Raw genomic sequence first — 44,078 nt, forward strand, 5'->3', positions numbered from 1 at the left:
CTGAAGTCCGCGCTCCTCATGCGCTGCGGCCTGCCGCACTCAACGATGTTGTCACAAGACTTATGAGTAAAGCTCAGGCGCTTGCCACCGCACTCCGGGACGCTTCGCGACTTTCGCAAATCACCCGTGGGCCACCATGGAGCTCACGCGGCGGTTGCCGGTGGTGATCTTCTCGTTCTTGGAGGAGGACTTCTTGGTGGACTTGCCTTTGGCTACGGGGGCTTCTTTCTTGTCGGCCTTGGCGTGCACAGCGTTGGCTGGACCGATGGGGATGGCGTCGGTAGGGATGCCTGAGGCAGCAGGGGCAGCAGTGCCGGCTTTCTTGGGATCCACAGGCTGGGCGTCTTCGCTCATCCCGGCCACCACGACTTCGGCTTTCGGCAGAGGAGCTTCCGGGATCTTCTCACCGGCTGGCAGCGGATTGCGGGTGACGACCACCTTGGCGCCGATGCCGACGTTGTTGAAGAGGTCCACCACGTCCTTCATGCCCATGCGGATGCAGCCGTAGCTGGCAGGCTTGCCGAGGCGGTTCTCTTCCGTGGTGCCGTGGATGTAGATGAAGCGGTTCATGGCGTTCCGGTTCGTGCTTTCCATGCCGCGCAGCCAGAGGATGCGGGAGACGATGGGGTCACGGCCGGGGGCATTAGGCTTCAGCACCTCGCCATTCCAGTGGCGGCTCTTCAGCACGGCGCCGGTGGGCAGGCCATGGCCGATCTTGGCGATGACCTCATGCTTGCCGAGCGGTGTGCGGTAGCTGTTGGGCTGGTCGCCGATGCCAAATTTGGAGGTGGAGATGGTGAACTGCTTCTTGAGTTCACCCTGGCTGTAGAGGCCGAGCTTCTGGTCTTTGACGCTGACCACAATCTCAGATTTTGGAGTATTCGATGTACAGGCCCCCAGGGTGGCGGCCAACACGACCAGCCCCAACCAGCGAATCGCGGTCGGAACCTGAGCCGGGAGAGAGGTTGTTAAAGAATCCATATCGGTTAAAAATTTAATATAAGTTAAGTAAATCTGCAAACTCAAATCAGGTTTCTTTAACCTGTGGGTTGGGTGGAAGGTGTGTAGAGCGTCCTATTTCTGGAAAACTCCACCCATGCCTCAGCATCTTTCATTCCTTCCTTGTTTTCTACTGCTCTTTTCCGCGTGCAGCCACCGGACTTCTCCTGGGACAGCCCAGGGGGATCGGGAATCGGTGGGCTGGGTGCAAAATGAGCCGCAGGTGGCTCCATGGCCGCTGGAGCCTGCGTCTCAAACCTTGCCCGGGAGTGCAACGGGGCCGCTTCTGAGGGCTGAGGGGACGGATCTGTTCAATCATGTCTCTTTTTTTGAAAAAAGCGTCCCGGCGGAGGGTGGAATGGCGGACGTGTCTGTGGTCTCTTTTGACAGCCGCCACTGCACGCTGCGGGTGATCGACCAGCCGGAGTCCTGGTCTTTGGGCGATACCCTGGGCAACTCGATGCGCTCGGTGGGGGCCATCGCCGGAGTGAACGGCGGCTACTTCCATCCTGATTTCACGCCACTGGGCCTCATGATCGCGAATGGTCAACCACAGGGGCAGCTCACGCGCTCCTCCCTGGTGTCTGGCATGCTGCGTGTCCGCCAGGGCGAGCCCGCGCTGGTTTGGAACAGTGAATCGTCCTCCACGTCGGGTGCCAGCGACCTCCTGCAAGCCGGGCCGCGTCTGGTGGATCGCGGGCAGCCGGTGGCAGGCCTGAATGCCACCAAGACAGCGGCGCGGACCTTCCTGGCCACCGATGGAAAGCATCGTTGGTTAGTCGGCGTGGTGCGGAACACGACCTTGGGAGGTCTTGCCAAGATGCTCGCCACGCCAGATCTCATTGCGGGCATGCGTGTGGAGCGTGCCCTGAACCTGGATGGCGGCAGATCGACTGCCTTTTATGCGCGAACGAGCGATGGTCGTGAGATCAGCCAGCCCGGCTGGAGCACGGTGAGGAACTATGTGGCGGTGGTGCCGCGCTGAACGAAAAAGAAAGCGCCGCCCATGGCTTTGAGTTGCCTTTTTGGTTAGGCTTGAGGGGTGTGCCTCTTCCGTGCCCATGCCTCCGGCATGCAGTCTCTCTCATCTCGGGATTGATCCGGGGCTTCCCCCGGTTAACGGAAGGTCATGCTCCTCACTCTTCCACGCTGGTTTGATCTCCACACGCACTTCCGCCAGGGCCCGGCCATGCCTGCCTATGTGAAGGCGCACCGGGACATGGGCTGCGCGGGGGCGCTGGCCATGCCGAACACGCAGCCGCCGGTCTCGTATGTCTCAGGGGCGGCGCAGGCGGATGGCTGGTCCATCGAGAGCTACTCGGCAGAGCTGCGTGCGGCGGGAGCGGAGGCTTTTGAGCAGCTCATCGTGCCGCTCTATCTGACGAAGCATACGACGGCGGCGATGATCCGCGAAGGCGCGGCCTCGGGCCTGCTGCGGGCCTGCAAATACTACCCGCCGCATGGCACCACGAACTCGGAGCACGGTGTGCCGATGGATGGCCTGATCGGTGGCGAGGTGCTGAAGGCGATGGAGGAGTGCGGGGTGGTGCTCTGCATCCACGGCGAGCAGCATGCGCTGAGCGGGCCGGACTACATCGATGCGCAGCAGAATGCGGAGACACGTTTCTACACGGACCGCATGCCGCGCCTGATCGCGGCACATCCGAAGCTGCGCATTGTGTGCGAGCACATCACCACGCGCACGGCGGCGGAGTTTGTGGCGGCAGCGCCGGATCATGTGGGCGCCACCATCACTCCGCAGCATCTGCTCTACACGCTGGGGCATCTGATCCAGGGCCTGAAGTATCATCTCTACTGCCTGCCGATCGTGAAGTTTCAGGATGACCGCGCCGCGCTGCGAAAGGTGGTGACGGCTGCTGGCCAGACGAAGTTTTTTGCGGGCACGGACAGCGCTCCACACACGACCAAGGCCACGGCTTGCGGCTGTGCCGCCGGTTGCTTCACGGGTGGCTGCGCGCCGCAGCTCTATGCCATGGCCTTTGAAGAGGCGGGTATCGATCTGGGTTCCAAGGACGGACTGGCGCTCTTCGAGCGCTTCCTGAGCCTGAACGGTCCTGCCTTCTATGGATTCCCGGCTTCGAAGGAGACTTTCCAGATGGAGAAGGCTCCTTCCCAGACTCCGCTGCTTGAGACTCCGGCGGGTCCGGTGACACCGCTGCCTGCGGGCATGGGCCTGGAGCTGACGTGGCGGCTGGTGGGCTGATATCCGACTTTGGTCCTATGTGACCTGAGGGCCGCCACTGAGTCCTTGCCTAGGTTGAACGGGATGGCTAGGCTTCCGCCACTTTGATTTCCGGCCTCCCCCGTCCCCTCACCCGATCCTGTCTTTTCGCGAGATGGTCCGCCTGCATGCTGCTGGTGGTTTTCGCGGTCACGGAGGCGCCTTCCCTGCATGCGCAGACGGCGGAGCCTGTGCTGACGAAGGTGACGGATGTGCTGGCCCTGTCTTCAGAAGTGGTGGAGAAGGGGACGAGGACCGTGCGGCTGCGCGGTGTCGTGAACTATGTCACGGCCAATGGCGATGATTTCACGCTGCATGATGGAGTGGCCTGCGTTTCCGTCGTCACGGGAGACGAAGCCGCGCCGGCGTTTGCGTCCGAAGTCGAGATCGAGGGCACGGTGATTTCAGAGCCTTTCTTTGAGCGCCAGCAAACCCGCGTGAAGCTGGTCAAGCTGACGGTGATTGGCCCTGGGAAACTCCCGGCGGCGATTCCTGCCACGCTGACGGATGTGTCGGAGTTCAAGCATCTGGACCAGTGGGTGAGCGTGGAGGGCACGGTGCTGCAGGTGCGTGCCTCGATGTCCCTCTTCACCATCCAGATGGTGGCGGATACGGGCTCCTGCAATGTGCTGGTGCGTGACTGGCCGCGCACCTCCTTCCCGCGTGACTGGGTCGGCGGGAGAGTGCGCGTGGTGGGCCTGAACCGCGCTTACATGCCGGGCAGCCGCTTCCTCTCCCTGGTGGCGCCTTCGCCTGATCAGGTCACGGTGCTGAAGACAGGGGTGGTGGATCCGCTGGATGCGCCGGCGACCACCGTGGCGGCCCTGCTGAAAAGCGGACCGAGCCGGGACCGCGTGAAACTGACCGGCACGCTGCTGGGGGCCACCTCCGGCAATGTTTATTATGCGCGCAGTGCCGAAGGAGGCGCCTTCTCCTTTTACATGCTGCATCCGATCGATGAGGACAAAAGCGGCCGCTTCTCCACGCCGATCATCATGCCCAAGGTGGAGACGGGTGATGAGCTGGAGGTGGTGGGCATCCCTGGCCGCGTGGATCCAGGAGTGCACCTGGACTATGGCGTGGTGCGTGTGGTGAAGCAGGGGCCGAAGCCCGCGCCCATGTCCTCAGACATCGCCGCCGTGGTGGCCGGAAATCATGTGCATGACTGGGTGGAGGTGCAGGGGCGTCTGCTTTCCGTGGATGATGTGCTGGTGGCTCCGGGAAGGTTTCGCACGACGATGAAGCTGGAGGATGGGGAGCACAAGATCGTGGCCTTCCTGGATGCGCCGCTGCGCGGTGCGCTGGCCAGTCTGGAGCCGGACACTCTTCTGAAGGTGCGCGGCATCGTGACGGGAGCTCCGCATTTTCCGCAGATCCGCCTGTGGGTGGTGTCTCAAGATGATCTGCAGTCCCTGGGAACGGCCAAGGAAGTGGTCACGCGCCGGTTGTGGACCGGTCTCGGATTTGCTGTGATGACCGTGGTCATGATGGCAGGCTGGGTCTTCCTGCTGCGGCGCTCGCGGGAGGCGGTGCGCGGTGCGAATGCCAGCCTGGAGGCGCGTGTGGTTGAGCGCACATCGGAGCTGGCCATGGCGAAGGAGGAACTCGACCGAGCTCTCTCCCAGGAGCGTGAACTGAATGAACTGAAGACACGTTTTGTGTCCCTGGTCTCGCATGAGTTCCGCACGCCGCTGGGTGTGACGATGAGTGCCGTGGAAGTGCTGCGGCACTACCGTGACCGGATCTCTGGCGAGAAGCATGAGGAGCTGCTGGAAGACATCTACTCTGCCACGCTGCAGATGTCCGGGCTCATGGAGCAGGTGCTGCTTCTGGGGCGTGCGGAAGCAGGCAAGCTGGTCTGGCGGCCCACGCTGCTGGATCTGCCGGATCTCTGTGAGAAGCTGGTGGATGAAGGCCTCTCCGCCATGCACCGCCGCTGCCCGGTGAACTTCACCCCCGAGGGTGACTTTAGCGAGGCCTGCATGGACGAGTCCCTGCTGCGTCACATCATCAGCAACCTGCTTTCCAATGCGGTGAAGTATTCTCCTGAAGGCTCACCGGTGGAGTTCCAGCTGCGTCGTGAAGACGAGGAGGTGGTGCTGAGCGTGAGGGATCATGGCATCGGCATCCCTGCGGAAGATCAGGCGCGGCTTTATGAGGCTTTTTATCGTGCTTCAAACGTGGGGGAAACTCCCGGCACGGGATTGGGACTGCTGCTGGTGAAGCACTGCGTGGAGCTGCATCATGGCCGCGTGAGCCTGGAGTCCACGGTGGGGGATGGCACCACCTTCACGGTGCGGCTGCCGCTGCGCAAATGCGCATGTCCGTGATGCATCGAGCAGACGGTGCGCGTGTGCTTTTGCGCGACGTCATCATTCATGATGATGACGAAGTTGTGACCTGGAGGCTTTGGAGTTGACATGTGAAACCAACTTCGGGAGACATGGCGCATGAGCACGACCCCCGACGATGTGAAGCAGATCCAGGAAGCGCTGACAGGACTGGGCGGTGCCATCGGCATTCCCGAACTAGCCTGGGATGAGCAGGGCTGCTGCGCGCTGCAGTTTGACGGCCTGACGGTGAACCTGGAGCATGCGGGTGATGAGGCGCAGATCTACGCCATGTGCCGTGTGGGGCAGGCTCCTGGACATGAAGGCGACCGTCTGGCGGCCTATCAGAAGCTGCTGGAGCATAACTGCTTTTTCCGCGGAACCGGCGGCGGCGTGCTGGGGGTGGACGGGCCTGAAGGCGGCATCATTTTCAGCCACAAGATCCCCGCAGGCGGCCTGGATGGAGAACGGCTCACGGCCTTCATCGAAGGCTACCTGAACATCGCTGAAAAGATCCACGCGGAGCTGGCACCCGGGGGCGCGGATGCAGAGGGCGCGGCGAGGCATGAGGGCCATGATCCGGCGCTGATGGCACTTCGTGTGTAATGTTTCCGCTTCGTCCGGGTTAGTAGGCAGAGAACTCCCATCACTGATTATGTCCGGAATCGCCCAGCTCAGAAACGTCGCCCAGAACTTCAACGTCATCGGTGACGAGCACGCCAAGGTCACCACACAGTCGGAGGTGCGCGCAGACTCCTCGAACTGGGCAGGACGTGCGGTGAACTGGATCAAGTCGAAGCTGAACATCGGCACCGCGGTGCAGGCGAACAAGAACATGATGACCGGTGTGCTCCGGCAGATCCGGGACGCGGAAGGCCTGGGAGACCGCTATGTCGACATCGCCCGCACGAGCTTCGGTTCGCATCTCCGGGAGGGCAAGCCGATCACGGGCCGCCAGGTGGCCAAGGTGATCAGTGATGTGATCCGCCTGAAGGAAAAGGAGACCAGCGAGGCGCAGGCCAAGACGGCGAACATCCGGCTGAACGTGAACAGCATGTGCGCACCCATGTGCTCCATGGAGCCTGGTGCTGAAATGCGCACGAAGCTGACGGAGCACATGACCGCGTTTGGCATGGAAGACCAGATCGCCACGCTGGGTGAGGGCGAGCTCCAGCAGATCAAGGACACGATCAAAAGCAGCGTCCAGCAGAAGGCGGACCGAGATGGGGCCACGCCTACCCAGGACTATGCGAAGTCACAGGTGGACGAGGCCTGCCGCCAGTTTGCCCTGGCCCGCGTGAAGACGGGGATCGACACCATGGTGGCGACCGTGGGTGGTCATGCGGACACGGAGGGTGCTCTTTACAGGGCCGTGATGTCACAGGCCGAGGAGCGCGGCATCGAGCTGGAGATGACTCCGGAACAGATGGGCAAGCTGGCGAACAAACTTTCAGACAAGCTGACCACGGGCTGCCTGTTCAATGCGGACAACCTGCACCCGCCGACTCTTGAAGAGGCTGTGACCAAGCGCAACGAGGTGGTGAAGAGCTTCCTGGACGGCCTGCAGCATCTGGAGGAGCAGGAGATGGAGCCCAAGCACAAGGCCGCGCTCAAGGAATCGATCATTGATTCTAACAAGATGTTCACCAAGGGCATGATCGATGCCGCGGTGGAGATGATCCCGCATGGTGAGACGATGGTGACCGCCATCACCACCGGCGGCCTGAACAAAACCCAGGTCGGCGAGGCTCTGGGGCGCTATGTGGAGCAGATGGGACGGTCCATCAACTCAGAGGTCGGGCTGCGTGAAGGCATCGCCGGCATTGATGAAGCGGACACGGTGCGTGACCTGGTCATGAAGACCAGCCTGTCCCTCGTTGAAGTCGAGTCCGGGGATGGAACGGAAAAACTGAACGCGCAGACTGCGCCGAAGATCCTGGACGAGCTGACCATGCCTGACAGTGGATTCATGGGAGCCCGCTATGATCTGGACCGGTCCGAGGTGCCAAGTCATGAGCTGATGATGCGCAAGGTCGCCTGCATGGACGTGCTGGCCGGACTGGGTGAGATCGCCGGCATGAGCAAGGAGCAGATCAATGGCATGCTGGATGTGGGAGTGGGGAATTTCTCCCTGGGCTTCGTCCGCGCCAAGGCGGGTGAAGGTGTGCATGGCATTGACGGCATGGTGGTCCACGGTGGCTTTAACAAGGAGCAGGCCCTGACGGGACTCGGAGTCAGCATCCAGGATGACATGGTGAAGACGCCCTCCGCGGCGGCTGCCTACTCAAACGCTCCCATGAGCCTTCAGGGCAAGGCGGCGCATTTCTCCGAGGGCTTCCTGAAGGACTTCTTCCGCAACGGCATCACCATCGATGGCGAGCACATCCCGGGCTGCGGCACTCAGGATCACGCTCTGATGGAAAGGACGCTCGACCGTCTGGTGGCCAAGTTCCCGTCCATTGAAGAGGCTGGCCGCGTGACGCGTCCGCTGTTCCAGGCCGTGGCCGCTTCCATCACCATGTCTCTGCTGGGAGATCCTACCACCCAGGAATCCATGATGAGGGTCAGTACGTCCCAGGGCTCCAGGGTTTCAGACCGGCTGAACTTCTCCATCACTTCCCTGGGCGGCGGCTCCTACAATGTGAAGGCGGAGATGGGCATCCAGAAAGGTTCCCGCACGATGCAGGGAGACCGGGCTGATGGTTGTGGCGTGGTGACGCAGATCGACATCTCCATCACCGGCGGCAACCAGAGCGTGGTGCCTCCGACTGTGGATGTGCGGGACATGGACTTCGTCTTTGGCATGATGCACGGGTGAGTCTGAGGCGGGGCTTCAGGCGTGCTGAAGATCGACCAGCCATGTCTCGGGCCTGGACTGGCTGAGGATGATGTCCGCAGCCAGATTGAACCAGCGCTCCGACCGGTCGATCACTGCGGCATCGGAGCTGATGACGACCACGTCCCTGGCTTCCTTGAGCACGGTGTCAGGATTGAACACAGCCTCCACGGTCCAGGGCCAGTGATGCTCCTCGGCGAGCTCCCGCAGGCGCTGCGCCAGCCGGCCGCTGTTTGACACGGGACTGTCCAGCAGCCAGTGCGCGGAACGAATGCCGAGGGCCTGTAAACGCTCCGCCGCAGTGAGGATGGCTGCATCGGTCTCGGCCACCGCATGGTAGGAGCCATGCACGCTGGACATGTCACGCACACAGCCGTCCCGGCAGAGCAGCAGCACGCCACCGCTGAGAAAGGCCTCAAGACTTACGAGCAGATTGAAGCCGTCCACCATGACCTCATGATCACGCATTGTGTTAGGCTTGAGCTGGTGGCGTGAGCGTTGAGCGAGGTTTTCATCCGCACAAGCCGCCCGCCCGACGGCCGTGCGCTGCCGTTCGGTGAGCGCATGTCTGTCTCCCACAAGCTTCAGCGCGGAGGTGCGCGCATAACCACGGCTGAACAGCCAGGACAGATCCGCTACGGCCTGACGCAGGGCCGGTGCCGCCTGCGCGCCAAACATCTCCCGGTCCGCCGGATGCATGCCTCGGTGTCTTGTTTCGCTGCTCATGGTGGATCAATGGTCATGCGACAATTCATCCAGCAGTCTAGCAGCAATTCGTAGTGACCGGAAAAACCCAGGCTTGTGTGCACTGACCGACCTGGCTTAGCTGGAGATGTGCTCGTCATGATCTGTGATGCCCTGCTCCCTTTCTCTGGCCTCGCTTCCGTCCCAGTGGCGGAACCCCAAGGACCATCTCCGTTGGGGACGGTGTTGTTTTATCTGGGCATTCTCTGCGGGATAGGACTGGTCTGCGTGCATGTGCCGCTGGTCCAGCGCGACCGGGATGCACCTGGAGGCCGTCACACACTGAGAAGGGCATCGTTTGCACGGTGGTTCTTCGGTACATTACTTCTGTCGATTGCGCTCGCTGTGCTGAGCACTCCGTTTTTGCACGGTGGCCTGGCGGGCACCCTCTTTATCTGGGGGACCCTGCTCGCCTATGTAGCTCCGCGGCGGCTACAGTATCTGGGCTTTCGGCGAAGGTTTGCCGCGCTGGGACTTCTGTGGCCGCTGTATGTGCTGCTGGTCTCCCGAACTGCTCAAGAGCCGTGGGTCACCGTGCAGTTTTACGTTCTGCAATGGCGGGTGTGGTTTGACATCCGCCTCCTGGCTAATCTCGTGTTTTTGGTGCCTTATGTCTGGTTGATGTTGAGGCCAGACCGGCATGAGCATGACGCGAGCACCAGTTCGACGCCACCCTAAACTGGTCATGACTGGAAGGACGGGCAGCTAGATATGGTTCGATAGAGAACGTGCTTTCTGCTGGCCCGCTCACGGTGCTTTCAGCCACACGCTTCCTGAAAGACGTGATGTGGTCGCTGTCGAAGTCCCGGTCGCGGGGAGCTGTGGCAGCACAAAGAAGCCTTTGCCGCGACTGTTCGCGGGGGTGACGGCATCCGGCAGCAGCACGCCTTTGAACTTGATGCCGGTGCGCTTCACGGCGCCATCGGTGAGGCTGAAGGTGCCGTTGAAGGAGCCTGTGGCGGGATTCAGCGTGAGCGTCACATTGGTGGGATTATTGGCAGCGGTGAAGGTGGCCTTGTTGGCGGCGCTGATGGTGAAGGTCTGGTTGATGCTGGCTGCCTGAGCGGCGGATGCGATGCCGCCATTGGCGAACTCCAGCCGTGCATTCGAAGTGCCTCCCACCAGTCCGAGGACGATGCCCGTCGGTGCTGTGTAGCGGGCACCCGTCATGACTGGATTGAAATCAAACGAGGACAAGTAGGTGTAGGTGGGTGCCACGCCGGGGGCGGTCTGGCTGAACTTGCGCCAGCGCAGTGTCTGGTCGACTAGATTGTTAGGCCGCGTGATCCTCGGAAGGCCGCGGATGAAGCCGAGATAATTCGTCAGGGTCTTTTTATACAGCGCGCTGAAGATGATGAACTGCAGTGTGGGAGATGCCGGGCCGCTGCCTGTCACGGTGACGTCATCCGGCAGCACCAGTGTCCAGTTTACGGCGCCTGCGGGCTGCATTGTGGCGGTGATGTATCCGCTGCCCAGGGGGCGCGCGGTGTTGCTGTCCGGTGGTGCAACCTCGATGGTGTAGTACTCGGGCGCGTCCTTGCCCTTAGTGTCCTTCAGCGTGGTGGCAGGTGTGGCGCTGCTCCAGGAGCCGCGCCAGCCGCCCAGGAAATTTGCTTCCGTGCTTTGCTGGTAGCCTTGCATATACAAGAGGCCAGTGAGCCGGTCGGCACCTCCAGATTCTGTCGTGGCAAGGACCAGTTCCAGCACTAGTGGAATGTCCGGACTCTTGCGCGGAATGATGATCTGAGCGGTCGCGGGTGCCACTGGATCTTGAGCCGCTGCCGGTGTCACATTCAAGACGCCGCTGATCGGGAAACTTTCGGTCGGCGAGAAAGTGAGCTTTCCCGAAAACGAACCCGTCGGCTGTGTTTTGAAGCTGAGATGAGCGCCGTTGCCGGTGTTCACATAGTCATTGCCGCGGATCAGCGCCACGTAGTCTCCCACAAAGCTGCCTGGCAGATCACGCACGACGATGGTGAAGGTCACGCTGCTCGGACCCGCTGCATTCGTGGCCTTCACGGTCACGCTGGTGCTGCCGCCTTTCGTTGGCACGCCGGTGATGCGGGCCACGCCGGTGAGAGGATCCACCACCAGCTTCAGCCCGGCAGGCAGAGGTGCGGCGGTGTAGGCCGGGGCAGGGAGGGCTGGTGTGCTCGTGGGCACTGTCATGTTAAAATTACCGCCCACGATGGCCAGGGGCACTGTGGGTGATGAGACGAACACTGGCGCGACAACGCCTGGCTGGGTGATAGTGTGTGTCACGCCGCCAATGGTGAGGGTGGCCGTGCGTGCTGTTTTGCCCGTGTTCGGCGCGATGGTGACATCGATCGAGCCATCTGCGATGCTTTGAAGTGTGGACAGGCTGACAAAGGGTGAGCTCTCCACAGCGGACCAGGGCGTGCTGGCGCCGCCGGTGTCTACCGTCACCGGATAGGTGAGGCCGGCCGCGAGAAGGCCCGCAGGGCTGCTGGTGGGGGCGACGCCGATCGTGTCTTTGTCCACCGTCACGCTGACTGGATCTGACACACCGCCGAAGGCATCCTGGGCGATGTAGGCGAAGGTGGCGCCGCCGGTGAAGGTGGCCGCAGGTGTGAAAATGATGGCGGTGCCGGAGGGTGACTTTGCCACTTTGCCCTGGGACGCCAAAGGCGAGGTGAAGGACTTAATCGTCAGAGCATCTCCATCCGCATCGGTATCATTGGTTAGGACGTGGATCGGCGCCGGGCTGCCGAGCACGGCCAGCGCGGTGTCTGGAGTTGCCACGGGCTTGCGGTCCAGGGTGGTGAAGTTCATCACGCTGCCTGTGCCGAGTCCCGTGGCACTGGCGGCGGCAGAACGGTAATAGTACTTCGTGTGCGGCAGCAGACCGCTCAAGCTGGCGGAGATCGTGGTGGCGCTGGATCCAGTCACGGTGGCCGGATCCGCCGTGATCACGTGATTCAGTGCTGTGGCGGAGAGGCCATACTCAAAGCGCACATCCGCCGTGGCTGCGCTGCCGGGCTTGGCGGTGCCCTTTAGCACGGCCTGGGCAGGGGTGATGCTGGCAGGCATGACCGCCAGTGTGGTGGTTGTGGGGGCGGTGCCTGCGCCTGCAGAGGTCCTGGCCTTGACCGTGTTTCCGACCGTGGTGCCGCCGATGTGCGTGACGATCACGCGGTAGAAGCAATCTTTGTTCGGCGGCAGGAAGGGGAGGACGGCTGAGACGGCCTGGTCTGTCTCGCCCGAGAGCGTGCCCGGAGAGGCTGGAACTGTCTTGTCCAGCAGTGCAGCGGTGGCGCCATACTGGACAGAGACGGTCACCTCTGTGTCCGCCGGATTCACCGTGCCCGCCACCGTCAGCGAGGTGGCTGTTTGCACGGTGGGTGTCAGTGTGGTGACGGAGGGAATCGGAGCCGGTCCCATGAGGTAGAGAGCGCTCGCATAACCACCGCCAGGCGTGGTGAAGTCCAGATGCCGCGCCATGGTGCCGTCCGCCGTCATGGTCCGGCGGCGTCCGCAGTCAGGACCCGCCTGCGGGAAGCTGTAAGGCTGCTCCGGCGGGGCATAGATGGTCGTCAGCGTGGCGGTGACATCACCGGGAAAGGCCACGGTTTCACCGCGTCGTAAGATGAGGTCAAAGGTGGCACCCTCCAACGTCTTCTGCCCGATCCAGAAGCCAGCATTGTTCGCCGTGCTCGTTCCGGGTCCTTCGATGCCCGACTCCAGCGTCATGTAGCCATCATTCTCCAGATTAAAAAAGTAATAGTTCCCCAGGCTCTCACCTTCCGCCATGCCCGGCAGCACATCCCCATGTTTGGCCAGCAGCTGCCAGCTGCCGTTTTCAAACCAGGCCAGGGCATTGCGGGCAGGGGTGTTGTTAGGCGGTGGCAGGGTGATGGCTCCCGTCGTCAAAAGCTGTCCATTGGCACCCATCTGCGGGACATACAGGTAAAGATCATTCGCCCAGTCAAAGGCGCTGCTGCCTGAGAATGTGGCGGGATCTCTGAGCACCGTCGGCGGGCCGCCCATGAGGCGTGTGGCCAGAATCTTCGCCGGAACCTCCGCCCGCGTGCTGGGGTTCACGCTGACGGCGCGCCCTCCATACAGACCTGCGGCATTGGTGGTGTAGGCCGTGACGGACAATTGGTTCGCGGGACGGCCCGGGTCAGGCGGGTGGAAGTATTGGTAGTTGCTTGCTTGCAAGGAGTAGACCCGCCCGCCGACTCTTGTGTAGTCGCCATTCACGTCCACAACCCAGTTCACGCTGCCCGCCTCAAAGCCACCCCGGTAGTAAACCACGTAGACGAGCATGCGCCCGTCCGCTGCCATAAAGGTCAGCCCCCAATAGCTCGGCGTATAACCCGCCGGCGCGCCCGGCACTGAGCTGCTGGGGCTGTGCGCCAACTGCGCTTCCCCGCTGCCCATCCACCGATACACGAAGTTGCCGATCGTGAAGGCCAGCTTGCTGCCGTCGTAGAAGTTACGCAGTTCTGGGATATCCGTCGGGGAGTTGTAATTCGCCACTCCTCCCTGGATGGCCGGCCCAAAATTGTCCACCGTGCCTACATGGACATAGGCCGGGCCCGGGCCGCCATTCGGGCCGCGGACCCATCTCACAACCGCGATTTTGTTGTCGGAGCCGATCAGCACATCATCCACATCACTGTACATGGCCAGGCCGCCCAGAGGCCGTGGCAGCTCGCCCCGGCGGATGTAATACCAGCCGATGTCGACACTTGTGTCCTGGGGATTCAACCGGCTGTAGCCCTCAAAGATGACAGTGCCATCCGGCATGATGCCTCTTACCTCGCTGACCGAGAGATAACGATTGCCGATCTCCGCCAGCGGCTGCCTGTCCACCCAAAGGCGCTCCTTCCAGCCTGCCTGGGCTCGCCCGGCCATCAGCACCATGACCAGGGTCAGCAGGAAGTGACAGACACCACGTCCGCCCCAGGCGTGACGTGAACCGAGATATCTTGAGTAAAGAGTCATCACAGGAGCCCGGGGGGCACTGAGAATACGCCACCCACCGCCGCATTCAACGTGAAGGTGGTGACAGTTTCCGGCCTGCCACCCGCTTCCATTTAGATGCCGGATTTTTGATAAATGCCGCGATCTTCAGGTCGTTTATTCTTCCTCCCGAACTTGCTCCTCTTTCTAACCAAACCTTTCGCACGATGCTCCGGACCGCTTTCACCCTTGGCCTGATCCTGTTTTCCCTAGCCACCGGCCTCCAAGCCCAGGACAAGGCCGCCACGCTGCCCGAAGGCTTCAAGGCCATCTTCAATGGCAAGGACCTCAGCGGCTGGAGCGGCGGCAGCACTTGGTGGTCGGTGGAGGATGGCTGCCTCACGGGGGTGACGGATGGCAAGCTGGACTACAACCGCTTCATCACCTGGAAGGAAGGCACAGTGAAAAACTTTGAGCTGCGTGTGAAGGTGAAGGTCACGAAGGGTGGGAACAGCGGGCTTCAGTATCGCGGCAAGGAGCGGCCTGATCTTGGCGAATGGGTGGTCACGGGTTATCAATGTGATGTGGTGCCGGACAAGGATGACTACAACGGCATGCTCTATGAGGAGCGCGGGCGGCGCATCCTCGCGCACACGGGTGAGAAGGTGGTCATCGATCCACAAGGCCAGCCGTGGGTGGTCGGCAAGCTGCCCATCAAGTCCTTCCCCTCCGGTGAATGGCATGACTATCGCGTGCTCGTTGAGGGGAATCATCACCAGCACTGGATCGATGGTGTGCCGACGGTGGACGTGATCGATCTCGATGAAGCAGGCCGCGCCCTGGAAGGTGTCATTGCCGTGCAGGTGCATCGCGGGCCGGTGATGAAGATCCAGTACAGGGATTTCTGGGTGAAGAAGCTGCCGGATGATCTGCCGCTGCTGACCTCAGCACAGGCACCTGTTTCTGCGGATGCGGTGAAGGTGGTGCCGCAGGGTGGGCCGGCGAAGAAGGCCGCGAAGTAGTGGCGTTCCTGAAGCAGGTTGTTTATGATCTAGCGTGGGATTGGGAGTTCATTGAACACGCTGAAGCGTGAACAACGTACTCCCAAAAAAAGGCTGGAGACCCATCGAGGATCTCCAGCCTAACAAAAAGCCTTGTTTGCTGAGCTTACGGTTTCTTGATCGAGGCCAGGATGGTGGCGATGTCCTCGCCGTATTCCTTGGAGCCTTCCGGGGTGGAGGCGATGAAGACCATGTAGAGGTCGTCGTTGTCGCCATTGGTCACCATGATGGCATTGAGCACGGCCTTGCCGTCCTCGTCCTCGCCGGTGCCATTGAGAATGTAGAGGCCCACGTTGTTGCTGCCGCCTTCCTGCATGGGCTTATACTCCACGTTCTTGAAGGTCTCTTCCACGGAGGCCTTCATCTCTGCGAGTGCCTCGGCACCCTTGGCTTTCGGGGTCTTGAGCGCCGAGACCTCGATGATGACGCTCTCATCGTCCTCCGTGGTGATGTAGAGCCTGCCTTCCTCGAACTTGGACTTCCAGCCCTCGGGCTTCGCCAGCGAGACTGCCGGCTCCTCCTTGGGGAATCCGACGTCCTTGGCCGTGGCGGTGAGAGTCAGGGTGAGGGAAAGAAGGAGGGTGCAGACGATGCGGCGCTTCATGGAGTCGATTTGATGGGTGATTTCCTGGCAGGAACACTCATTTGGGTAGGCCAGCCTCCCAAGTCAATCCTTTCGTGAGGGTGATCTCAGCAAATGATTTCCGTTTGACCGGCACATTCTACCTAACCATGCAAAAAGCAGCATCGTCAGCACGCTGATGGAGCTCACGATCAATGCTGTCCGCAGGTAGCCGGCGCTGGTGGTGGACAGGCTGACTCCCGTGAAGAGCATGACGTAGGCGGCGACGCAGACGGGACACTTGGGCATGAGGATGAGGGCGAGGCTGGAGAGCAGGAGGCTCGTCCCTTGAATGAGGCCTCGCTTGTGTGGTGGAGTGGCCTCGGGCCGGCTCGATTTGAGCCGGCCCTGGCAGCATGGTGACGTACTCATGAGCTGGCCTTGGTGGAGTGCTGGCAACAGGTGGAGGCGGTGGGGGATGCTGAATCGTAGCGATCATGATGACGCCACCAGATGCCTTCGCTTTCATTGCGGCCGAGTGGTGCGCGGTCCAGCCAGGGATACATGCTCCAGAGGCCGTCCACGCCGCGTGAATAGGTGGAGTAGGTGTGATACACCACGCCGTCTTTTTGAATGAAGGCGCTCATGCCGGGACGCTGGCGCATGTAGGTGGGTGTGTTCACACCGCAGGCGGTGGCGAACTGAAACTCCGCGCTGGCGCCTCCGCCGGGTTCGCCATCGCGCCAGGGCTGCTGGGGCTCGCGGGTGTAGTTGTATTCGATGCCCTCATGCTGCTGATCCTGCGTGTAGGAGGCGCAGAAGTCGAAGTTGAACTCGCCGCCGATGGAGGAAGCCCATGGGAAGCTCCAGTCCATGCGCTGACGGAAGGCGAGAAGTTTTTCCAAAGGTGCGAGCGAGACGGCGGTGAGCAGCACGTCGTGGTTCGCGAGATGGGTGACGATGCCATTGAACCCGTCCGCGATGGCGGAGCAGGACGGACAGCCGGCGGTGTAGTCCGGGCCGAACATGAAGTGATACACGAGAAGCTGCGAGCGACCCTGGAAAAGGTCGGCCAGCTTCGCCGCGCCCGACTCGGTGGTGAAGCGGTAGTCTTTGGACACGGGCACCCAGGGGAGTTGCTGGCGTTTTTTGGCGAGTTCATCGCTCTGACGTGTGTGTTCCTTCTCGGCTTTCAGCAGTTCCAGGCGTGCCTTCAGCCATTCTTCTTGGGTTCCGATTTTGGGTGTGCTCATAGAGGTGTGATGAGTTGTTGGTGGATGTGCGTTGACGAACCTTGGTGGTGTCGCTGGAAACAAGTTATCGCTTGGCAGTTCAGGCTGTGAGTGACAACGGTGGCGCGATTTTCACTCTGCATGGACTCACTCATTTCCGCGGCTGCCTCCGCCCTCGCTGCGGGAGATCCGCTGCGCGCGCTGAACTGCGTGGCGCTGCGTGAGGAGGCACCTGCGCTGGCGCTGCGCGGTATTGCGCTGGCGCAGCTCGGGGATCTGGCGCAGGCGCAAGGGCTGCTCAAACGAGCGGCGCGTGCCTTTGGTGTGAAGCAGCCGGTGGCACATGCGCGCTGTGTGCTGGCGCAGGCGGAGATTGCCTTTGTGTCACGGGAGCTGGGCTGGCCGGTGAAGGAGCTCGAGGCAGCCCGGGTGACCCTGGAGAAGCATGGAGATGCCTTGAATGCGATTCACGCGGTGCATCTTCAGACGAGACGATGTCTTTTGTTAGGCGAGATGGGCGCGGCGGAGAAGATGCTGGGTGCCATCGATGCCTCGCCACTGCCGCCGGCGCGGAGGGCGGCGCATGAGCTGATTGTGGCGGGCATCTTTATGCAGCGGCTGCGCACGGAGAGTGCCCGCACTGCTTTTGCGCGGGCCCGGGAGGCTGCGCAGCGTTCACGCATTCCCGCTTTGAGAGCAGAGGTGGAGGCTGCGGCGTTGCGCCTGGACACACCCGCCGCGCGTCACATCACCCGGGGCAGGGAAAGGCTGGTCCAGATTGATGAGGTGGAAAGTTTGTTAGGCTCCGGAGCCTTGGTGGTGGATGCGTGCCGGCGTGTGGTGAGGCGCGGGAAGATGGTGGTGCCGCTGACGACGCGGCCTGTGCTGTTTGCTCTTGTGCGTGCTCTGGCGGAGGCTTGGCCGGGGGATGTGTCCCGCACCGCGCTTCTGCGTGCTGCTTTTGAAGCAAAGAAGGTGGATGAGTCTCATCGCGCGCGGTTGCGGGTGGAGATCGGCAGGCTGCGGCAGTTGCTGAAGCCGATGGCGGATGTGCAGGCGACCATGCTGGGGTTTGTGTTGCAGCCCCGTGACAAGGCCGAGGTCAGCGTGCTGTCCTGGCCGGTGGAGGAGGAGCACGGCGCGGTGCTGGCCTTTCTGGCGGATGGCGAGGCCTGGTCCAGCTCCGCGCTGGCGTTGGCCCTTGGGATCAGTCAGCGCACGGTGCAGCGGTCGCTGGATGCGCTGGCTGAGGATGGCAAGGTGCAGTGGTTTGGCCGTGCTCGTGCGCGGCGCTGGACGTCATCCGCGGTTCCTGGATTCACGACAATCATGTTACTCCCCACGGTGCTGCCGAGCCGTTAGTATGGTCTCACCTATGAAAACCCCAACATCCCCTGCTGATATTGTTCGCGAGTTCGGTCCCTTTCCCGGCAACCCCCGAGTCCACGGTGTGACTTATGATGGCGAGGTCGTGTGGTGGGCGTCTGACAACCGGCTGAATGCCTTTGATCCGGACAGCGGCGAGATCGTGCGCTTTCTGGAGGTGCCTGCTCATTCCGGCACGGCGTATGACGGCCGTCATCTCTACCAGCTCTCCGAGGGGCGCATTCAAAAGATCAATCCTGGAACCGGTGAGATTCTCTCCACGATCCCTGCGCCGAGTGAGGACGACAACTCGGGAATGGCATGGGCGGAGGGCAGTCTTTGGGTGGGGCAGGCGGATGGGAAGAAGATCCATCAGCTGGATCCTAAAGACGGCGCCATTTTGCGCACGATCCAGTCCAATCGTGTCGTCACTGGTGTGACCTGGGTGGACGGCGAGCTGTGGCACGGCACGTGGGAAGATGAGAGTGAGATCCGCCACATTGACCCGCAGAGCGGTGAGGTGCTGGAGAGTCTAACGATGCCTGAAGGCGTGGGGGTGTCGGGTCTTGAGTCGGATGGCAAAGATCGTTTCTTCTGCGGTGGTGGCAGCAGTGGGAAGCTGCGGGTGGTGAAGAGGCCGAAGCGGGGCTGAGGTAATGCAGCCGAGGAGTCGAGTGCCGGCCTTTCAGGCCTTTGGGGCGTGAAATTCTCAAGAGTTCCATTTTCCCAGGGCGTTGCCCTGGGCTGAGGAGTTTCGCCTCTTCGAGGCTCCAAGCACGTTGTTAGATGCTCTACGTCACTTTGGCCCGCTCCAATGGGCGGTGCCGATGGCGTAGTACATGTGGGCCCAGCTGGGGTTCTTGGGGTTGGAGCCGGGGATGGGGCCCTGGCGGGCGCCATACCAGAGACGATAGCTGCCGTCCGGGAGCTTCATGATGGTCTGGCTGGTGGTGAAGTTGGATTCCCAGTCATTCTTCTGGTTAGGTGTGAAGACGGGGTTGCCCTCGAACTTTTTCCAGCTGAGTCCGTCAGTGCTCACGGCGAGGCCAATGGCGGTGCGATGCTGGGTTTCCCAGAAGGTGCCGTAGAGGGCGATGTAGATGCCATCCTGCTTGAAGACCGAGGGGTAGACGATGGAGGGGAGGATGACGAGATCTCCACCTGCACCTTCCCATTTTTGCTCCTTGGGCTGGATCGCAGGCTTTGCATTCACGGTCCACTTGAGGCCGTCCGGGCTTTCGGCGTAGCGCATGACCCATGGGCGCCTGCCCACATCGGTGAACCACATTTTATAGGTCTCGCCTTCCTTCATGAGGTAAGGGGCATAGGCGTTCTCAAGCAAGGGCTCGGACGGAGATGACCAATGGATGCCGTCTTCGCTGATGGCGCGATGGACGATATGCTTGTAGTTCCCGGGCATGTCTGCGGCGGTGAAGTACATGACGAGTTTACCGTTCTCGCGCAGAACCGATCCATCCGGATGGCGGAGGAAATTCGGAGTCAGGAGGCCGCGACGGTCATCGCCGAAAGTGAGGACGGGATTCTTCTCGTATTTGGTGAAGTGGATGCCGTCCTTGCTGCGAGCGAGGCCGATCTTGTAGATGCGGTCCTTGTGCTCGTTGGCGCGGATTTTCTTCTTCTGTTCGTCGCTGAGATCGGTCGCGGGCTTGTAGAGGCCTTTAGCGATGACGTCATTCGTGGAGCCCATGTAATACAGCGAGTATTCGCCGTTTTCATAGATGACGCTGGGTGAGAGGATGTGTGTGTCATCGAACTCACCTTTCTCGCCGATGATGAAGACAGGCTGGTCACTGTCGCGCTGCCAGTCCATGGGCTGGAGCCATTTGGCGAAGCCGGGAGGTGTTGGGTCCTGAGCGTATGACAACGGCGGCAGAGCCAGCGTGAAGGCGGTCAAAAGCCTAACAGCAATTGTCGTGGCATACGGCAAGAAGATCCGGGCAGACAGCGGGTGCATGCCGCGAGGCTATCACGACGAGCGTTGGACTCAATACCTAACCGAGGGGCTTTAGAGAGGCTCGTGCAACAGGGTGACATCAGGCCGCTTCTCCTGAAGGCGCTGGATCGGGGGAGAAGCGGGGACCCATTGAAAGATGCGGAACCCGTTCCGGGTTCGCGCTTTGAGATGAGGACGGCTGGCTCATCACCAGGGTAGGCTCGCTAAGGCTCGCCAATCCTTCGCTATGATGCGGAAGGCCTTTGGCCTTCCAACCCACGTTTGAATGGCAATACAACATGCGACTCGTTCCTTAAGTCACTCCGTTGTGCGAGCCTCCATGAAGAGGGCCTCCCGTTACTGGACGTTCGCCGACACGGGCACTGAGAATGCGGTGTTGCCGTTGGTGGTTTCGATCACGAAGGACTGGAGGGTGACGGGGCCCTGCGTCTCCGGAGTCCAGCTACCTGCAAAAGTGGCAAGGCTCTGCCAGTACAGCGGCACGGTGGCCACCACGGTGCCGCTGGCATTGGTGACCACGGCCTGGACGTTGAAATTGCCGCCGGGCCAGTAGTCGTTGTCGATTTTGCAGCCGCACATCATGTAGACGTTGGCCTGGATGGTGGTGGGCTGGCCGGTGGTCAGGGCAGCAGGCGTGATCATGTTTGTCAGCAGTCCGGGAACGACGACCACCACGGCCGCTGTGCCGCTGAGCGTGAGCCCCGGCCATACGACCTGCTGGTTGCTCGCGGTGGCCATGAGCGTACCATTGTGGAAGACGTTGACGGTGAAGGTCAGCTGGACCGGTGCCGGTGGCTCGAATGAGAAGGTGTAGGAATAGGCATCGGTCGGATTCACCGGTGTGCCCCAGGGCACGCTCTGCATGATGTCCTGCGTGACGCCGGAGCCATCGCCGCCGTCGACATTTCCCTGGGTGATGGGGGCATCCTGCACGCCTGCGATGATGTTCCCGTAGTCATCCGTGACGGTGAGCCGGGCCACGCCGTCCTGGCCCTGGCCGATGAATTTGCCGCCCCAGGCGATGGCGCGGACGGTGATGGAAGTGAGCATATTTAGTTAGGTGTGTGAAAGGCAAAGTCCTGTGCGGAGAGCTGGCACACACTTAAATACCCTGCCGAAGGCCGACCGTTATGCTCTATTTTATGAAGAGATTGAAAGGGTTCACTTCTTCGTGGTGCTCGCGTGAAGATGACGCGCATGGTTGCGGATGTGCTTCATGAGGGCGGCCATGGCCTGGCTTTGATAGCGGGAGGCGTTCCACATCATGGCGACGGTGCGGACGGGCTTTTCACCTTTGAAGGAACGGTAGACACGCTGGTCGCTCAGGTCCAGGCGGCGCGCCATTTCAGGGACGATGGAGACGCCGTGATCGAGCGACACCAGCTCCTGCACGGTGGCGAGCTGGCTGGTGCGCTCCACCGTCACGGGCTGCACGGACTGGCGACGGCAGAAGCTGGCGATGTTTTCCGAGAGGCAGTGGGCTTCATTCAGCATGACGAAGGGATAGTTTCCTGCCTCCTGCATGGTGGGAGAGGCGGACTTCGCCAAGGCATGACCGACGGGAACGACGAGGCGGAGCTCTTCATCAAAGAGTGGCTCGACTTCGAGATGCTTCGCGATGATGGGCAGGGCGACGATGGCGAGGTCGATCTCACCCTGGCTGCAGCGCTTGATGAGCATCTCGGTGGTGTCCTCCTGCACGATGACGGAGATCTGCGGATGCTTCGCGGCAAAGCCGCCTAACAAACCAGGTAGAAAATAGGGCGCGATGGTGGGGATGGCAGCGAGGCGGATGCGACTGCGCTGGCCTGCCTCGGAAAGCTCGGAGAAGGTGTCTTCGACGAGTTTGAGGATGGATTTGGCGCGCTCCAGCAGAAGCTCGCCGAGGTCCGTGAGCACGACTTCACGGGGCTTGCGCTCAAAGAGCGGCTGGCCGAGCTGGTCTTCGAGTTTTTGAATGGAGCGGCTGAGCGCGGACTGGGAGAGATTTAGCTCCGTGGCGGCACGGGTGAAGTTCTTCGTGCGGGCCAGAGCGATGAATTGCTCGAGCGATTGGAAGTTCAGATCTGTCCTCATAGGGCTATCTTAGCAATGCGTACAGCGCATCGCAAGGATACATACAATGCATTGGATGCATGGATTAAATCTTGCCAGAGGTTGCCTGTGCCACGGACCACCCAATCCAAGTCCGCCACTCAACCCACTGAATCCTACTGCCATGAAATCGCCCACATTCACGGGGTGGCTTGCCTCCTCAGCCATCATTCCCGTCCTGCTGGCCTCCGCCCAGGACGGTGGTTCCCCGAAAACGAACCCGATCGACCAATGTCCTGTGATGGGCAAGCCGGCGAGTGCTGCGCGACACACGGCAGCGGGAGCGATGTCGAACCACGACTGGTGGCCTAACCAGTTAAATCTCAAGATTCTTCACCAGAACTCGCCCAAGGGAAATCCGATGGGGGCTGAGTTTGATTATGTGGAGGAGTTCAAGAAGCTGGATCTCGAGGCGCTGAAGAAGGATCTGCGTGATCTGATGACGACCTCCCAGGACTGGTGGCCGGCCGACTACGGGAACTATGGGCCGCTTTTCATCCGCATGGCCTGGCATAGCGCGGGGACGTATCGCGTGAGTGATGGGCGGGGTGGTGCTGGGTATGGCACGCAGCGCTTTGCCCCGCTCAACAGCTGGCCGGACAATGCGAACCTGGACAAGGCGCGGCGCCTGCTGTGGCCGATCAAGCAGAAGTATGGAAACAAGATTTCCTGGGCGGATCTCATGATTCTCACGGGCAACATGGCGCTCGAATCCATGGGCTTCAAGACGCTCGGCTTTGCCGGAGGTCGCGCGGATGTGTGGGAGCCGCAGGAAGACATCTACTGGGGGCCGGAGAGCACCTGGCTGGGTGACAAGCGCTATCAAGGTGAGCGCGAGCTTGAGAAGCCTCTCGCCGCTGTGCAGATGGGCCTCATCTATGTGAACCCGGAAGGCCCGAATGGGAATCCCGACCCGCTGGCTGCCGCGAAGGATATCCGCGAGACTTTTGGCCGCATGGCGATGAATGACGAGGAGACCGTGGCGCTGATTGCCGGTGGTCACACTTTTGGTAAGGCGCATGGTGCCGCCGATGCGAAGAACGTGGGTGCTGATCCTGAAGGCGCAGGCCTGGAAGAGCAGGGCATGGGCTGGAAGAACAAGCACGGCAAGGGCAATGGCGGAGACACCATCACCAGCGGCCTGGAAGGTGCCTGGACGAGCGCGCCTGCGCGGTGGTCGCACATGTATCTCTCAAACCTCTATGCCTATGAGTGGGAGCTGACGAAGAGCCCGGCGGGTGCGAAGCAGTGGGTGCCGAAGGACGGGGCAGGGAAGGGCACGGTGCCGGATGCGCATGATCCGAAGAAGGGTCACGCGCCGATCATGTTCACCACCGACCTGGCGCTGAAGATGGATCCTGCGTATGCCAAGATCACCAAGCGCTTCTTTGAGAACCCGAAGGAGTTTGAGGTGGCCTTTGCCAAGGCCTGGTTCAAGCTGACGCATCGTGACATGGGACCGATGGCCCGCTATGTGGGTGCGGATGTGCCGAAGGAGAAGTTCACCTGGCAGGACCCGGTGCCTGCGGTGGACTATGAACTGGTGAACGAACAGGACATCGCGGCGCTGAAGACGAAGATCCTTGGCTCTGGTCTGACGACCTCGGAACTTGTTTCCACGGCCTGGGCTTCGGCGGCTTCCTTCCGTGGTAGTGACAAGCGCGGTGGTGCCAATGGTGCGCGCATCCGCCTGGCTCCGATGAAGGACTGGGAGGTGAACAATCCTGCGCAGACGGCGAAGGTGCTGGCGGCGCTGGAGAAGATCCAGAAGGAATTTAATGGCGCCAAGGCCGGTGGTAAAAAGATCTCCATCGCGGATCTCATTGTGCTCGGTGGCAGTGCCGCCGTGGAAGCGGCGGCCAGCAAGGGTGGGCATGAGGTGAAGGTGGTCTTCACGCCAGGCCGCACGGATGCCACGCAGGAGATGACGGATGTCACCTCTGTGGCCTTCCTGGAGCCGAAACATGACGGCTTCCGCAACTACCTGGGGCATGAGCTTGACCGCCCCGCACCGGAGAATCTGGTGGACCGCGCTCAACTGCTCACGCTCTCCGCTCCGGAGATGACGGCGCTGGTGGGCGGCCTGCGTGTGCTGGGCACGAACACGGGTCATCCTGACCTGGGTGTGCTGACCAAGAATCGTGGTGCCCTAACCAATGATTTCTTCGTGAACCTGCTGGACATGAGCACGGAGTGGAAGGTCTCGCCGAAGTGCGAGCACTTCTACGAGGGTGTGGACCGCAAGAGCGGGCAGGCGAAGTGGATGGCCACGTCTGTGGACCTGGTGTTCGGGTCGAACTCGCAGCTCCGCTCGATCGCGGAAGTGTATGCGAGTGACGATGCGAAGGCGAAGTTCGTGAACGATTTTGTCTCTGCCTGGACCAAGGTGATGAACCTGGACCGGTTTGATTTGAAGAGCTGAGATTTGAAGAGTTGAAGCATCCCCCCGCTGCTCTTCATGCAGCCCGTGCCGGTCATCTTGTGGCCGGTGCGGGCTGTTTTGTTTTCGATGTGGGAGCGGAGAGGTTGTGGGTGTTGTCGCTGACTTCTCGCGCACCTGCCGGTGCGCATGGTCAAACAACTGAACGTGGCGATTTTATCCGGTGGTTCTCGCTCGCCAAGCCTCGCTTCACCACCGGCTAATTTCTCTCGAGCCTCCGGCTCGCCGGAATGGCTGATCAATTTCAGCTGTTCGTAGTGGATGCGGGATTTTGTAGAAGAGTGTCATGGGTGTGCTTTGACTCGAAGGCACTTGTGGACATGCTGGGAGCTATGAGCACGACTTCTGTTCCGACCCGCACTGAGACTGATACGATGGGAGCCATTGAAGTGGCGCAGACGGCTTACTGGGGGGCGCAGACGCAGCGTTCGCTGAAGTATTTCGCCATCGGCAAGGATGTGATGCCGCGCGCGGTGATCCGTGCGATGGGGGTGCTGAAGAAGGCGTGTGCGATGGTGAATTGTGATCTCGGGAAACTGGCTGCTGACAAGAAGGAGCTGATCTGCCGCTCTGCGGATGAGGTGATCGAGGGGAAGCTGGACGCGCATTTTCCGCTGCGCATCTGGCAGACGGGTTCTGGCACGCAGAGCAACATGAACTCCAACGAGGTCATCTCCAACCGCGCGATCGAGATGGCGGGTGGGGTGATGGGCAGCAAGGCGCCGGTGCATCCGAATGACCACGTCAACATGTCGCAGAGCAGCAATGATACTTTCCCAACGGCGATGCATATCGCCGCGGTGGAGGAGGTGACGCACCGGCTGATTCCTGCGGCGAAATATTTCCGCGAGGCTCTGGAGAGGAAGCGCGTGGAGTTCAATGACATCGTGAAGATCGGCCGCACGCATCTGCAGGATGCGACGCCGGTCACGTTTGGGCAGGAGTTCGGTGGTTATGTGAGTCTCATTGATCGTGATGTGGTGCGGCTTGAGGAGACGCTGGTGGGATTGCGTGATCTGGCGATCGGTGGCACGGCGGTGGGCACGGGGCTGAACTCGCATCCGGAGTTTGCTGAACGTGCGGCAGCGACCATTGCGGAGCTCACGGGGCTGGCTTTCAAGAGCCACCCGAACAAGTTTGCGGCACTGAGCGCGCATGATGAGTTTGTGTATGCGAGCGGTGCGCTGAAGACCCTGGCGGCGAGTTTGATGAAGATCGCCAATGACATCCGCTGGCTGGGCTCAGGTCCACGTTGTGGGCTGGGCGAGCTGTCGCTGCCGGAGAACGAGCCGGGCTCCTCCATCATGCCTGGGAAGGTGAACCCCACGCAGAGCGAGGCGATGACGATGGTGGCGGTGCAGGTGATGGGCAATGACGCGGCGATCGGCTTTGCGGCGAGCCAGGGGAATTTTGAATTGAATGTCTTCAACCCGGTGATGATCCATAATTTCCTGCACAGCGCGGATCTCCTTACCGGCACGCTGCGCAGCTTTGCGGACTACTGCCTCGATGGCCTGAAGGTGAATCGTGAGAAGGTGGACAGCTATGTGGGCAACAGCTTGATGCTGGTCACCGCGCTCAATCAGCACATTGGTTATGACAAGGCGGCTGCCATTGCCAAACTGGGGCACAAGGAAGGTCTCACGCTCCGTGATGCCGCGGTGAAGAGCGGGCATCTCACGGGGGAGGAGTTTGACCTGTGGGTGGATGCGGAGCGGATGACGCGAGCCTAACCAGTGATTCGGGAATGGTTTCGACTGGTGTCCAGGCGCACAGGAGGGTCTCGAGGGCAGGGAGGGTGATGAGAGGCTCCAGGTCGGTGACCTGGGTCTGGGTGAGGTCCAGCTTTCTCAGCGCGGGCAGGCCGCTCAGCGGAGCCACGGTGGTGACTGGGGTGTGATAGCAGAGCAGCACCTGCAGGGCGGGATGATCCTGCAATGGGGCGAGGTCTGCCACCTTCGTATGACTGAGGTCGAGATGACGCAGGGCACTGAGGCGGGCCAGCGGACGGATGTCTGAAAGGAAGGTGTAGGAGGCATCCAGCACCTCCAGATAAGTCAGGCTGGCGAGGGGTGCGAGATCCTCCACGGATGTCCATGAGAGGTCCAGGACGCGAAGCTGGGGGAGGCTTTCGAGACCTGCGAGATCATCCCAGGCGCTGCCATCTCCGCGTGCTCCGGCGAGGGAGAGGATCTGCAGATTGGGCAGACGATTCCAGAGTTCACGCGCCGCTGCGGGAGGCAGGGTATTGGGCGCATAGGGGATGCCGGGCGAGGCGGGGTGGAAGCCGTTGGCGGCGTCTGTCCAGCCGACGCCGAGATTCAGGCAGGAGAGGTGATTCAATTCCCACAGTTCGTTAGGCCACTCGGTGAGGCCGAGGTCACCGAGATCCAATGTTCCGGTGCGCCGTTCCTGCTCCCGCAAGATGCGGGCGCGGGCGATGGCAGATCCTTCGGGGGCAGAGGGCATGGCATGTCTTCGTGGCTCCCATGAGGCCTGGCAAGTCTTCACCCGAGGAGACCGGCCTAGAATTGGCACAAGGTCGGCAGGTTTCCGCACGTTCTAAGCTGCATGAAACGCACACTCCTCCTGCTCGGTGCTCTCGGATCCTTCATGGCCTCTTCCTGCCCTGCGGCGAACTGGCCCATGTGGCGCGGCCCGAGCGGGGACGGGACCACCACGGAATCTGGTTTGCCGGAAAAGTGGAGCCAGACGGACAATGTGGTGTGGAAGGTGGCGCTGCCGGATCGCGGGAACTCGACGCCGGTGGTGTGGGGTGACAAGGTGCTGGTGACGCAGGCGGTGGAGAAGGCGGGGCAGAGGCTGCTGCTGTGTTTTGATCGCAAGGATGGCAAGCAACTCTGGGAGGCGGGCACGACCTACAAGGAGCCGGAGCTGACCCATGCCACGAACCCCTACTGCGCGGCATCACCGGCCACGAACGGAACGCAGATCGTGGTGTTCTTTGCCAGTGCCGGTGTTTTTTGTTATGACTTCGAAGGCAAGGAGCTGTGGAAGCGCACGGACCTGGGCAAGCAGCATCACATCTGGGGAAACGGCACCTCGCCGGTGATTGCCGGAGACCGGGTGTTTTTGAACTTCGGGCCCGGCGAGAAGACCACTCTGTATGCCTTTGATCTCAAGACAGGCAAGACGCTCTGGGAGCATAATGAACCCGGTGGTGCCTCGGGTGAAGGCGCGGAGAAAAAGTGGCTCGGTTCATGGGCGGACCCGCTGTTCCGGAAGATCGATGATCATTATGAGGTCATCCTCAGTTATCCGGGGCGCGTGGCGGGTTTTGATCCTCTGAGTGGGAAGCAGCTGTGGACCTGTGATGGATTGAATGCGCTGGTTTATAACTCACCGCTGCTGGCACCGGACAACACGGTGATCGCTTACGGCGGGTATGGCGGCATGGGTGTGGCGGTGAAGGCCGGTGGCAAGGGGGACGTGACCGAAAAGCGTCTCTGGCATCTGCCGAAGGTGAGCCAGCGCATCGGCAGCGGGGTGATCAAAGACGGCTATCACTACATCCTCAGTGATGGGGGCATCGTGGAGTGTCGTGATCTGAAAACGGGTGAGATGATCTACAACGAACGTCTCAAAGGTCCGGGACCCACAGGACAGAACTGGTCATCACTGGTGCTCAGCGCGGATGGCAAATGCTACGCGGCGAATCAGGGTGGCGACTGCTTTGTCTTCAAGGCCAGCCCGACGTTTGAGCTGCTCTCCACGAACTCCCTGGGTGAGAAGATCATCGGCTCCATCGCTGTCAGTGACGGGCAGCTTTTCATCCGCGGGTATAAGAACCTGTGGTGCATCGGCAAGAAGTGAGCCGACGATGGATGAGCGCGGTTTTCAGCATGTGCGAGTCCTTCGACAGGCGTGAGGTCTTGTGTATGGTGTGCGCATGAAGATTGATGCCATCGCGCGTTTGGAACGTCATGCGAAGCGTCTCGGCGAGATCGCCGCGGTGCTGGGGAAGTATGGGCTGGCGGACATGTTCGGCGGGTTTGACTATCCCTGGCTGAACAACCGGCTGCGCAGCGCGGACGGGCAGGTGCTCGCGGATGTGTCCACCGCAGCGAAGGTGAGGCTGGCGCTCACGGAGCTGGGGACCACGGGCATCAAGCTGGGGCAGATGCTGAGCACGCGCGCGGATCTCATCGGCCCTGAGATGACCGCAGAGCTTGCGGAATTGCAGGCGAATGTGCCCGCTGAACCGGCGGAGACAGCGCGGCAGATTTTGCAGACGGATCTGGGGCGGCCGGTGGAGGAGTTGTTTGCGGAGTTTGAGGACACGCCGCTGGCGGCGGCCTCCATCGCGCAGGTGCACTGTGCACGGCTGCATAGTGGGGAGCGTGTGGTGGTGAAGGTGCGGCGCAGCGGCATCGAGGCAAAGGTGGGCACGGATCTGGAGATCGTGCAGGCACTGGCGGAGCTGCTGGAAAAGCACTCGCCTTCGCTGCGTCCGTATCAACCCGTGGCCGTGGTGCGCCAGTTCCGCCGCACGCTGCTGCGGGAGATGGATTTTACGTATGAGAAGCGGAACCTGGAGGAGTTCGCGCGCCATTTCGCGGCCGAGCCGGATGTGCACATCCCCACGGTGTATCCTGATCTGTGCTCGCATCAGATCATCACCATGGAGCGGCTGAATGGCGTGCCTGGCAATGATGTGGCGGCGCTGAAACTCTCTGGCGAGGACCTCACCGAATTCGCCCGGCGCGGTGCGAACATGTATCTGGAGATGGTTTTCCGCGATGGCTTCTACCATGCGGACCCGCATCCGGGAAACCTCGTGCTGATGCCCGGCAGTGTGGTGGGTGTGATCGACTGCGGACAGGTGGGCCGCATCGATGACGAGCTGCGTGACGAAGTGGAGGCGCTGCTGCTGGCCATCGTGGAGAACGACTCTGGCCAGGTCACCGAACAAGTTTTGCGTTTAGGGGCTGTGCCTTCTGATTTTCCCCGTGAGCGGCTGCGTGCGGATCTGGATGATTTCATGGCGGACTATGTGGGGCATCCGCTGCGTGACATCAATGTGGGCGGTGCCTTGTCATCACTCATCGAGATCGTCCGGCGCTATCACATCACCTTGCCGCCGCCGCTCGCGGTGCTTTTGAAGACGCTCATCGTGCTGGAGGGCACGAGCCGCCGCTTCAGCCCCGAGGTGAGCCTGGCGGAGCTCATGCAGCCCTTCTGCCAGCGCATGGTGATGCGGCGGCTTTCCCCCTCACGTCTGCTGCGCCGGGCGCGGCGGACCTATCGCGACTGGGACCGGCTGATCACGCTGCTGCCGCGTGATCTCGCGGATCTGCTGGCGCGGTTTCGTGACGGCACCCTGACGGTGCATCTGGATCACCGGCACCTGGACCCCATCGTGAACCGACTGGTGCTGGGCGTGCTTACTGCGGCCATCTTCCTGGGATCATCCCAGCTTTGGAGCAACCAGGCGCAGCCTGTGCTTTTTGGCGTGTCCATTTTCGGTGCTTTTGGTTATGTCGTGAGTTTGTTTCTGGGCTGGCGGCTGCTTCGGGCCATCCGGAAGTCGGGGAATATCAACTCGAAGGATTGAGGGACAGATGATGGAGGGGGAGTCAGGTTCGCAAGGCCCTGAGCTCTACCCATGACCATGTATTTGCAGGCTTCTCGCGCCGCCTTCGGGGCGCGTGGCTGATCAGGGCGGTGTTGTGATGTGTTCCGGTGGTTCTCGCTGCACCGCTCCGCGGTTTCGCTTCACCACCGGCTAATGTCTTGCGAGCCTCCGGCTCGCGATTCCCCCCCCAGCAATGACTTATGAGCAAAGCTCATTCCAAGGCCGTCGCATTCCACTTCTGCAAAGCTTCTCGTTAGGCCTTCCAGAGCGCCGGAGGGCCCTGAGTTTTACCCATAAGTCGATGAGGCAGACCTTCGCTGGCCAAGTAGCGCTGTGGAGCGCGGACTTCAGTCCGCAGCGGATCATTCGCTGTCATAGGTGCCCTGTGACTGGTGATGTCTTCAAGACGAAGACGTGGGCTCGAAGGACACGAGCACGGATGAAGGAGATCACCAGGGCGTTCGACCTGCTGCGGACTGAAGTCCGCGCTCCTTGGACGCCGCGGCCTGCGGCATCCTAGTGTGTTGTCCCGCTTTGTCAGGGACGGCCAAACGTCCTCGTCGACGTCATAGTTATGGGTGACGCTCAGGGATGGCCGGCGCAGTCCAGGACGCTTCGCGACTATCGCAGATCAGTTGCTCACTCATTTTCCAGCAGCTTGATGCGCCACCAGGCGGACTCCAGGGGGAAGAACTGGCTCAGATAGACGCGGCTGACGTCATAATGCGTGATGACCTTCTCGATCGCCGTGCGCTGGGACATGACATACTCGCGGTCTGGACACAGCGTGACCACCCAGGCGGCGAAGCAGGGTTCGCGCAGGTAGTCTTTCTCGATGTGCATGCGCGGTGAGGCGGCGTGCTGCAGCTTCAGGCCTGCCAGGGCAACCTGCACCGATTCCAGCTCGCTCGTCTGTGGCTTCCAGGCAGCGTTCATCATGCGCCAGTCGACGTTGAAGACTTCGGTGCCGTTCACATCGAACTCGGAGATGAGTCCCAGGCTCTTGGCGGAGAGCTCGGCGCTGTGTCGCAAGCCTTCGGCATAGACGGCTTTTAGGGCTGCATCGGTCTCCATCTCCCACAAGGCGCGCAGGCAGATCACGCCTTCAGATCCTGTCCAGGAATGACGTGGACCCTGACCTGGATCAAAGACCATGCCCTCGCGGCAGAAGTCGATGCGCGGGCGCTGGGACTTGCCCACCTTTTCGTTCGCGGCATCGACGTAGCGCTTTTGCCAGGATTCATCCCCCGTGAAGGCATGCATGGCTTTCATCACAAAGAGCAGCCTCGGCGCGCCTTCCCAGGTCGGCTTGTTGAGATCTCCGCGATACTTCGAAGGCGGGCCGTCCGCGGGCATCTTCCAGCCGTTGGCATCCAGCACGGTGATCTGCGCGATGAAGCGGGCGATGAGATCCTTCTTCTCTGCCTCATCCCTGGCCAAACCATCTTTGATATAGCGCCAGATGCCATAGAGCCACGGTGTCGTCTGGTCATTCGATCCCATGCTGTAGGTGGTCTTGCCGTCTGTGGCGATGCCGCGAGCGATGAAGCCGGGTGTCTTGCCGATGGTGGAGACCTTGATGAGTCCTTCGATCATGCGTCTAGCCTTCGCACGATCTTCCTCGCTCTTCGTGATCGTCCAGCGGCTGCACAGCGCATCTAGATACAGGCCGTTGAACATGGGCCCGTCCTCATTCGGCACGCCCCAGCTCAGAGCGCTCGGCTTCATCTCGCGGCAATCTTCGGGCGTGGGTCGCACGATCTCTCCCTTCAGTCCGACGTAGTCGAGGATGAGGTGGTGCTCATCAACAAACCTGCGCCAGAGCTCGTCATGCGCTTTTTGAACTGCTTCTTCGGGTGCGTCAGCCGCGAGGGCGGCGGTGGCGATGCAGAGAAAGAGAAGAGGGCGCAAAATCATGATTCGGATCGGTAGGAAATCTTGTGGGCGGCACGCTGACATGCTTCCAGCCTGCACACGGCATCCAGCCTGGCGAGGCGCTGAAAAAGCTCAAATCACGCGTTCGCGGGAAATCTCACACCTTCTGCAGCTTCCACTTTCCGCGCCGGAACAAGAAGAAACTCCACACGGCCAGCAGCGAGTAGGCTGCGGGCACGGAGATCACGGCGCCGATCGGACCCCAGCCCAGGGTCCTGGCCAGCAGCCAGGCGATGGGGATCTGGCCGAGCCAGAGGCACAGGAAGTTCAGGCGCGCGGGTGTCCATGTGTCGCCCGAGCCATTGAAGGCACCTTCAAAGCACATGCCTGCGGCATAAAGCGGGAAGGCCAAGCTGATGATCCAGAGTGACTGTGTGCCAAAGGCCAGCACGTCCGGCTCCGGGCTGAAAAGACGGAGCAGCGGTCCCGCGAAGATCACAAAGCACAGGCCCACCCCACTGAGCACCAGGATGTTCAGCTTCGTGGCGATCCATACGGCTGCCTCGGCACGCTCCGGCTTGTTCGCGCCGAGGTTTTGGCCCACGAGGGTGGAGCCTGCATTTGCCAAACCCCAGGCGGGCATGAGGGCAAAGGTCACGATGCGGATGGCGATGGTGTAACCCGCCAGCGCGGTGCTGCCGAACATGGCGAGAATCTTGAAGAGGCCGACCCAGCTTGTGGTGCTGATGAGAAACTGCGCGATGCCGCTGCCAGACTTGCTCAGCACGGTGCCGAGGATCTCGCGTCGCGGCTTGAAATGCTCCCAGCGCACCTTCACGCGGCTGTGATGCCCGGCCAGATGCCAGAGCTGATAGAGCACACCCACACCACGACCGATGTTTGTGGCCACGGCCGCGCCGGTGACGCCCATCTCTGGAAAGATGCCCCAACCAAAAATAAAACAAGGGCCGAGCACGATGTTCAGCGCGTTCGCCAGCCAGAGCGTGCGCATGGCGATCACGGCATCTCCCGCGCCGCGGAAGATGGCATTGATCAGGAAGATGAGGAAGACGGTGATGTTCCCGCCGAGCATCACCCGTGCAAAGGAGCCTCCGATGGTGACCACCTTCTCATCGGCGCCCATGGCGCGCAGGATGTCCGGTGCGAAGATGCCGAGCACCACGCCGATGCCTGCGGCCATCAGCACGCCCAGAAGCACGATCTGCGCGGCGGCCTGTGCCGCGAGCTCAGGCTCCTTTTCACCGATGCGGCGTGACACGATGGCCGTGGCCGCGATGGAGATGCCGATGGCCACGGCATAGATCAGTGTCATCACGGATTCCGTGATACCCACCACTGCCACGGCTTCCTTGCCCAGGCGTGAAACCCAGAACACATCCGCCACGGCAAAGAGGGACTCCATGATCATCTCCAGCACCATGGGCACCGCCAGCAGGATGATGGCGCGGTTCATGGGCAGAGACGTGTAGTCATGCTCCTCCCCGCGCAGTGACTGCGCCACGCTGCGCCAGAATGACGGGGCAGGTGGGGAGGTGGTGGAGTCCTGGCTCATGAAATAACTGGATCAGAGAGATGAAGTAGCGGCGGGGGCAATGACGAAACCAGAATGACGAATGACGAATGACGAATGACGAATGACGAATGACGAATGACGAATGACGAATGACGAATGACGAATGACGAAGCAATAATGCCTCAAGCCAGACGTCGGACGTGCCAACCATCCAAGGTGCCCCCGCTCTATCCTACGATGCGCGCCATTTTCTACATCATCTAAAATTCGGCATTCGTCATTCTGATTTCGTCATTCCAGCCTATGGCTGCCTTCCTTCATCCACATCGATGAAGTGTGTGATGGTCTGGATGTCATGGCGATCACCGAGCCCGCCATCGACCTTGCGTTTTTCCAGGGTGGCGGAGATGTGGTCATTCCAGCCGAGCTTGAGCACGTAGTAGTTCCAGACCAGCTTGTCGGTGTCATTGAGCGGGCGGCCATGCTCCTGGCACCATTGCAGGATGTCCTCATCGCTGCCGCCCTCCAGCACACGCGCCTTCAGCTTGTCATAGTTGATGTGCAGAAAGCCGGTGCAGGAGCCATCCGAGCCCTTGCCGAGATTTCCATGCAGATCTTCCCAGAGCTTTCCTTCGGCATGCAGGCGGATCTTTCCGAGCATGCGCGGGAAGTATTTCAGACCGGCGGTTTCATCCAGAGGACTGCAGGGCAGCGAGGCGGGATCAGGCTTGGCGGACATGAGGCCATTGAACGGATGTGCCCGCGCTGCGCAATCGAATCTACGGCTTCACTGCGCTTTGCAGGGGCCAGCTCACAGCCCGGGCAGGGCCCGCATAGGCTCCGGGAAACCAGCCTCGTCTTCTGGACACTTTATCGAAGTCGAGATCATACTCGCCAAGAGTCTTGAAGAAGGGATGCTTCGTGTCATCAGCCGTGCAGTGACCTTCCTTCGGATGCAGGTCTACCTCGCCCAAAATCAGGCGCGGATTCATGAGATGCTCGGTGGCCTCGGCGGTGGAGCCGGTGACATTGACGCCCACGACATGGCAGGTGGAATGGAGGGACAGCGGCTCCCCGGCGAACACCACATTCCCCACGACCGCATGTCCTTCCCGCGGCGCACTGGCGATGCGGATGCCGCGCGCGGCAGAGCAGATGGTGTTGTTATAAATGTGCGCCAGCTTCACGGGCAGATCATGATCACGCAACATGATCGCCGCATGACCTGCGGAGGGACAGTCTGCGAACACATTGTCATGGATCGTGACGCGCCCAGACACCTGCAGCAGCGACTCACGCGGATTGTGCCAGAAGAAGTTCCCGTGGATGTCATACATGTCTTGCGAGCCCGGCCCTTCATTCGGAAAGCCGCCCACGAGCAGGTTGGCACGGTCTCCATCCGGGCTCGGTGCATCATTTTTGATGAACACATTGTGCCGGATGATGGTGCGGCCTGGCTCTAACGGCATGCCTTCGACCACGGGACGCGGCTTCTGGAATTTGATCTCCATGCAGTAGCCGACCGGGTTCTCCACGAGGTTATGCTCGATGACCCCGCGGATGAAGGGGTCCATGCCGTTGGAGTTACCGAGATACAAACCGGTGCCGCAGTTGCGGATCACATTCCGGCGGATGATCCAGTCCCAGGTGGGTGTCTTGGTGGAGATGCCCACGGCTTGCTGGGAGGTGTTCCAGTCACGGATCACACAGTCCTCGATCACGATGTGATGCACGCTGTTTTTCAGGCCGCCTTGTGCGCTGATGCCAAACAGGCCTGGAGTGCCTTTCGGACCGTCGCCGATGATGGAGAGCTTTTTCAGCGCCACAAAGCTGCACTGCCGCAGCTCCACGCAGTTCGCCACCTGGGTCTGGCGGATCTCTGCCACACCTGTCTCAGGACCCTGGATGGTGATCCACGCCTCCGGGGTGCCATGCGCCCCGGTCACCGGCAAGCCACGATCATACACACCCTCCGCGAGCACCAGCGTGTCTCCTGCCTTCAGTTCGCCTAACCAACGACGGTAGTCATTCGGAGTCGCATGTTTCACCTCACCCGCCTGGAGGGTGCAGAGGGTGAGGAAAGCCAGGAGGCAGGCGAGACGTGTCATCGATGCGGATGAAACGTGACGGGCCTGCGCGGTTTGGCAAAAAAGGCTCCTTCGATATGGCCTGACGCGGCCTACAAGGTGGTGCCGATGCCCGGCATGAGCATCTGGCGGCTGAGGTAGCCGTTGCGCGCATTGTAGGGAGGGACGGACTGGAAGGCGGTGCGGCGCTGGTTGTAGAAGTCCAGGATCAGGGTGCGTGTGCGGATGAGCCGGGCACGGAGGGCGGTGTGGGTGCCGTCACGCGGCAGGGATTTGACGCTGCGGTTGAGGTGCTTGATGGCCTGGGGGGCGAAGATCTGCACGGCCGGGTTTCCAGACTGGTGCCTGTGAACCACGAGCACCTGCCGGTCCTGGCTGCCCGGGCCGATCAGCGGGGCGCTCATCTCCGCCGGGCCGAAATCGGCGGCGGTGAAGGTGAGGGTCTTGCTGAGGATGGGCTGCGGCCGCACGCCGGCGCAGGACATGAGCAGCAGCGGAAGCAGCAGGCAGGCGAGCCTTTGGGCCAGAGTCATGGGGGCGATGTGCAGGGAAGGTGAGGTCAATGTCCGCCTGGGCAGCTGGTGTCCTCAGGAGGATCTGTGTCCTTGATGTCGGAGACGGCTTTGAGTTCTTCGATGAGCTCGTTGAACTTGTTGTCGCGATGCTCCTCGATGATGCGCTGGCGGACAGCGTCCTTCACGATGTCGAAGGCGACGGGTTCCTGGGGCTTGCGGCCGAGGACCTTGCAGATGTGGAAGCCGAGCTGGGTGGTGAAGACGGGGCTGACCTCGTTTTCACCCATGGAGAAGGCGATGGTCTCGAACTCCTCCATGAAGTCACCACGCTTGAACCAGCCGAGATCGATCTGCTGCTGCTCATCCGCGCGGTGCTGCTCGGCGAGCTTCATGAAGTCTTCTCCGGCGAGGAGTTCCTGGCGGATGGAGCGGAGGGCATCAAAGACTTCCTGGCGGCTTTTGGCGCCCTGGAGGCTCTTGGTGATGTGGGCGGCGTGGATCATCTCCTCGGTCATGTAGCTGGAGAGATGCTTCTCATAGAAGGCGCGCTGCTCGGCTTCCGTGGGCTCGGGCTCGGCGCCGTAGACCTGGGCCAGCATCTGGTCCAGGCGGACACCACCGGCGACGTTTTCGCGGACGACCTTCTCGTCCTTGTAGGGCATGCCGATGCGCATGTAGAACTGGGTTTCGCCACCGGCTTCGTCGATGAGCTTCGTGAGGCGGGCGGTGATGGCGTCCTCATCCACCTGGGGCACGCGCTTCACGGCTTCCTGGTTCAGGAGCACGCGGGAGATGAGGTTGTCCTTGGCGTAGCCGCGGAATTCGTTGTCACGCTCGCAGCAGGCGACCTGGAGCGTACGCTCGTAGTGCCCTTTGACGTTGCGGAATTCGGACTCGACGACCTCGTCGTCGATTTCTTCGCCATTGATGATCAGTGCCATGAGAGGGGGATGGGAACGCGGAGGGTGGGGGGAAGCAAGGAGGAAAAGCACCAGATCAGCCCTGAGCATGGTCGCTGGAGGGACTGAGAGCGGGCTTGCATGTTATAACGTGTGTGGATACATTGTCTTATGGTCCTTGAACTCAAACTTCGCAAAATCGGCAATTCTGTCGGCCTCGTGCTTCCAAAAGAGGCTCTGGCCAAGCTTGGTGTGGACGAAGGGGATTCAGTGCTCCTGACGGAAGCGAACGATGACAGCCTTCGTATCAGCACGGCCAAACCTTCGGTCAGCGAACAGCTCAAAGTCGCCCAAGATCTCATGCAACGTTATCGAAATACTCTGCGGGAACTGGCCAAATGAGGGAACCCCAATGGATCTTCAAGGAGACGATCTTGCTTCTCCACGAACAATCACTCAATGAGCATGGCGGCTCTTCCGGCTTGAGAGATGATGGATTGTTAGACTCGGCGCTTGGCAAGCCGCAGAACGTCCATGCTTACAATGCCCAAGCCAGCATTTTTGATCTGGCGGCCAGCTATGCGACGGGCTTGGTGAAGAATCATCCCTTCATTGATGGCAACAAGCGTATCGGGTTTCTGGCCGGAGCCTTGATGCTTCAGCTCAATGGATATCATTTTGCTGCAACCGAAGCCGATGCCGCCATCTCCACGCTGGCTCTGGCGGCCGGAGAGATGACCGAGGCCGAATACGCGGCCTGGCTTGAAAAGAACAGCACGCCCTATGAAGCCTGATCTCCATCTGCCCACGCCGATCGCCGAAGACATGTCGAAGCTGAAAACGCTTTTGCAGGACTCTTTGCAGCCGCATCTGCCGAAGGGAGCCGCCAGTGACATGCGCATCCTGAACCTGGCCTGCGGGCGCTGTGACGAGGCGGAGACGCTGATCCAGGTGGGCTCGGAACTCACGAAGAGCGGGGATGTGGAGATGATCGGCGCGGACATCCGCATCCGCGAGATCCGCCAGGCGCGCGAGACGCATGCGAATCTGCCGGCGAAGTTTCTGATCGAGGATGCAACGAAGATCGACCAGCACCAGGAGCTGGGGGATGACTTCAACATGGTGTTTCTGCGGCATCAGAACTTCTGGCACGGGCAGGAGCTGTGGAAGAAGATCTTTGACCAGGGCATCGCCAAGCTGCGGCCGGACGGCATGCTGGTGATCACGAGCTACTTTGATGTGGAGCACCGGCTGGCGCTGCGGGCGCTGGAGTCTCTGGGCATGGAGGTGGTGAGCAACCGGCGCAACAAGGCCAGCCGCGCGCTGAAGGATGCGCCTGGGAAGTCGGTGGACCGCTGGGTGGCGGTGCTGAAGAGGCGCGGGACGTGAGGCCCAGATTACTGAAAACTGAAAATTGGTTAGGTTTGGGGCGTGGTGGGTGGAGCAGGGGGGCTAACCAGAAGTTTTGGCAGAAAAATTAGGGCAGAAAGATTTCTGGGGATGCTTGGCTGTTTGCCTCTTTGCCATTTCTGCTGGGGTATAGAAGCGGAACACACGAAAAGCGGACGGGAGCCGTTGATGGTGGGGGGCTGTCTTTTTAGAAGAGATGAGGCTCCAGCAGATTCAGGGAGGCCAGCAGATTGCTTTTGAATGATCAGTGAGAGCTGAAAGCTAATCTGCTGGCCTTTCTGAATCTGTGGGAAATCTGAATGGGTGGCGGTGGGCGGAGAAAAATGACGGAAACTTTGGGGGCGGTTTTCGGTAAGGGGGGAATAAGGTGGCTTTGAACGGCTGTTCGTGGCCACCGTTCCTCCCCCCCTTTCATGATAAAAACTCCCCCTTTCTTCTGTGATACCCTCCAAAGTGGTGTTCGAACGGTATCGCTGGTTGTTTTTGTGAACGCTTCCTCCATACTCGGCCCGCTTCCCGACGCATGAGCACCGCCCAGATGCCGAGACCCCTAATTCAGCGACCGCCGGAGCCGGCCGGTCCTGTGGACAAGGCGCGGCGCTGGTGGCATCGCCTGCTGGGCCGCGGCCCGAGCGAAGGCGTGCAGATCAGCGCCACGCGAGACTCCATGCTGCCGGTGCTCATCGAGGTCTTCGCGGGCTTCTCGAAACTCGATGGTGAGGTGGAGGAGGAGGAAATCGAGCGTTCGCTCGGCTATCTGCGCTATGACTACTCCGGGGCGATCTACTCGGACATGCGCCGCCTGTATTTCGAGGCGCTGCAGGAGCCGCAGAACCTGGGTGAGCGGGCGAAGGACCTGAGCGGCCAGCTGGCCATGGATCAAAAGATCCTGCTTTGCGTGCAGCTCTACCTGCTGATCTCCCAGTCGGTCTCGAACCAGCGGCAGATGGTGGAGTTCTATCTCTTCATGACGAACCTGGGCATCGCCGCCCAGGCCATCGACATCGTCTACCAGCTGAATGCTGGTGATCGCGCGCCGGAGGAGGAGTTTGTGACGAAGAGCGGCCAGCCGCTGGAGACGCTGATCATCGGCCCCACTGATGCGAGCTCCGTGGTTTTGCGCTCGCTGTCTCCCGGCTGCACGGTGACGGCGTTTCGTTATCAAAACCTCGTCCTGATCAAGAATACCGGCAAGGTGCCGATCCTGGTGCGCAGCCGCCGTGTGCTTCCGGGTGATTTCTCACGCCTGTATCCAGGTGAGCGAGTGCTGCTGGAGGACGTGACGCTGGACTTCAATGACCTGACGTCCTACTTCAATGCGAAGAAGACGGTCACGGGCTCGCAGCTTTACCTGATCCTCACGGACACGGGGGATGCGGAGATCTCCTCCCAGCGCACGCGTGGCACGAACCTGCGTGTGAGCTTCGGCCTGGGGGTGACGGTGGAGGCGCTGCGCAATACCGACGCCACGCTGAACAACATCCCGCTGCGTGAAGGCACGCGCATCGAGGCCTCCATCGAGGACAAGATCATCGCGCATGGTGAGATCGAGATCGCGCTGCGTGACCTGCGTGTGCGTGCGGGTGAATTCGGCGGGCAGTTCCGTCTGGAGGGCAGCCGCAATACCTACCTGGTCTCCAACAAGCCTGAGCTGCTGGAAGAAGGTGACATCCTTTTGAGTGAAGACACGGAGGGAGAGATCCTGCTGCGCATCGAGTGCAACTACACGCAGAAGACGGGCACTCTGGAGGTGCTGCGCTCCTCGCGCCCGCTTTACATCGGCCTGGTGCCGGTGCGTGACCGCATCGCGCTCAGTGATGGTGACACGATCACTCTGGGCGAAGGCCAGTTCCTGCGCTGCCACTTCAGCGACCGCATCATCGAGGAGGAGAAGAACGTCATCCGCCAGATGGAGGTTCGTGAGCTCTCGCATCGGTTTGATAACAAGGACACGGCTCTGGACGGCATCAGCTTCATCGCCCGACGTGGTGAGATGATCTGCGTCATGGGGCCCAGCGGCTGTGGCAAGAGCACGCTGCTGCGTGTGCTCGGCGGCCAGCTGAAGACCCGTGGAGGCGAGGTGCTGATGAACGGCCTGTCACTGTATGGCAACCGGCGCAATCTCACGCCCTACATCGCCTACATTCCGCAGGAGGATGCCTTTGACCCGCTGCTGAAGGTGCAGGAGAACCTGGACTTCTCGGTGGCCATACGCTGCCCGCATCTGAAGGAAGAAGAGCGCCGCAAGCGTGTGGAGGCGAAGCTGGCTGAACTGGGCCTCGCGGACATGCGCAAGCGGCTCGCCGGCACGCCTGAGCAGAAGTATCTCTCCGGGGGTGAGCGCAAGCGCCTGAATGCGGGTCTGGACATGATCGGCATCTCGGACGTGTATCTCTTTGATGAGCCGACCTCCGGCCTGTCATCGAAGGACAGCGAGCACGTGCTGGAGATCATCCGCAGTCTGGCGCGCAACAAGCTGGTGCTGGTCTCCATCCACCAGCCGAGCATGAGGCTGCTGCAGATGTTTGATAAAGCGCTGCTGCTGGACAAGGGCGGCAAGATGGCCTTCTTCGGCACGCCGCAGGGGCTGCTGGAGTATTTCTGGAAGGCCTACAATGACGAGACCGGCCAGCGTGAGGCAAGCATGCCCGCGAACATCACGCCGGACTTTGTCTTCGACGTGCTGGAGACACCGCTGCATGACATCAGCGGAGACATCATCCAGGAGCGCAGCGTGGACGGTCACATGGTGGCCGCGCGCCGGTTCCCGCCGAACTTCTGGCGTGACCGTTACCAGAGCCATCTGCTGCTGGAGAGCATGGCCAAGGTGCAGGCCATGCCGGGCGCCACGAATGTGATCTCACGGCCGCGGAAGGACGACACGAACACAGCCTCTCCCCGCTCGCGCACGGTGCCGAAGCCGCCGAAGCATTCGCTGCGGGAGGAGAGCATTCTCTTTGTCACGAACCTGGAGCGCGCCTTCCTTTCGAAGCTGCGCAACCGCACGAACCTGCTGACGACCCTGCTGGAGGCGCCGCTGCTGGCCTTCCTGATCTCCAGCGTGCTGAAATACAGCGAGGAGGAGAACTACACCTTCGCCACGGCCTTCCACATCCCGACCTATCTCTTCATGAGCCTGGTCGTGGCCATGTTCCTGGGACTAACCAACAGTGCGGATGAGATCATTCGTGACCGGCATCTGCTGAAGCGGGAGCGCAATCACAACCTGCGCACCTTTTACTACCTCTGCGGGAAGGTGATCTCCCTCAGCACCTTCGCGCTGGTGCAGTGCGTGATCTACCTGCTGATCGGCAACAACGTGCTGGAGATCCGTGACATGTTCTGGGTGCATCTCTGGTGGATGTTCATCACCTCGCTGACAGGCGCGTGTCTCGGCTTGCTGATCTCCTGCGTGGTGAATGACAACCGCGCCGCCATCAATGCCATCCCGCTCATCCTCATCCCGCAGATCATCCTCGGCGGGGCGCTGATCAAGTATGAGGAGATGAACAAGAACCTGGACTTCGTCTACTCCGTGACCCGCTGGCTGGAGCGTGCCGGGGTGACGGATGAGAATGAGCCGAGCAAGCTGAAGGTGCCCTTCATCTGCCAGTTCATGCCGCTGCGCTGGAGCTATGAGGCCATGCTGATCTCCCAGGCGAAGCTGAACCCGCTGACCTCCACCCAGGACCAGCTGGAGGCGCGCATCCAGGAGCTGGTGGACCAGCCGAAGGAGATCAAGATGACCAAGGACCAGCAGCGTGAGCTGGACACCGCCAAGCAGGCGCTGGCCGTGGTTTCCGGCCTGTATGCGAGGGACGCGGACGAGGCTGTGGACCTGCTGAATGACATCCGCGCGGACAGCATCCATGGCCGTCTGGAGACACAGTTGCTGAACAAGGCGCTGGAACGCCAGGACGGTGTGAGCGCGGAGGAGGTGTATGTGAACCGCAAGGTGCTCGACCTCGTGACGAAGGCTGAGATGGAGCGTGAGGACTACCGCCGCAAGCGCAGCCCGAATGTGTTTTTCGGCACCACGAAGCGCTACTTCGGCACGGAGTTCAGCACGCTGTGGATCAATGGCCTGGTGATGTTCTTCATCATGGTCATCCTGCTCACGAGTCTCGAGCTGTCTCTCCGGCGGCAACTGACGAAGGTGTGATCAGCGAAGGCACATCCTCGGCAAGATAACGGCGTGAGACTTCCACATACTTGTGCGCGAGCTTCGTGTTCGCGGCCTGCTCCTCAGGAGTCAATGCACGCACCACTTTCGCAGGCGCGCCGATGACCAGCGAACCTGGAGGCACCTGCATGTTCTTGGTGACCAAGGCACCTGCGGCGATGGTGCTGCGCGCACCGATGCGCGCACCATCCAGAATGATGGCACCCATGCCGATGAGCACATCATCCTCCACCGTGCAGGCATGCACGATGGCGCGATGACCCACCGTCACGCGATCCCCCAAAACGCAGGCGTGATCATCACTGACATGCAGCACGGAACCGTCCTGAACGTTTGACTGGCTGCCGACGATGATGCGGTTGATGTCACCGCGCAGCACGCTGCCGAACCAAATGCTCGACTCGACACCGAGTTCCACCGCGCCGATGACCACGGCTCCCGGGGCGATGAAGGCGGTCTCCGGCACGGACGGGGAGGTGCCTGGAATCAAGAAGTTTTTAAGGGTCTGAGTGCTCATAAATCCGCTTGGATAGGGGCTTGGCGGCGATTTTAGTATTTGACGGTGAACGGTGGTTGGCCTCTAAATCGCCCGCGACACCGTGGTAATCAACCCGCGGATTTGCCGAACACACTAGCAACCAACTACCCGAACAACATGAACAAAGCTCAACTCCTGGAACTGGTTCAGAAGAACCTCGGTGGCGAAACCAGCAAGCGCGCCGCCTCCGACGCCCTCGAAGCTGTCCTCGAATCCATCGCCAAAGGCGTGAAGAAGGACGGCAACGTCCAGCTCATCGGCTTCGGCACCTTCAAGGTCGCCAAGCGTGCAGCCCGCACCGGCCGCAACCCGAAGACCGGCGCTTCCATGAAGATCAAGGCCTCGAAGACTGTGCGCTTCGTGGCTTCCTCCTCTCTGAAAGGCTCCCTGTAATCCAGGGACCCTGCTGAAGCAGGATCCAAGAAAAACCCCGCAGTAAACCGTGACTGCGGGGTTTTTTCATGCCTGGGGCCGGAGGTGTGGTGATACGAAAGTTGGTTCGTCCTGGAAGCTTTGGCCTAGACCTAATGCGGCTAAGCAATCCCGGGTTTGAAGCCTCGAAGAGGCGGCGCTCCTCAGCCCAGGCCAACGGCCTGGGAAAAGCGCCAACGCAACGTCGGTTACCCGACTTT

Annotated in this window: 35 protein-coding genes; 18 read left to right on the top strand and 17 right to left on the bottom strand. The window is 61.0% G+C overall.

Features of this window, described 5'->3' with window-relative positions; all coding sequences use genetic code 11:
- Window positions 1–120: 120 nt before the first annotated feature.
- Entirely contained in the window at window positions 121–861 is a 741-nt protein-coding gene (locus BGE01nite_RS24535; protein ID WP_170267029.1) for a L,D-transpeptidase family protein, read from the bottom strand.
- 505 nt (window positions 862–1,366) lie between these two features.
- On the opposite strand from BGE01nite_RS24535, the gene BGE01nite_RS24540 reads away from it, so the two are divergent.
- From BGE01nite_RS24540 to BGE01nite_RS24560, 5 genes are all read left to right on the top strand, one after another.
- Window positions 1,367–1,984 (top strand): phosphodiester glycosidase family protein, encoded by a 618-nt coding sequence (locus BGE01nite_RS24540; protein ID WP_170267030.1) that lies wholly within the window; start codon window positions 1,367–1,369, stop codon window positions 1,982–1,984.
- A 144-nt stretch (window positions 1,985–2,128) separates the two neighbouring features.
- A complete protein-coding gene (locus BGE01nite_RS24545) occupies window positions 2,129–3,223 on the top strand; it encodes an amidohydrolase family protein (protein ID WP_146854731.1) in 1,095 nt (364 codons plus the stop codon).
- 146 nt (window positions 3,224–3,369) lie between these two features.
- Complete coding sequence (locus BGE01nite_RS24550) at window positions 3,370–5,571, top strand: sensor histidine kinase (RefSeq protein WP_146854733.1); 2,202 nt, start codon at window positions 3,370–3,372, stop codon at window positions 5,569–5,571.
- A gap of 120 nt (window positions 5,572–5,691) precedes the next feature.
- On the top strand, window positions 5,692–6,177 hold the full coding sequence (locus BGE01nite_RS24555; protein ID WP_146854735.1) for a type III secretion system chaperone: 486 nt from the start codon (window positions 5,692–5,694) through the stop codon (window positions 6,175–6,177).
- A gap of 49 nt (window positions 6,178–6,226) precedes the next feature.
- Window positions 6,227–8,389, top strand: coding sequence for a hypothetical protein (locus BGE01nite_RS24560; RefSeq protein ID WP_146854737.1), 2,163 nt, complete (start codon window positions 6,227–6,229; stop codon window positions 8,387–8,389).
- Between the two features lie 15 nt (window positions 8,390–8,404).
- Here BGE01nite_RS24560 and BGE01nite_RS24565 read toward each other — a convergent pair whose 3' ends face one another.
- Window positions 8,405–9,133, bottom strand: coding sequence for a DUF434 domain-containing protein (locus tag BGE01nite_RS24565; protein WP_146854739.1), 729 nt, complete (start codon window positions 9,131–9,133; stop codon window positions 8,405–8,407).
- Window positions 9,134–9,250: 117 nt separating this feature from the next.
- Here BGE01nite_RS24565 and BGE01nite_RS24570 point away from each other — a divergent pair, with 117 nt between their 5' ends.
- Complete coding sequence (locus tag BGE01nite_RS24570; RefSeq protein WP_146854741.1) at window positions 9,251–9,829, top strand: hypothetical protein; 579 nt, start codon at window positions 9,251–9,253, stop codon at window positions 9,827–9,829.
- A gap of 69 nt (window positions 9,830–9,898) precedes the next feature.
- Here BGE01nite_RS24570 and BGE01nite_RS24575 read toward each other — a convergent pair whose 3' ends face one another.
- Window positions 9,899–14,122 carry an Ig-like domain-containing protein gene (locus tag BGE01nite_RS24575; RefSeq protein WP_146854743.1) on the bottom strand — a complete coding sequence of 1,408 codons (4,224 nt, stop codon included), beginning with the start codon at window positions 14,120–14,122 and terminating at the stop codon, window positions 9,899–9,901.
- A gap of 185 nt (window positions 14,123–14,307) precedes the next feature.
- On the opposite strand from BGE01nite_RS24575, the gene BGE01nite_RS24580 reads away from it, so the two are divergent.
- The gene (locus BGE01nite_RS24580) at window positions 14,308–15,102 is read left to right on the top strand and encodes a 3-keto-disaccharide hydrolase (RefSeq protein ID WP_146854744.1); all 795 of its coding nucleotides are present in this window, start codon (window positions 14,308–14,310) and stop codon (window positions 15,100–15,102) included.
- Window positions 15,103–15,247: 145 nt separating this feature from the next.
- On the opposite strand, the gene BGE01nite_RS24585 is transcribed toward BGE01nite_RS24580, so the two are convergent.
- The 3 genes from BGE01nite_RS24585 to BGE01nite_RS24595 form a co-directional block, all read right to left on the bottom strand.
- Window positions 15,248–15,745, bottom strand: a complete 498-nt coding sequence (locus tag BGE01nite_RS24585; protein ID WP_146854746.1) for a hypothetical protein — start codon at window positions 15,743–15,745, stop codon at window positions 15,248–15,250.
- Window positions 15,746–15,808: 63 nt separating this feature from the next.
- Window positions 15,809–16,135 carry a hypothetical protein gene (locus BGE01nite_RS24590; protein ID WP_146854748.1) on the bottom strand — a complete coding sequence of 109 codons (327 nt, stop codon included), beginning with the start codon at window positions 16,133–16,135 and terminating at the stop codon, window positions 15,809–15,811.
- Window positions 16,132–16,956 (bottom strand): DUF899 domain-containing protein, encoded by an 825-nt coding sequence (locus BGE01nite_RS24595; protein WP_146854750.1) that lies wholly within the window; start codon window positions 16,954–16,956, stop codon window positions 16,132–16,134. The genes BGE01nite_RS24590 and BGE01nite_RS24595 overlap by 4 nt, the downstream gene beginning before the upstream one ends.
- 120 nt (window positions 16,957–17,076) lie before the next feature.
- Here BGE01nite_RS24595 and BGE01nite_RS24600 point away from each other — a divergent pair, with 120 nt between their 5' ends.
- Complete coding sequence (locus BGE01nite_RS24600; protein WP_146854752.1) at window positions 17,077–18,297, top strand: helix-turn-helix domain-containing protein; 1,221 nt, start codon at window positions 17,077–17,079, stop codon at window positions 18,295–18,297.
- Between the two features lie 13 nt (window positions 18,298–18,310).
- Complete coding sequence (locus BGE01nite_RS24605) at window positions 18,311–18,952, top strand: Vgb family protein (RefSeq protein WP_146854754.1); 642 nt, start codon at window positions 18,311–18,313, stop codon at window positions 18,950–18,952.
- Between the two features lie 144 nt (window positions 18,953–19,096).
- Here BGE01nite_RS24605 and BGE01nite_RS24610 read toward each other — a convergent pair whose 3' ends face one another.
- From BGE01nite_RS24610 to BGE01nite_RS24620, 3 genes are all read right to left on the bottom strand, one after another.
- Window positions 19,097–20,275, bottom strand: a complete 1,179-nt coding sequence (locus tag BGE01nite_RS24610) for a glycoside hydrolase family protein (RefSeq protein WP_146854756.1) — start codon at window positions 20,273–20,275, stop codon at window positions 19,097–19,099.
- Between the two features lie 336 nt (window positions 20,276–20,611).
- Window positions 20,612–21,325, bottom strand: a complete 714-nt coding sequence (locus tag BGE01nite_RS24615) for a hypothetical protein (protein ID WP_146854758.1) — start codon at window positions 21,323–21,325, stop codon at window positions 20,612–20,614.
- A 111-nt stretch (window positions 21,326–21,436) separates the two neighbouring features.
- Complete coding sequence (locus tag BGE01nite_RS24620; RefSeq protein WP_146854795.1) at window positions 21,437–22,339, bottom strand: LysR family transcriptional regulator; 903 nt, start codon at window positions 22,337–22,339, stop codon at window positions 21,437–21,439.
- Window positions 22,340–22,493: 154 nt separating this feature from the next.
- On the opposite strand from BGE01nite_RS24620, the gene katG reads away from it, so the two are divergent.
- Together katG and fumC are read left to right on the top strand one after the other, a co-directional pair.
- A complete protein-coding gene (gene katG, locus BGE01nite_RS24625) occupies window positions 22,494–24,791 on the top strand; it encodes a catalase/peroxidase HPI (RefSeq protein ID WP_146854760.1) in 2,298 nt (765 codons plus the stop codon).
- A 350-nt stretch (window positions 24,792–25,141) separates the two neighbouring features.
- Complete coding sequence (fumC, locus tag BGE01nite_RS24630) at window positions 25,142–26,542, top strand: class II fumarate hydratase (RefSeq protein ID WP_146854762.1); 1,401 nt, start codon at window positions 25,142–25,144, stop codon at window positions 26,540–26,542.
- Here fumC and BGE01nite_RS24635 read toward each other — a convergent pair.
- On the bottom strand, window positions 26,487–27,278 hold the full coding sequence (locus BGE01nite_RS24635) for a leucine-rich repeat domain-containing protein (RefSeq protein ID WP_146854764.1): 792 nt from the start codon (window positions 27,276–27,278) through the stop codon (window positions 26,487–26,489). The two genes, fumC and BGE01nite_RS24635, sit on opposite strands and share 56 nt — an antisense overlap.
- 102 nt (window positions 27,279–27,380) lie before the next feature.
- Here BGE01nite_RS24635 and BGE01nite_RS24640 point away from each other — a divergent pair, with 102 nt between their 5' ends.
- Window positions 27,381–28,643, top strand: a complete 1,263-nt coding sequence (locus BGE01nite_RS24640; protein WP_146854766.1) for a PQQ-binding-like beta-propeller repeat protein — start codon at window positions 27,381–27,383, stop codon at window positions 28,641–28,643.
- A 76-nt stretch (window positions 28,644–28,719) separates the two neighbouring features.
- Window positions 28,720–30,384, top strand: coding sequence for an ABC1 kinase family protein (locus BGE01nite_RS24645; RefSeq protein ID WP_146854768.1), 1,665 nt, complete (start codon window positions 28,720–28,722; stop codon window positions 30,382–30,384).
- Window positions 30,385–31,044: 660 nt separating this feature from the next.
- Here BGE01nite_RS24645 and BGE01nite_RS24650 read toward each other — a convergent pair.
- The 6 genes from BGE01nite_RS24650 to BGE01nite_RS24675 form a co-directional block, all read right to left on the bottom strand.
- A complete protein-coding gene (locus BGE01nite_RS24650; RefSeq protein ID WP_146854770.1) occupies window positions 31,045–32,322 on the bottom strand; it encodes a hypothetical protein in 1,278 nt (425 codons plus the stop codon).
- Between the two features lie 115 nt (window positions 32,323–32,437).
- Window positions 32,438–33,853 carry an MATE family efflux transporter gene (locus BGE01nite_RS24655; protein ID WP_146854772.1) on the bottom strand — a complete coding sequence of 472 codons (1,416 nt, stop codon included), beginning with the start codon at window positions 33,851–33,853 and terminating at the stop codon, window positions 32,438–32,440.
- Between the two features lie 262 nt (window positions 33,854–34,115).
- A complete protein-coding gene (locus BGE01nite_RS24660) occupies window positions 34,116–34,553 on the bottom strand; it encodes a DUF5069 domain-containing protein (RefSeq protein WP_146854774.1) in 438 nt (145 codons plus the stop codon).
- A 40-nt stretch (window positions 34,554–34,593) separates the two neighbouring features.
- Window positions 34,594–35,922 (bottom strand): polysaccharide lyase domain-containing protein, encoded by a 1,329-nt coding sequence (locus BGE01nite_RS24665; RefSeq protein ID WP_146854777.1) that lies wholly within the window; start codon window positions 35,920–35,922, stop codon window positions 34,594–34,596.
- 71 nt (window positions 35,923–35,993) lie between these two features.
- On the bottom strand, window positions 35,994–36,434 hold the full coding sequence (locus BGE01nite_RS24670; RefSeq protein WP_146854779.1) for a hypothetical protein: 441 nt from the start codon (window positions 36,432–36,434) through the stop codon (window positions 35,994–35,996).
- Window positions 36,435–36,460: 26 nt separating this feature from the next.
- On the bottom strand, window positions 36,461–37,357 hold the full coding sequence (locus tag BGE01nite_RS24675; RefSeq protein WP_170267031.1) for a peptidylprolyl isomerase: 897 nt from the start codon (window positions 37,355–37,357) through the stop codon (window positions 36,461–36,463).
- A gap of 129 nt (window positions 37,358–37,486) precedes the next feature.
- On the opposite strand from BGE01nite_RS24675, the gene BGE01nite_RS24680 reads away from it, so the two are divergent.
- The 4 genes from BGE01nite_RS24680 (at window position 37,487) to BGE01nite_RS24695 (ending at window position 42,887) form a co-directional block, all read left to right on the top strand.
- Entirely contained in the window at window positions 37,487–37,717 is a 231-nt protein-coding gene (locus BGE01nite_RS24680) for an AbrB/MazE/SpoVT family DNA-binding domain-containing protein (protein WP_146854783.1), read from the top strand.
- Entirely contained in the window at window positions 37,714–38,109 is a 396-nt protein-coding gene (locus BGE01nite_RS24685; RefSeq protein ID WP_146854785.1) for a type II toxin-antitoxin system death-on-curing family toxin, read from the top strand. The genes BGE01nite_RS24680 and BGE01nite_RS24685 overlap by 4 nt, the downstream gene beginning before the upstream one ends.
- Window positions 38,099–38,704 (top strand): methyltransferase domain-containing protein, encoded by a 606-nt coding sequence (locus BGE01nite_RS24690; protein WP_146854787.1) that lies wholly within the window; start codon window positions 38,099–38,101, stop codon window positions 38,702–38,704. Before BGE01nite_RS24685 ends, BGE01nite_RS24690 begins: the two co-directional genes overlap by 11 nt.
- 559 nt (window positions 38,705–39,263) lie before the next feature.
- Entirely contained in the window at window positions 39,264–42,887 is a 3,624-nt protein-coding gene (locus tag BGE01nite_RS24695; RefSeq protein ID WP_170267032.1) for an ATP-binding cassette domain-containing protein, read from the top strand.
- On the opposite strand, the gene BGE01nite_RS24700 is transcribed toward BGE01nite_RS24695, so the two are convergent.
- Window positions 42,841–43,425 (bottom strand): gamma carbonic anhydrase family protein, encoded by a 585-nt coding sequence (locus tag BGE01nite_RS24700; RefSeq protein ID WP_146854791.1) that lies wholly within the window; start codon window positions 43,423–43,425, stop codon window positions 42,841–42,843. The two genes, BGE01nite_RS24695 and BGE01nite_RS24700, sit on opposite strands and share 47 nt — an antisense overlap.
- Before the next feature lie 138 nt (window positions 43,426–43,563).
- On the opposite strand from BGE01nite_RS24700, the gene BGE01nite_RS24705 reads away from it, so the two are divergent.
- The gene (locus BGE01nite_RS24705) at window positions 43,564–43,839 is read left to right on the top strand and encodes an HU family DNA-binding protein (protein WP_146854793.1); all 276 of its coding nucleotides are present in this window, start codon (window positions 43,564–43,566) and stop codon (window positions 43,837–43,839) included.
- The last annotated feature ends 239 nt before the right edge of the window (window positions 43,840–44,078 follow it).

The organism is Prosthecobacter gellanilyticus (genome assembly GCF_007992435.1).
In the GTDB taxonomy this organism is placed as follows: domain Bacteria; phylum Verrucomicrobiota; class Verrucomicrobiia; order Verrucomicrobiales; family Verrucomicrobiaceae; genus Prosthecobacter; species Prosthecobacter gellanilyticus.

Excerpts from the sequence above, each read along its gene's own strand:
- BGE01nite_RS24615 (WP_146854758.1), bottom strand. The coding sequence starts at position 21,325 with ATGCTCACTTCCATCACCGTCCGCGCCATCGCCTGGGGCGGCAAATTC.
- BGE01nite_RS24610 (WP_146854756.1), bottom strand. The coding sequence starts at position 20,275 with ATGCACCCGCTGTCTGCCCGGATCTTCTTGCCGTATGCCACGACAATT.
- BGE01nite_RS24570 (WP_146854741.1), top strand. The coding sequence starts at position 9,251 with ATGATCTGTGATGCCCTGCTCCCTTTCTCTGGCCTCGCTTCCGTCCCA.
- BGE01nite_RS24590 (WP_146854748.1), bottom strand. The coding sequence starts at position 16,135 with ATGAGTACGTCACCATGCTGCCAGGGCCGGCTCAAATCGAGCCGGCCC.
- BGE01nite_RS24550 (WP_146854733.1), top strand. The coding sequence starts at position 3,370 with ATGCTGCTGGTGGTTTTCGCGGTCACGGAGGCGCCTTCCCTGCATGCG.
- BGE01nite_RS24695 (WP_170267032.1), top strand. The coding sequence starts at position 39,264 with ATGCCGAGACCCCTAATTCAGCGACCGCCGGAGCCGGCCGGTCCTGTG.
- BGE01nite_RS24675 (WP_170267031.1), bottom strand. The coding sequence starts at position 37,357 with ATGGCACTGATCATCAATGGCGAAGAAATCGACGACGAGGTCGTCGAG.
- BGE01nite_RS24705 (WP_146854793.1), top strand. The coding sequence starts at position 43,564 with ATGAACAAAGCTCAACTCCTGGAACTGGTTCAGAAGAACCTCGGTGGC.
- BGE01nite_RS24665 (WP_146854777.1), bottom strand. The coding sequence starts at position 35,922 with ATGACACGTCTCGCCTGCCTCCTGGCTTTCCTCACCCTCTGCACCCTC.
- BGE01nite_RS24600 (WP_146854752.1), top strand. The coding sequence starts at position 17,077 with ATGGACTCACTCATTTCCGCGGCTGCCTCCGCCCTCGCTGCGGGAGAT.
- BGE01nite_RS24680 (WP_146854783.1), top strand. The coding sequence starts at position 37,487 with ATGGTCCTTGAACTCAAACTTCGCAAAATCGGCAATTCTGTCGGCCTC.
- BGE01nite_RS24660 (WP_146854774.1), bottom strand. The coding sequence starts at position 34,553 with ATGTCCGCCAAGCCTGATCCCGCCTCGCTGCCCTGCAGTCCTCTGGAT.
- BGE01nite_RS24685 (WP_146854785.1), top strand. The coding sequence starts at position 37,714 with ATGAGGGAACCCCAATGGATCTTCAAGGAGACGATCTTGCTTCTCCAC.
- BGE01nite_RS24585 (WP_146854746.1), bottom strand. The coding sequence starts at position 15,745 with ATGAAGCGCCGCATCGTCTGCACCCTCCTTCTTTCCCTCACCCTGACT.
- BGE01nite_RS24650 (WP_146854770.1), bottom strand. The coding sequence starts at position 32,322 with ATGATTTTGCGCCCTCTTCTCTTTCTCTGCATCGCCACCGCCGCCCTC.
- BGE01nite_RS24545 (WP_146854731.1), top strand. The coding sequence starts at position 2,129 with ATGCTCCTCACTCTTCCACGCTGGTTTGATCTCCACACGCACTTCCGC.
- BGE01nite_RS24690 (WP_146854787.1), top strand. The coding sequence starts at position 38,099 with ATGAAGCCTGATCTCCATCTGCCCACGCCGATCGCCGAAGACATGTCG.
- BGE01nite_RS24655 (WP_146854772.1), bottom strand. The coding sequence starts at position 33,853 with ATGAGCCAGGACTCCACCACCTCCCCACCTGCCCCGTCATTCTGGCGC.
- BGE01nite_RS24555 (WP_146854735.1), top strand. The coding sequence starts at position 5,692 with ATGAGCACGACCCCCGACGATGTGAAGCAGATCCAGGAAGCGCTGACA.
- BGE01nite_RS24640 (WP_146854766.1), top strand. The coding sequence starts at position 27,381 with ATGAAACGCACACTCCTCCTGCTCGGTGCTCTCGGATCCTTCATGGCC.
- BGE01nite_RS24670 (WP_146854779.1), bottom strand. The coding sequence starts at position 36,434 with ATGACTCTGGCCCAAAGGCTCGCCTGCCTGCTGCTTCCGCTGCTGCTC.
- BGE01nite_RS24560 (WP_146854737.1), top strand. The coding sequence starts at position 6,227 with ATGTCCGGAATCGCCCAGCTCAGAAACGTCGCCCAGAACTTCAACGTC.
- BGE01nite_RS24645 (WP_146854768.1), top strand. The coding sequence starts at position 28,720 with ATGAAGATTGATGCCATCGCGCGTTTGGAACGTCATGCGAAGCGTCTC.
- BGE01nite_RS24580 (WP_146854744.1), top strand. The coding sequence starts at position 14,308 with ATGCTCCGGACCGCTTTCACCCTTGGCCTGATCCTGTTTTCCCTAGCC.
- BGE01nite_RS24565 (WP_146854739.1), bottom strand. The coding sequence starts at position 9,133 with ATGAGCAGCGAAACAAGACACCGAGGCATGCATCCGGCGGACCGGGAG.
- BGE01nite_RS24595 (WP_146854750.1), bottom strand. The coding sequence starts at position 16,956 with ATGAGCACACCCAAAATCGGAACCCAAGAAGAATGGCTGAAGGCACGC.
- fumC (WP_146854762.1), top strand. The coding sequence starts at position 25,142 with ATGAGCACGACTTCTGTTCCGACCCGCACTGAGACTGATACGATGGGA.
- BGE01nite_RS24605 (WP_146854754.1), top strand. The coding sequence starts at position 18,311 with ATGAAAACCCCAACATCCCCTGCTGATATTGTTCGCGAGTTCGGTCCC.
- BGE01nite_RS24700 (WP_146854791.1), bottom strand. The coding sequence starts at position 43,425 with ATGAGCACTCAGACCCTTAAAAACTTCTTGATTCCAGGCACCTCCCCG.
- katG (WP_146854760.1), top strand. The coding sequence starts at position 22,494 with ATGAAATCGCCCACATTCACGGGGTGGCTTGCCTCCTCAGCCATCATT.
- BGE01nite_RS24575 (WP_146854743.1), bottom strand. The coding sequence starts at position 14,122 with ATGACTCTTTACTCAAGATATCTCGGTTCACGTCACGCCTGGGGCGGA.
- BGE01nite_RS24635 (WP_146854764.1), bottom strand. The coding sequence starts at position 27,278 with ATGCCCTCTGCCCCCGAAGGATCTGCCATCGCCCGCGCCCGCATCTTG.